Source organism: Streptomyces sp. NPDC101166, assembly GCF_044768125.1.
Lineage (GTDB): Bacteria > Actinomycetota > Actinomycetes > Streptomycetales > Streptomycetaceae > Streptomyces.
The window spans coordinates 112556-163361 of sequence record NZ_JBIWPF010000007.1 but is presented as its reverse complement, the minus strand read 5'-3'; the positions used below and the strand labels follow the sequence as shown (position 1 = coordinate 163361).

The 50806-nt window shown below is 69.7% G+C and carries 45 protein-coding genes and 1 riboswitch; of the genes, 17 read left to right on the top strand and 28 right to left on the bottom strand.

Annotated features, from left to right (window positions below):
• Positions 1–150: 150 nt before the first annotated feature.
• From trxA to ACIRS4_RS15085, 7 genes are all read right to left on the bottom strand, one after another.
• Positions 151–480, bottom strand: coding sequence for a thioredoxin (gene trxA, locus ACIRS4_RS15115; protein ID WP_358799819.1), 330 nt, complete (start codon positions 478–480; stop codon positions 151–153).
• Between the two features lie 44 nt (positions 481–524).
• Entirely contained in the window at positions 525–1496 is a 972-nt protein-coding gene (gene trxB, locus ACIRS4_RS15110) for a thioredoxin-disulfide reductase (RefSeq protein ID WP_404195082.1), read from the bottom strand.
• A 168-nt stretch (positions 1497–1664) separates the two neighbouring features.
• A complete protein-coding gene (locus tag ACIRS4_RS15105; protein WP_404195079.1) occupies positions 1665–2543 on the bottom strand; it encodes an anti-sigma factor family protein in 879 nt (292 codons plus the stop codon).
• Positions 2540–3265 (bottom strand): RNA polymerase sigma factor SigM, encoded by a 726-nt coding sequence (gene sigM / locus ACIRS4_RS15100; protein ID WP_404195076.1) that lies wholly within the window; start codon positions 3263–3265, stop codon positions 2540–2542. Before sigM ends, ACIRS4_RS15105 begins: the two co-directional genes overlap by 4 nt.
• A gap of 26 nt (positions 3266–3291) precedes the next feature.
• The gene (locus ACIRS4_RS15095) at positions 3292–5010 is read right to left on the bottom strand and encodes a protein kinase family protein (protein WP_404195074.1); all 1719 of its coding nucleotides are present in this window, start codon (positions 5008–5010) and stop codon (positions 3292–3294) included.
• A gap of 138 nt (positions 5011–5148) precedes the next feature.
• Positions 5149–7440 carry a murein biosynthesis integral membrane protein MurJ gene (gene murJ, locus ACIRS4_RS15090; RefSeq protein WP_404195071.1) on the bottom strand — a complete coding sequence of 764 codons (2292 nt, stop codon included), beginning with the start codon at positions 7438–7440 and terminating at the stop codon, positions 5149–5151.
• A 44-nt stretch (positions 7441–7484) separates the two neighbouring features.
• Positions 7485–9872, bottom strand: coding sequence for a DUF6049 family protein (locus ACIRS4_RS15085; RefSeq protein WP_404195068.1), 2388 nt, complete (start codon positions 9870–9872; stop codon positions 7485–7487).
• 261 nt (positions 9873–10133) lie between these two features.
• On the opposite strand from ACIRS4_RS15085, the gene ACIRS4_RS15080 reads away from it, so the two are divergent.
• Entirely contained in the window at positions 10134–11600 is a 1467-nt protein-coding gene (locus ACIRS4_RS15080; RefSeq protein WP_404195066.1) for a CCA tRNA nucleotidyltransferase, read from the top strand.
• Positions 11601–11718: 118 nt separating this feature from the next.
• Here the strand turns inward: ACIRS4_RS15080 and ACIRS4_RS15075 are convergent, their stop codons facing one another.
• The 4 genes from ACIRS4_RS15075 to ACIRS4_RS15060 all read right to left on the bottom strand — a co-directional run bounded on the left by ACIRS4_RS15075 (position 11719) and on the right by ACIRS4_RS15060 (position 15516).
• Entirely contained in the window at positions 11719–12219 is a 501-nt protein-coding gene (locus ACIRS4_RS15075) for a hypothetical protein (RefSeq protein WP_404195063.1), read from the bottom strand.
• 88 nt (positions 12220–12307) lie between these two features.
• Positions 12308–13600, bottom strand: coding sequence for an MFS transporter (locus ACIRS4_RS15070; RefSeq protein WP_404195060.1), 1293 nt, complete (start codon positions 13598–13600; stop codon positions 12308–12310).
• 105 nt (positions 13601–13705) lie between these two features.
• The gene (locus ACIRS4_RS15065) at positions 13706–14788 is read right to left on the bottom strand and encodes an inositol-3-phosphate synthase (protein ID WP_404195057.1); all 1083 of its coding nucleotides are present in this window, start codon (positions 14786–14788) and stop codon (positions 13706–13708) included.
• A 44-nt stretch (positions 14789–14832) separates the two neighbouring features.
• Positions 14833–15516 carry a helix-turn-helix transcriptional regulator gene (locus ACIRS4_RS15060; RefSeq protein ID WP_404195054.1) on the bottom strand — a complete coding sequence of 228 codons (684 nt, stop codon included), beginning with the start codon at positions 15514–15516 and terminating at the stop codon, positions 14833–14835.
• Positions 15517–15902: 386 nt separating this feature from the next.
• On the opposite strand from ACIRS4_RS15060, the gene ACIRS4_RS15055 reads away from it, so the two are divergent.
• Positions 15903–18572 carry a transglycosylase domain-containing protein gene (locus tag ACIRS4_RS15055; RefSeq protein WP_404195051.1) on the top strand — a complete coding sequence of 890 codons (2670 nt, stop codon included), beginning with the start codon at positions 15903–15905 and terminating at the stop codon, positions 18570–18572.
• 129 nt (positions 18573–18701) lie between these two features.
• Positions 18702–20201, top strand: a complete 1500-nt coding sequence (locus tag ACIRS4_RS15050) for a glycosyltransferase family 87 protein (RefSeq protein WP_404195049.1) — start codon at positions 18702–18704, stop codon at positions 20199–20201.
• Positions 20202–20295: 94 nt separating this feature from the next.
• Here ACIRS4_RS15050 and ACIRS4_RS15045 read toward each other — a convergent pair whose 3' ends face one another.
• From ACIRS4_RS15045 to ACIRS4_RS15035, 3 genes are all read right to left on the bottom strand, one after another.
• On the bottom strand, positions 20296–21327 hold the full coding sequence (locus ACIRS4_RS15045; RefSeq protein ID WP_404195047.1) for an alanine racemase: 1032 nt from the start codon (positions 21325–21327) through the stop codon (positions 20296–20298).
• Positions 21328–21400: 73 nt separating this feature from the next.
• Positions 21401–22522 (bottom strand): peptidoglycan bridge formation glycyltransferase FemX, encoded by a 1122-nt coding sequence (gene femX / locus ACIRS4_RS15040; RefSeq protein WP_130439182.1) that lies wholly within the window; start codon positions 22520–22522, stop codon positions 21401–21403.
• Positions 22523–22733: 211 nt separating this feature from the next.
• Positions 22734–23045 carry a hypothetical protein gene (locus ACIRS4_RS15035; protein ID WP_404195044.1) on the bottom strand — a complete coding sequence of 104 codons (312 nt, stop codon included), beginning with the start codon at positions 23043–23045 and terminating at the stop codon, positions 22734–22736.
• Positions 23046–23331: 286 nt separating this feature from the next.
• Between ACIRS4_RS15035 and rpsF the strand changes: the two genes are divergently transcribed.
• The 4 genes from rpsF (at position 23332) to rplI (ending at position 25049) form a co-directional block, all read left to right on the top strand.
• Positions 23332–23622, top strand: coding sequence for a 30S ribosomal protein S6 (gene rpsF / locus ACIRS4_RS15030; protein WP_004950685.1), 291 nt, complete (start codon positions 23332–23334; stop codon positions 23620–23622).
• An 80-nt stretch (positions 23623–23702) separates the two neighbouring features.
• The gene (locus ACIRS4_RS15025; protein WP_404195042.1) at positions 23703–24302 is read left to right on the top strand and encodes a single-stranded DNA-binding protein; all 600 of its coding nucleotides are present in this window, start codon (positions 23703–23705) and stop codon (positions 24300–24302) included.
• A 45-nt stretch (positions 24303–24347) separates the two neighbouring features.
• Entirely contained in the window at positions 24348–24584 is a 237-nt protein-coding gene (rpsR, locus tag ACIRS4_RS15020) for a 30S ribosomal protein S18 (protein ID WP_020130672.1), read from the top strand.
• Between the two features lie 18 nt (positions 24585–24602).
• Positions 24603–25049: a 50S ribosomal protein L9 gene (gene rplI, locus ACIRS4_RS15015; RefSeq protein WP_404195039.1), complete on the top strand. Its 447-nt coding sequence runs from the start codon at positions 24603–24605 to the stop codon at positions 25047–25049.
• A gap of 136 nt (positions 25050–25185) precedes the next feature.
• Here the strand turns inward: rplI and ACIRS4_RS15010 are convergent, their stop codons facing one another.
• The gene (locus tag ACIRS4_RS15010) at positions 25186–26523 is read right to left on the bottom strand and encodes an MATE family efflux transporter (protein WP_404195037.1); all 1338 of its coding nucleotides are present in this window, start codon (positions 26521–26523) and stop codon (positions 25186–25188) included.
• 459 nt (positions 26524–26982) lie between these two features.
• Between ACIRS4_RS15010 and dnaB the strand changes: the two genes are divergently transcribed.
• The gene (gene dnaB, locus ACIRS4_RS15005) at positions 26983–28461 is read left to right on the top strand and encodes a replicative DNA helicase (RefSeq protein ID WP_404195034.1); all 1479 of its coding nucleotides are present in this window, start codon (positions 26983–26985) and stop codon (positions 28459–28461) included.
• Positions 28462–28496: 35 nt separating this feature from the next.
• On the opposite strand, the gene ACIRS4_RS15000 is transcribed toward dnaB, so the two are convergent.
• The gene (locus tag ACIRS4_RS15000) at positions 28497–29606 is read right to left on the bottom strand and encodes an FAD-dependent oxidoreductase (protein ID WP_404195031.1); all 1110 of its coding nucleotides are present in this window, start codon (positions 29604–29606) and stop codon (positions 28497–28499) included.
• A 68-nt stretch (positions 29607–29674) separates the two neighbouring features.
• On the opposite strand from ACIRS4_RS15000, the gene ACIRS4_RS14995 reads away from it, so the two are divergent.
• Together ACIRS4_RS14995 and ACIRS4_RS14990 are read left to right on the top strand one after the other, a co-directional pair.
• On the top strand, positions 29675–30355 hold the full coding sequence (locus ACIRS4_RS14995) for a TetR/AcrR family transcriptional regulator (RefSeq protein ID WP_404195028.1): 681 nt from the start codon (positions 29675–29677) through the stop codon (positions 30353–30355).
• A gap of 100 nt (positions 30356–30455) precedes the next feature.
• A complete protein-coding gene (locus tag ACIRS4_RS14990; RefSeq protein WP_404195026.1) occupies positions 30456–31841 on the top strand; it encodes a serine hydrolase domain-containing protein in 1386 nt (461 codons plus the stop codon).
• A gap of 79 nt (positions 31842–31920) precedes the next feature.
• Here the strand turns inward: ACIRS4_RS14990 and ACIRS4_RS14985 are convergent, their stop codons facing one another.
• Both ACIRS4_RS14985 and ACIRS4_RS14980 read right to left on the bottom strand, forming a co-directional pair.
• On the bottom strand, positions 31921–32373 hold the full coding sequence (locus ACIRS4_RS14985; protein ID WP_404195023.1) for a GNAT family N-acetyltransferase: 453 nt from the start codon (positions 32371–32373) through the stop codon (positions 31921–31923).
• Positions 32374–32382: 9 nt separating this feature from the next.
• A complete protein-coding gene (locus ACIRS4_RS14980) occupies positions 32383–32850 on the bottom strand; it encodes a MarR family winged helix-turn-helix transcriptional regulator (RefSeq protein WP_404195021.1) in 468 nt (155 codons plus the stop codon).
• 144 nt (positions 32851–32994) lie between these two features.
• On the opposite strand from ACIRS4_RS14980, the gene ACIRS4_RS14975 reads away from it, so the two are divergent.
• Entirely contained in the window at positions 32995–34212 is a 1218-nt protein-coding gene (locus tag ACIRS4_RS14975; RefSeq protein WP_404195020.1) for an MFS transporter, read from the top strand.
• A 158-nt stretch (positions 34213–34370) separates the two neighbouring features.
• Here ACIRS4_RS14975 and ACIRS4_RS14970 read toward each other — a convergent pair whose 3' ends face one another.
• Complete coding sequence (locus ACIRS4_RS14970) at positions 34371–35237, bottom strand: GNAT family N-acetyltransferase (RefSeq protein WP_404195019.1); 867 nt, start codon at positions 35235–35237, stop codon at positions 34371–34373.
• A 432-nt stretch (positions 35238–35669) separates the two neighbouring features.
• On the opposite strand from ACIRS4_RS14970, the gene ACIRS4_RS14965 reads away from it, so the two are divergent.
• Positions 35670–37028 (top strand): globin domain-containing protein, encoded by a 1359-nt coding sequence (locus ACIRS4_RS14965; RefSeq protein ID WP_404195016.1) that lies wholly within the window; start codon positions 35670–35672, stop codon positions 37026–37028.
• 16 nt (positions 37029–37044) lie between these two features.
• Here ACIRS4_RS14965 and ACIRS4_RS14960 read toward each other — a convergent pair whose 3' ends face one another.
• From ACIRS4_RS14960 to ACIRS4_RS14940, 5 genes are all read right to left on the bottom strand, one after another.
• Positions 37045–37527 (bottom strand): NUDIX hydrolase, encoded by a 483-nt coding sequence (locus ACIRS4_RS14960; RefSeq protein WP_352251181.1) that lies wholly within the window; start codon positions 37525–37527, stop codon positions 37045–37047.
• An 88-nt stretch (positions 37528–37615) separates the two neighbouring features.
• Positions 37616–38521: a LysR family transcriptional regulator gene (locus ACIRS4_RS14955; RefSeq protein ID WP_404195013.1), complete on the bottom strand. Its 906-nt coding sequence runs from the start codon at positions 38519–38521 to the stop codon at positions 37616–37618.
• A gap of 226 nt (positions 38522–38747) precedes the next feature.
• Positions 38748–39905, bottom strand: coding sequence for a cystathionine gamma-lyase (locus ACIRS4_RS14950; RefSeq protein WP_404195010.1), 1158 nt, complete (start codon positions 39903–39905; stop codon positions 38748–38750).
• Positions 39902–40393 carry a low molecular weight protein-tyrosine-phosphatase gene (locus ACIRS4_RS14945; RefSeq protein ID WP_404195008.1) on the bottom strand — a complete coding sequence of 164 codons (492 nt, stop codon included), beginning with the start codon at positions 40391–40393 and terminating at the stop codon, positions 39902–39904. The genes ACIRS4_RS14950 and ACIRS4_RS14945 overlap by 4 nt, the downstream gene beginning before the upstream one ends.
• A 7-nt stretch (positions 40394–40400) precedes the next feature.
• Positions 40401–40778: a phage holin family protein gene (locus ACIRS4_RS14940; RefSeq protein ID WP_404195006.1), complete on the bottom strand. Its 378-nt coding sequence runs from the start codon at positions 40776–40778 to the stop codon at positions 40401–40403.
• 48 nt (positions 40779–40826) lie between these two features.
• On the opposite strand from ACIRS4_RS14940, the gene ACIRS4_RS14935 reads away from it, so the two are divergent.
• The 4 genes from ACIRS4_RS14935 to ACIRS4_RS14920 all read left to right on the top strand — a co-directional run bounded on the left by ACIRS4_RS14935 (position 40827) and on the right by ACIRS4_RS14920 (position 43132).
• Entirely contained in the window at positions 40827–41144 is a 318-nt protein-coding gene (locus tag ACIRS4_RS14935) for a cupin domain-containing protein (protein ID WP_404195003.1), read from the top strand.
• A 174-nt stretch (positions 41145–41318) separates the two neighbouring features.
• Positions 41319–41531 (top strand): DUF5326 family protein, encoded by a 213-nt coding sequence (locus tag ACIRS4_RS14930; RefSeq protein ID WP_404195001.1) that lies wholly within the window; start codon positions 41319–41321, stop codon positions 41529–41531.
• A 193-nt stretch (positions 41532–41724) separates the two neighbouring features.
• A complete protein-coding gene (locus ACIRS4_RS14925; protein ID WP_404194998.1) occupies positions 41725–42588 on the top strand; it encodes an IclR family transcriptional regulator in 864 nt (287 codons plus the stop codon).
• Between the two features lie 97 nt (positions 42589–42685).
• Entirely contained in the window at positions 42686–43132 is a 447-nt protein-coding gene (locus ACIRS4_RS14920) for an SsgA family sporulation/cell division regulator (protein ID WP_404194996.1), read from the top strand.
• Between the two features lie 130 nt (positions 43133–43262).
• On the opposite strand, the gene ACIRS4_RS14915 is transcribed toward ACIRS4_RS14920, so the two are convergent.
• A complete protein-coding gene (locus ACIRS4_RS14915) occupies positions 43263–44981 on the bottom strand; it encodes a YibE/F family protein (protein WP_404194994.1) in 1719 nt (572 codons plus the stop codon).
• A gap of 72 nt (positions 44982–45053) precedes the next feature.
• Positions 45054–45242: riboswitch (TPP riboswitch) on the top strand.
• Between ACIRS4_RS14915 and thiC the strand changes: the two genes are divergently transcribed.
• Positions 45235–47049: a phosphomethylpyrimidine synthase ThiC gene (thiC, locus tag ACIRS4_RS14910; protein ID WP_404194992.1), complete on the top strand. Its 1815-nt coding sequence runs from the start codon at positions 45235–45237 to the stop codon at positions 47047–47049. (Overlaps the previous riboswitch by 8 nt.)
• A gap of 76 nt (positions 47050–47125) precedes the next feature.
• On the opposite strand, the gene ACIRS4_RS14905 is transcribed toward thiC, so the two are convergent.
• The 3 genes from ACIRS4_RS14905 to ACIRS4_RS14895 all read right to left on the bottom strand — a co-directional run bounded on the left by ACIRS4_RS14905 (position 47126) and on the right by ACIRS4_RS14895 (position 50650).
• Positions 47126–48007 carry a hypothetical protein gene (locus ACIRS4_RS14905; RefSeq protein WP_404194990.1) on the bottom strand — a complete coding sequence of 294 codons (882 nt, stop codon included), beginning with the start codon at positions 48005–48007 and terminating at the stop codon, positions 47126–47128.
• Positions 48008–48200: 193 nt separating this feature from the next.
• Entirely contained in the window at positions 48201–49280 is a 1080-nt protein-coding gene (locus ACIRS4_RS14900; protein WP_404194988.1) for a metallophosphoesterase, read from the bottom strand.
• Positions 49281–49537: 257 nt separating this feature from the next.
• Entirely contained in the window at positions 49538–50650 is a 1113-nt protein-coding gene (locus ACIRS4_RS14895) for a LacI family DNA-binding transcriptional regulator (RefSeq protein ID WP_404194986.1), read from the bottom strand.
• Positions 50651–50806: the final 156 nt, after the last annotated feature.

Sequence of the window (50806 nt, the reverse complement as noted above, 5' to 3'; positions counted from 1 at the left end):
CGTAACATCGGGCGGCGGCTCTGCCACTTGTGGGGGGGGGGCCCCCCCGGGGGGGGGGGGCCCCCCCCCGGGGGGGGGCCCCCCCCCCCGGGGCCCCCCCCACTCGCTTGTTTCACGTGAAACACCAGCCGTCTGTGTGACGACCCGTCGTCACTCGGCGATGAAGTCCTCGAGGTCGCGGACGATCGCGGCCTTCGGCTTGGCGCCGACGATGGTCTTGGCGACCTCGCCGTTCTGGTAGACGTTCAGCGTCGGGATGGACATCACGCCGTACTTGGCAGCCGTACCGGGGTTCTCGTCGATGTTGAGCTTGACGACCTGGATCTTGTCGCCGTACTCGGTGGCGATCGCCTCGAGGGACGGAGCGATCTGGCGGCACGGACCGCACCAGGCGGCCCAGAAGTCCACCAGGACAGGCTTGTCGCTCTTGAGGACGTCCTGCTCGAAGGTGTCGTCGGTCACGTTCTTGAGGTCGGCCACGGCGGGCTCCTTTAACTGATGTGTGCGGTGGGGCGGTGGGGAGGTCAGACGGCGGCGGTCTTCTCGGGCTCGGCCTGCTCCTCGTCGGTGAGGGCGGCGAGGAAGCGCTCGGCGTCCAGAGCGGCGGAACAGCCGGTGCCGGCCGCGGTGATCGCCTGGCGGTAGGTGTGGTCCACCACGTCACCGGCGGCGAAGACACCGGTCACGTTCGTCCGGGTAGAGGGTGCGGCGACCTTCAGGTACCCCTCTTCGTCCAGGTCGAGCTGGCCCTTGAAGAGCTCGGTGCGCGGGTCGTGGCCGATCGCGATGAACAGGCCGGTGACCGGCAGGTCGGAGAGCTCGCCGGTCTTGAGGTTGCGCAGCTTCAGTCCGGCCAGCTTCGGGTCGCCCTGGATCTCCGCGACCTCGCTGTCCCAGACGAACTTGATCTTCGGGTCGGCGAAGGCGCGCTCCTGCATCGCCTTGGAGGCGCGCAGGGTGTCCCGGCGGTGGACGATCGTCACGGACTTGGCGAAGCGGGAGAGGAAGGTGGCCTCCTCCATCGCGGTGTCGCCGCCGCCGATCACGGCGATGTCCTGGTCCTTGAAGAAGAAGCCGTCACAGGTGGCACACCACGAGACACCACGGCCCGAGAGCGCGTCCTCGTTGGGCAGGCCCAGCTTGCGGTGCTGCGAGCCGGTGGCCACGATGACGGCCTTGGCCCGGTGGACCGTGCCCGCGGTGTCCGTGACGGTCTTGATCTCGCCGGAGAGGTCGACGGTGACGATGTCGTCGGGGATCAGCTCGGCGCCGAACCGCTCGGACTGTGCACGCATGTTGTCCATGAGCTCGGGGCCCATGATGCCGTCCTGGAAGCCGGGGAAGTTCTCCACCTCGGTGGTGTTCATCAGCGCGCCGCCCGCGGTGACGGCGCCTTCGAACACCAGCGGCTTCAGTGACGCGCGCGCGGTGTACAGGGCCGCCGTGTAGCCGGCGGGCCCGGAGCCGATGATGATCACGTTACGGACGTCGCTCACGGCTTGATTCCTCGTCTCTGGACTGCGTCGGTCGACCGGTGGGAGCCTCTCTGAACTCTCACCCCACCCAACGGATCCTAAGGGTCGTGCATTCCCGGTGTGGCCGGGCACACGGAGGGGCCGACACCGTAGGGGATACCACGCATGACGCAGACGAAGCCTGATCGGTCAGGGCCGTGTGTAGGAGTCCTTCAGAAGGATCTTGGCCGTGCCGACCGACGGATCCTTCCGGCAGGTCGCGTCCATGAGGTAGGCGGTGACCCGGGTGCTGTCCGAGGCGTCCGGCAGGACGACGAGTAGAGCCTCTTTCCCCTGGTAAGTGCCTTCCTCGAGGGCGAGGGCGGAGTCGCTCCGACCGATGCCCTGCTGTACGCACTCAGGGACCGTGGGCTGGTGGAGCACCCGAGGGCTGTTGATGCCGGGCTCGTCCTGGACGCCCATGCTGTGCGGAGTCCGAGAGCCCTGGGAGCCGGCGAGGAGATTCGTCACCTGCTGCTCCAGCTTGCTCGCGGAGAAGGTGTCCGCGACCGTCGTCCTCTGTTCTCGTGGTGCGCTGCCCGGCCCGTCGGTCCCTGTGAGAGCCGGGACCAGGATCGCACCGAGTCCCACGGCAGCGGCGAGGGCGGCACCGAGGACGACTGCCTTGCGGCGCCCGGTGCGCTTGCGTTCTTTGCGACCCGGGCCGGTGCCGGTGGAGCGGGCGTGCCCGGCGGGACGGGAGGGCGATGTTTCACGTGAAACGCGCGTGACGCCTTCGCTGGGAGTCTCCGTGTCCGGCTCCGGTCGGTGCCCGACGTTCGACCGCGCCTCCACGGCGAGCGCGGCATCGATGCGGTGGGCCACATCGTCAGGCATGGAGGGAGGTGCGGGCAGCGTTCCCAGCAGACCGCGGATCTCGTCGAGCGATGCCTGGACCTCCGCGCAGAGTTCGCACGCGTCCAGGTGGCGGCGGAGGTCGGCGCTGCGGGAGGGGGACAGCAGCCCCTCGGCGAGGTCGGAGATCTCCGCGACATCCGGGTGCCCGGCCGTGTCCGTCGTCGATGTCACGTTCGCCCACCTCCGCCCTTCACAGCAGCTGAATCGCCGTTCCCGGCGCTGTCCGGACCCTCACCGCGAGTGTCCGCTGCTGGTGGGACGGATGTCCCCTGCGCCCGGTTCCGTCCCGCCTCTGTTTCTCTGTCGCGGCCGGACCTCTCGGGCCGCAGATGAGTCAGGAGCGGCAACAGCCTGGCTCTGCCGCGGGCGCACCGGCTCTTCACCGTGCCGGTCGGCACGTCGAGCACGCGTGCGGCCTCGGCGACGGGATAGCCCTGCATGTCCACCAGGACGAGGGCGGCGCGCTGGTCGGGCGGAAGGGTACCGAGGGCTTCGAGGAGCTGGCGGTGTAGATCGTTGCGCTCGGCAGGGGCGGAGGCCGACTCGTGGGGGTCCAGCAACTGATCCAGGCGTTCGGTGTCGTCGACCGGGGAGGTCTTGCGGGAGGCCGCCTTGCGGGCCCGGTCCAGACAGGCGTTCACGGTGATGCGGTGGAGCCAGGTCGTGACGGCGGACTGGCCGCGGAACGTGTGAGCGGCCCGGTAGGCGGAGACCAGGGCGTCCTGGACGGCGTCAGAGGCCTCCTCCCGGTCGCCGAGGGTCCGCAAGGCCACTGCCCACAGCCGGTCCCGGTGCCGTCGTACGAGTTCACCGAAGGCGTCAGGGTCGCCCTCCACATGGCGGGCGAGGAGGTCCTGATCGCTGACGCCGTCGAAACCGGCGGCTTCCCCCATTGGACCACCTCCCCCTCCATGAGATCTCAGCCTGTGAACTTCACATCCGTGATGGCCTGCTTGTAGCCGGCCTGACTGAATTCGTCCGGCCCCGACTTGGGCACCGCGGTGATCCAGACGAGAACGTACCGCGTCTGCACCGGCGTTTTGGCGGAGATCTTCAGTTCCTCGCCCGAGGTCGTCCCGTCGGCGATCTTCTTCATGGAGCTGAGCGGCGCCGACGACGACAGTGAGTCGGCCGCGTACAGCGAGGCCGAGGTCCGCTCACCGCCGTAGAAGAGCCCTATGGCAGCGGCGGACACGCTCTGCTTCGACCCGAGGTCGTACACGATGCCCACGCCCTCCTTGAAGGGCGCCAGCACGGGTCCTCCGGTGTAGGAGTACGTACGCCAGTACGTGGAGCTGTCGCCGTCGTAGGTGAGCTTCGCGTCCTCGGCGTGCTGGGGCTTGCCGTCCGGGTAGTACTCGGCGGCGTCCTTGATGCTGAGCGTCCGGACGGGCTTGGGCGCGGGGTTCGCCTTGTCACCGCCGTCCGTCGTCTGCGTCTGGTCGGTGTCCTCGTGCTTGTTGCTCTGGCCCATCAGGGCGTCCGCGAGCTGCCAGCTGCCGAGGCCCAGGGCCGCGATGAGCAGAGCGGAGACCGCCCACTTCAGGGCCCTGCCGGTGCGGCTCTGCAGCGGTGGCGGCAGGGCGGTCACAGCCTGGGTGACGCCCGGGTGCGGCGCGGAGCGACCGTAGGTTCCCTGCTGGTACGTCGTGCGCTGGTAGTCCGGCGGCGCGGTGAACGAGGGCTCCGGCGGGCGGATGCGGGGCATCTCGCCGATCGCCTTCACCAGCTCCTCCGGAGTGGTGCACGCGGCCTCGTGCCGGGACGCGGTCGCGCCGTCGTTGGCGAAGGCACGCATCGCGAGTTCCGACAGACCCCGGTGGACGCCGGCCCGCACCTGGTCGGGGGCGATGAGCCCGACGTCCTTGGGGAGCCCGGACAGGCCGAAGGCGTCGTCCTCGTACGGCCAGCGCTGGGTGAGCGCCGCGTACAGCAGAGCGCCGATCGCTTCGGTGTCGGTGCGCTGAGGGCTGTCGGAGGAGACACCCCGTAGCGCCGCGTTCACGGCGAGACCCCGGATACGCCACTGGCCCGTGGAGGTGCGCAGCACGGCGTTGGGGTTCAGCCGGAGATGGGCCAGGCCCTCGCGGTGCGCGGCGGCCATGGCGGAGGAGATCTGGCTGACCATCTGGTAGGCGTCGTGCGGCTCCAGCGGCCCGGAGGCGAGGAGCGTGGTCAGCTCGGTGGCGTCGGGCAGCCACTCGTGGACGACGTAGACGAGGGAGTTCTCCTCCACCGCGTCCAGCACCTGGACGAAGCGAGGATCGCCGAGCAGCGCGGAGGAGCGAGCCGCCGCCAGCACGGAACGGGCCCGGGCGTGGTTCGCGGGCAGGACGTGCACGCCGACGGCACGCCGGAGCTTCTCGTCCACCGCGCGCCAGCTGCTGAACCCGTCCAGGCGGGTGACGCAGTCCTCGAGACGGTAGCGTCTGGCGAGTTTGTGGCCGCTGTGCAGCTCCAGCGGTGAGGCCTCCTCGGGACGCTCCGCCCCGTCGCTTCCCTGTGCCTCGTCCCTGTCCGTGTCCCGCTCCCGGTTCTTGGCCACCCCGTCGGCCGTGGACTGGTCCGCCTGCGCGGTCAGCGGCTCGTCACCGCTGTTGTCTGCCACGTCGACGGCAGCCGTAGTCCGTTCCGCCACCGTCGTTCCTGCCTCCCCATCCATTGCGCGCCGTGCGACCTCGTGCGCGCCGTCCGACGCCGAACCCAATTGTGCCCACAGTCCGGCGCTATGCACGACACGCGGCGGCGGACGATGGTTGTGCGCCTACCCCCGGCTTCAGCGTCCCAGGCGTCCGCGCACCATGCCGACGAGGGAGTTGAGCTCCTCGATGCGCATGCGGCGGGCCGCGACGAAGAAGACGACGAGCAGGACGGCCCCGCCGGCCAGCAGCGAGGCGAGGGAGCCGAGGACGCCCTTGCCGAGCGTCTGGATGATCCCATAGCAGGCCGCTCCGCTGAGCAGCGCCGCCGGAACGGAGGCGATGCACAGCCGGGCGTAGGTGCGCAGAACGTGGGAGCCGTCGAGGTCACCGCCGAGCCGCTTGCGCAGGCGGTTCCACGCGACCCCGACACCGATCGCGTACGCCAGGCCGTAGGCGGCGGCCATGCCGGCCACCGCCCATCGGGCAGGCAGGACGAAGTAGCAGACGGCCGAGGCGCACGCGTTCACCGCGGCCACGATGACCGTGTTGTAGAAGGGGGTGCGGGTGTCTTCATACGCGTAGAACGCACGCAGGACGACGTACTGCACGGAGTAGGGGATCAGGCCGAGGCCGAAGGCCATCAGCATGAAGCCCATGTTGGTGGCTTCGCCGGTGCCGGACGAGCCGAAGATCAGGGTGCACATCGGGATGCCGAGGGCGAGGAAGCCGAAGGCGATCGGCACGATGGCGACGGCTGTGGTGCGCAGGCCCTGCGAGATGTCGTCGCGGACCGCGCCGCCGTCGCCCTCGGCTGCCGAGCGCGAGATGCGCGGCAGCAGTGCGGCCATCAGCGAGACGGTGATGATGGCTTGCGGCAGCCCCCAGATCAGCTGGGCATTGGCGTAGGCGGCGAAGCCGGTGCCGTCCACGGGCGAGGCCTTTCCGGCCGCGGTGGACAGCTGGGAGACGACGATCGCTCCGGCCTGGTTGGCGAGGACGAACAGGAAGGTCCACTTCGCGAGCGTCACGGCCTTGCCGAGGCCGTGGCCCCGCCAGTCGAACCGCAGGCGCAGCCGGAAGCCGGTTTCGCGCAGGTAGGGGATCATGGCCAGCGCCTGGACGACCAGGCCCAGCAGGACGCCGACGCCGAGAAGTCGCTGCCCCTCGGGCGGGATCGACGTGACCTTCATGCCGGAGTCGGCCGCGGTGCCGTAGACCCAGATGAACATGCCCAACGTCACGATGATGACGATGTTGTTCAGCACCGGCGTCCACATCATCGCGCCGAACTTGCCGCGGGCGTTGAGGATCTGGCCCATCACGACATGGACGCCCATGAAGAAGATCGAGGGCAGGAAGTAACGGACGAAGGTGACGCCGACCGCGTTGGCCGCCGGGTCGCTGGCGACCGGGTCGGACAGAGCGCGGATGAGCAAGGGAGCGGCGGCGACAGCGGCGACCGTGAGCCCGCCCAGCGTCACCATGACCAGGGTCAGCAGACGGTTGGCGAACGCCTCACCGCCGTCATCGTCCTCCTTCATGGCGCGCACCAGCTGTGGCACGAAGACGGAGTTGAGGCCGCCGCCGACGGTCAGGATGTAGATCATGGTCGGCAGCTGGTAGGCCACCTGGAACGTGTCGCCGAGGAGGCCGACGCCGAGCGCCGAGACGATCAGGGCCGACCGGATGAACCCGGTGAGACGCGAGACCATCGTGCCCGCCGCCATCACCGCGCTGGACTTCAGCAGTCCCGCGGCGCGGCCGCCCTTCTTTCCGGCCGGGGCGGCCGGGGCAGGCGACGGCGCCGGGTCCGCGGCGGGGGTGGCGGTGAGGTTCATGGTCTCCTCGACCGCGAGCGAGGGCTCCGCCGCCGCCGGCGCGGGAGGAGCCGCCGGTCCGGAGCCGCCCGGCGCCGCGGCAGGGCCGGGGACGGCAGGAGAGTCCGTGAACGGGCGGGCGCCGCTCTGCTGCTGGTCCCGGAAGAGATGTGCGAACGCGTCGGGTTCGTGCCGTTCCTCGCCGGAGTGGGTGACCAGGTCGTCCACCCCCACGAACTGTGTGGTGCGGGGGTCCTCGCCGTAGGGCAGGTACTGGGTGGCACTCGCAGGTTCGGGCGCCGGCGTCTGGGCCCATACGCGGGGGTCGGGTGCGTACGGGGACTGCTGCGGCTGCCCGTACAGCGGCTGCTGAGGCTCGTGGGCGCCGGGCGGCGGCGGGGGGTGGGCGGCCCGGTCGTAGAGCGCCTCGGCCACCGGATCCTGCGCGCTGAGGTCCTGAGAGCGGTACGGGTCCTGGTCGAAGGCGTCCTGAAGGTACATGTCCGCGGGGTGCTGCGGCGGCACCTGGCCGTGCTCGGGCGGCGGGCCCTCGGGGTGACCCGAGCTGCCCGCGGCCTGGCCGCGGTCACCGTCGTACGGCGCGTTCATGGTTACCCCACCTCATCGTCCCGGGCCGACCGGCCACGACATCCTCAACGGTCCACTCTCTCACCCGTCCCGGACGGGTCGGTGCTTTCCGCTGCGGTGTCCAGCGTCCCGTCACTCGGCTGCACCGGGTCGTCCGCCCCGGACCGTACACCCGTCTCATCGGCCTCACGGTCTCCAGGAACGGCCGGGGTACCGGGCTCCTCGGGTGCTTCTTCCCCGTCGCGGGCGTCCTCCTCGGCCTCCCGGGCCGCGGCGCGCTTGCGCTGGGTGTACATACGGAAGCCGGCCAGCACGAGCAGCAGCACACCGCCGCCGATGACCAGCATGACGGTCGGCGTGATCTCGGTGACCCGCACGTCGAACCTCACGGGGGCGCCGTACTGCCGGCCGTCCTCCGTGTAGAGCTGGGCGACCACGGACGTCTTGCCGTTCACGTTGGCGGACGTGGTGAACTTCACCGTCGTGCTGTGCCCGCCGGAGACCTCGATGCGCTGCTCGGAGTAGTCCTCGCCGCCGATCTCCAGACGGGTCGCGTTGGTCGAAGTGAGCCGCAGCACCAGGTGGTCGACACCCTGCACCAGATTGTTCTGCACCGTCACGGGGATGGTGGCGCTGCGCCCGGAGAGCTTGGTCTCCGACTTCTGGATCAGCTTGACCTGGCTGGTGAGAGTGGTCAGGTACGTCTGCACGTCCTTGCGGAAGGAGCGGGCCGCGGTGGGCCGGCCCCGCCACGACGTGGCCATCTCGCGGTTGATCGCCCGCCCGAAGGGCGTCACCACCCGCGACTCGTCGGTGAGGATCAACTCGAAGTTGTCGAGCTTGGCCTGGGTGGCCGCCATCCGCTCGAAGGCGGCGCGGGGCAGCTCCTGCTTGCGCAGCGCGGAGGGGTACTGGGACTGTGCCGGAACCCTGGTGGTGGCGGCCGGGTCAGGCTTGGCCGAGGCCGCCGCCGCCAGCTGCTGGGGCTCGGACCAGGTGCCGCCCTGGAGCGCGGTCACCGCTGCCGCCATCGCCTGCGCCTGGCTCGCGCTGGGCATACGGGGCGGGGCGACGACGATGCTGCGCTGCTTTCCCGTCTGCAGGCTCAGCGCGAGGCTTTGCGCGAGGAATCTCTGCACGGCGAGCGTGGACGTGGAGGCCCGCGTCAGATCACCCTGGAACGCCGTCGACAGCTGTGCGTCCGCGACGACCGCCGTGGTGCCGCCTCCGATCGGCCGGGCGGCGGAAGGGGTGTACGAGAGGCCATTGGTCTCCCGCAGGCTGTCGCTGCGGGCGATCACCTTGTCGGCGCCGGCGGAGGTGGCGACCTTCACGATCGACGGGTCGACGGCTCCCTCCGCGGGCCAGGCGAAGTCCGTGCTCGGAGTCGTGTGGAGCACGGTCTCCACGGTGGTGGCCGCGACGTCGGTGGCCGCCTTGAGCTGGTTCAGCGAGCCGCTGACGCCTGTGCCGTCGTGCGCGAGGGAGGCCAGGTCGGGATCGCCGAAGGGAAGGGCGACGACCTCCTTGCCCCGCACCGCGTCCTGCAACTCGGCGAGCCATCGCTTGGCGATCGCCTGGTGGGTGCCGGCCGTGGGGGCGTCGAGACCGTTCTGCACGTTGTAGCGGTCGGCCATGGCGTCGACGGACGCCAGCAGGTCCGGGTCGATCACCCAGGTGACGTCGAGAGACTTGCCCAGGCTCACGAGCTGGTCGAGCCGGCCGCCGGGAGAGATCTCCTTGGCGAGGTCGTCGTCGAGGAAGACCGGGGTCTGCTGTTCGTCGGAACCGGTCTCCGCGGTCATGTGGACGGAGGACAGCAACGGCCAGAGCACGGTCGTCCGGGTCGCGGTGGCGGCGTCTTCGGGGTGCCAGGGCAGGAACGTCCGCTGGACGCCCAGGACCTGCCCCCACGGCCTCGCGGAGGTCTCACCCGAGAGGGAGACGCTCAGCGGGTAGACACCGTCGGCCTTGAGCTTGAGCGCGGCGACCGGCACCGAGATGCTGAACGGCTCTGCGACGCCGGGGGTCAGCCGGTCGAACTCGGCGACGTACTTACCGCCCACCGCGGCTCCGGCGTCCGCGCCGGCGAGGTCGTCGGCCCGGCCGGCGGTGGTGTCGACGGCCGAGCGGGTCGCCAGCGGGGATCCCACCCGCAGATCGACCTGAGCTTCGGTGACCGCCTGCTTGCCGTTGTTGGTGACGGTGCCGGACACGGTCACCGTGTCGTCGGCGGTGGGCGCGCTGGGTGTGAGCGAGTCCACGGCGACGGCGACCGATCCAGCGCCGGAGGCGTCCTTCGCGGAGTCCTGTGCGGCCGCGTGTGCGGCGGGAGCGGGCAGCTGGACAAGACCGGCCAGCAGAGGCGCCGCCGCGAGCAGTGCTCCGGTGCGGCGCAGCCACCGACGGGCAGGTGAGGGAGTCATCCCCGGGAAGTCTGCCGCCTCGGCCACGTGCTCGTCCGTCCCTCGTCGTCAGTGGTCGTCAGTGGTCGTCGGAAAGTGCGTCCACGCATGGTAACGATGCGCGCTGAGGGGAAGTGCCGCGGACCGCTCCACAAGATCGGGAACAACCGGCGGGTGTCCGCTGTGCGTATGAAGGGAGAGGGGTGGGAGTGTACGCCGGGGAAGCCGATCTTGCGTCGGTCCGGGCGAGTTGTCCCTCGCCGTAATGCGGGCGCTTCGGGATCGCCGGGCCACGTACCCTCTTCTGTTGTGCCGAACGCCAACGAAGACAACCTCAGTGCCCTGAGCCAGGTGCAGCACCGCGCGGTCGACGAGCTGCTGCGGGTCGCCCCTGTGGCCGACGATCTCGCCCGCCGCTTCCGGGAGGCCGGGTTCTCCCTCGCCCTGGTCGGCGGCTCGGTGCGGGACGCGTTGCTCGGCCGGCTCGGCAACGACCTCGACTTCACGACGGACGCCCGCCCCGAGGACGTTCTCAAGATCGTCCGGCCCTGGGCGGACGCCGTCTGGGAGGTCGGGATCGCCTTCGGCACCGTCGGGGCGCAGAAGAACGCCCGCGTCGGGGACGTCGAGCGAAGCTTCCAGATCGAGGTGACCACCTACCGGTCGGAGGCCTACGACCGCACCTCCCGCAAGCCGGAGGTCTCCTACGGCGACTCCATCGAGCAGGACCTGGTCCGGCGGGACTTCACCGTGAACGCGATGGCCGTCGCGCTTCCCGAGAAGGAGTTCATCGACCCCCACGGCGGCATCGGCGATCTCGCGGCGGGCGTGCTGCGCACCCCGGGTACTCCCGAGGCGTCGTTCTCGGACGACCCCCTGCGCATGATGCGCGCCGCCCGCTTCGCCGCCCAGCTCGACTTCGAGGTCGCCCCCGAAGTCGTCACGGCGATGAAGGAGATGTCGGGCCGTCTGGAGATCGTCTCCGCAGAGCGGGTCCGGGACGAGTTGAACAAGCTCGTCCTGTCCGCGCATCCGCGCAAGGGCCTGACCCTGCTGGCGGAGACCGGACTCGCCGAGCATGTCCTGCCCGAGCTGCCCGCGCTGCGGCTGGAGAGTGACGAGCACCACCGGCACAAGGACGTCTACGAGCACACTCTGATCGTCCTGGAACAGGCGATCGCGCTGGAGGAGAACGGTCCCGACCTCACCCTCCGGCTGGCAGCGCTCCTGCACGACATCGGCAAGCCGCGCACCCGTCGCTTCGAGAAGGACGGCCGGGTCTCGTTCCACCACCACGAGGTGGTCGGGGCGAAGATGACGAAGAAACGCATGACCGCGTTGAAGTACTCCAACGAGCTGGTGAAGGACGTCTCACGTCTGGTCGAACTCCACCTGCGCTTCCACGGGTACGGCACCGGAGAGTGGACGGACTCCGCGGTGCGGCGCTACGTGCGGGACGCGGGGCCACTGCTCGACCGTCTCCACAAGCTGACGCGCTCGGACTGCACCACGCGCAACAAGCGCAAGGCGACGGCGCTCTCGCGGGCGTACGACGGTCTGGAGGAGCGGATCGCCCAGCTGCAGGAGCAGGAGGAGCTGGACGCGATCCGTCCCGACCTGGACGGCAACCAGATCATGGAGATCCTCGGCGTCGGACCGGGCCCGGTCATCGGCCACGCGTACAAGCACCTGCTGGAGCTGCGCCTGGAGAACGGGCCCATGGAGCGGGACGCCGCGGTGGCTGCGCTCAAGGAGTGGTGGGCCGAGCAAAGCTGACCGCAGGGAGCGGGGTTGTGTTTCACGTGAAACACAACCCCGCTCCACAGACGGGAGGGGCGGTGTTTCACGTGAAACACCGCCCCTTTGCGCTGCCGCGCTCTCCGCTTGTACCTCTTTACTTCTTCGTTTCCGCCAGGCAGAGCACGACGTCGTGGCCGCCGCCGGACTGGATGTAGGAGATCGTCCAGTCCTTGGTGACGGACTCGCACTTCTTGTCGTCGCTCGTTCCGTCGAACTTCTCGACGACCTTGAACTGCGCGTCGCCCGAGGAGCAGTCGACCTCGTTGAGGTCGGGCGAGGATTCGTTGCCGTCGTTGTGCAGGCAGGCGCCGACCGAGGTCGTCTCCGCGTCCGTCGAGGTGGCCCACCAGCCGATGCCCCACTTGACGACACCGATGATGACGGCGACGGCGATGAAGCCGAGGACACGCGCCACCTTCTTGCCGGCCTGCTTCTGCGGGGCCGGCGGGGGCAGCGGGGCGCCCTGGTTGGGGAAGGGGGCGTAGGGAGCGGGAGTGCCCTGGGCGGGAACCGCCGGCAGGCCGGGCTGCTGCACCGCGGGGTCGGTGGGCGCCTGGGCGTACGGGTTCTGGCCCTGAGGCGGCGGCGTGGTCATGGTGGCTTGTCCCCCCTGGACATGGGCGCGCTTGGCGCAAAGTAAGACCCACGTAAGTTACCGGCCACCACAGGCCACTTTGCTCTTCCTAGATCAGTCTGTGGCGTTGATGTGACCCTGACCTATGAGCAAAGCGGGCCATAGACACCGCAACCGCTCCGTAGATCACGGACACCGTGATCACGAGGGCCGCCGAGCGCCCGTCCGGCGGCAGCATCAGTGCGGCCACCCCGGCGGCGCCCACGAAGGAGACGTTGAAGAGCACGTCGTACACGGCAAAGATCCGGCCACGGAAGCCGTCGTCGACCGAGGACTGCACGATCGTGTCCGTCGCGATCTTCGCGCCCTGGGTGGTCAGCCCCAGGACGAAGGTCGCGGCCAGCAGAGGGGCCGTGGTGAAGGGAAGGCCCAGCGCGGGTTCCAGGACCGCCGCTGCTCCCGCGCACACGACGATCCAGCGTCCCGGCCCGAGCCGCCCCACCGCCCCCGGCGTCACGACGGCCGCGGCGAAGAAGCCGGCGCCGGAGACGCCCAGGGCCAGCCCCAGAAGCGCCAGGCCGTCGCCGGTGTCGGAGGTCAGGGCGTACCGGCACAGCATCAGCAGCATGACCAGCAGCGCGCCGTAGCAGAACCGCATCAGCGTCATCGCGCCGAGCGCCATCGCGGCTCCCCGGCGGGGCGGTTCGGCTAGGTGCCGCACGCCGGCCGCCAGGTCGCGGGCGGTCCCGGCGAGCGCCGCCGTGAACCGGGGCTGCACCGACGCGGAGTCCGGCCCGAGCAGGTCCCGTGGCATGCGCAGTGCGGCGAGCGCCCCACACAGATACAGAGCGGCGCCCAGCAGGACGACTGCCGCGTCGGAGTCCGCGACCACGAGCCGTACGACGAAGGCGAGACCCCCGCCCGCGGTCGCCGCCAGGGTGCCGGCCGTCGGCGAGAGGGAGTTGGCCATCACCAGGCGCTCGGGGTCGACGACCCGGGGCAGCGCCGCGGAGAGACCGGCGAGGACGAAGCGGTTGACCGCGGTGACGCACAGCGCGGAGACGTAGAAGAGCCAGTCGGGAACCGGCGCGATCATCAGGACGGCGGTCGCCGACGCCAGCAGGGCGCGCAGCAGGTTGCCGTAGAGGAAGACCTGCCGGCGGCGCCAGCGGTCCAGCAGAACGCCGGCGAAGGGGCCGACCAGGGAGTACGGCAGCAGCAGCACTGCCATCGCCGAAGCGATCGCCGCGGCCGAGGTCTGCTTCTCCGGGGAGAAGACGACGTACGCCGCCAGCGCCACCTGGTAGACGCCGTCGGCGCACTGAGAGAGCAGCCTGACGGCGAGCAGGCGCCGGAAGTTGCCGAATCGCAGCAGGAGGCGCAGATCACGGACGACGGGCATGGGGCACAGCCTCACATACGGAGAGGGCCCCGGGTCGACGACCCGGGGCCCTCTCCGGCCCTGGCAGGAGCGACTCAGCGAGAGTCGGAGCGCGCAGCGGCTCGGCTAGCGCTCGACCTCGCCCTTGATGAACTTCTCGACGTTCTCACGGGCCACGTCGTCGAAGTACTGGACCGGCGGGGACTTCATGAAGTAGCTCGACGCGGAGAGGATCGGGCCGCCGATGCCGCGGTCCTTGGCGATCTTCGCGGCGCGGAGCGCGTCGATGATGACGCCGGCGGAGTTCGGGGAGTCCCAGACCTCGAGCTTGTACTCCAGGTTCAGCGGGACGTCGCCGAAGGCGCGGCCTTCGAGGCGGACGTAGGCCCACTTGCGGTCGTCGAGCCAGGCGACGTAGTCGGACGGGCCGATGTGGACGTTCTTCTCGCCGAGCTCACGGTCGGGGATCTGCGAGGTGACGGCCTGCGTCTTGGAGATCTTCTTGGACTCCAGGCGGTCGCGCTCCAGCATGTTCTTGAAGTCCATGTTGCCGCCGACGTTCAGCTGCATCGTGCGGTCCAGGATGACGCCGCGGTCCTCGAACAGCTTCGCCATGACGCGGTGCGTGATGGTGGCGCCCACCTGGGACTTGATGTCGTCGCCGACGATCGGCACGCCCGCCGCGGTGAACTTGTCCGCCCACTCCTTGGTGCCGGCGATGAAGACCGGGAGGGCGTTGACGAAGGCGACCTTGGCGTCGATGGCGCACTGCGCGTAGTACTTCGCCGCGTCCTCGGAGCCGACGGGCAGGTAGCAGACGAGGACGTCGACCTGCTGGTCCTTGAGGGTCTGGACGATGTCGACCGGCTCCTCGGCGGACTCCTCGATGGTCTCGCGGTAGTACTTGCCGAGACCGTCCAGGGTGTGGCCGCGCTGCACGGTGACACCGGTGGTGGGGACGTCGCAGATCTTGATGGTGTTGTTCTCGGAAGCGCCGATGGCGTCCGAGAGGTCCAGGCCGACCTTCTTCGCGTCGACGTCGAACGCGGCGACGAACTCGACGTCGCTGACGTGGTAGTCGCCGAACTGGACGTGCATCAGGCCCGGGACCTTGGACGCCGGGTCGGCGTCCTTGTAGTACTCGACGCCCTGCACCAGCGACGCGGCGCAGTTGCCCACGCCGACGATGGCTACGCGAACCGAACCCATTCCGGTTGCTCCCTGTGTGTACGAGTGAGGCCCTGACTGGGCGCTCACGTGGCGGTGTCGTCGGGCGTATCCGTCCGGGGGGTGTCCCCGGTACGGGGCAGGCCGCCCGACGCTCCATGAGTGGTGTCCTGCTGAGCGGATCCCCCGGCAGCGGGACTTCTCAGGTCCCGTCCGGCCCGCTCGCTCTCGATGAGCTCGTTCAGCCAGCGCACTTCGCGCTCCACGGACTCCATTCCGTGGCGCTGGAGTTCGAGCGTGTAGTCGTCGAGGCGCTCCCGGGTGCGCGCGAAGGAGGCGCGCATCTTCTCCAGCCGCTCCTCCAGCCGGCTGCGGCGGCCCTCCAGGACGCGCATGCGCACATCACGGGAGGTCTGCCCGAAGAAGGCGAAGCGAGCGGCGAAGTGCTCGTCCTCGTACGCGTCGGGCCCGGTCTGGGAGAGCAGGTCCTCGAAGTGGTCCTTACCTTCCGCCGTCAGCCGGTAGACGATCTTGGCACGGCGGCCGGTGAGGGATGCGGCGAGGGCGTCCTCCGGGGTGCTGCCCGCCTCTTCGATCAACCAGCCGTTGGCGACCAGCGTCTTGAGGCAGGGATAGAGGGTCCCGTAGCTGAACGCCCGGAACACGCCCAGCGACGTGTTGAGCCGTTTGCGCAGCTCGTAACCGTGCATCGGGGATTCGCGGAGGAGACCGAGTACGGCGAACTCCAGGATCCCGGAACGCCGGCTCATGGGTCGCCTCCTCTCTGCCTCGGCCCGCTGTGGCGGGCTCCCCGGGACGGTTTATGTCGCGCCGATGTATCGACTCGATACATCAGCACGATAGAACGGCCTCCGGGATGCGACAAGCGCGGGGATCGTGAGCGGAATCACATCCGCCATGAGTTGAGGGCGAGTTGCCGGGTTTGGGGTGAACTTCGGAGCTGGGCAGGTTTTGGCGGTGCGTAGTCTGTGCGCCATGCACACCACCGGGACCCAGGAGACGCCGGGGGGCGTCGAGGTCCTCGGTGCCGTACGGATGAATGCGCGACCGACCGCGTCCGTACTTCGGGGGGACAGGAAACCAGCCGCCGTTTCCAGGCGCGCACGGATGCGCCTGCCCGAGGAGTAACCGTTCGATGAGCGAGCACCGTCGCAAACCGCCGCAGCCGCAGGAGGGCGGACGTGCCGCGGCCCGACGCGGCCAGCCCGGCTCGCCCTCCGGCCGCCGCGCGGCACCGCGAGACGCCACCGGGTCTCCCTCCGACTCCCATGGGTCGGGCTACTACGGGTTGGGAGGCGACGGAGCGCCCGGCGGCCGGGCCGATGCCCGGCGCGCGGCCCAGAGAAGCGCGGGCGGTGGCCGGCGCAGAGCAGCCGAACCCGCGGCAGGCCGCCGCGGCGGTTCGTCCAGGCCGCCCGGCCGCAAGCGCCTGGTCGACTACCCGCGCGCCGACAAGGACGGCTGGCGTCGCTGGACGCCGTCCTGGAAGCTCGTCGCCGGCCTGTGCGTCGCCTTCTTCGGCAGCATGGTGGCCGCCGCGGGCATCGGGTACGCCATGGTCGGCATCCCCGACGTCGACAAGACGGCGGAGGCGCAGAACAACGTCTACTACTGGAAAGACGGCAGCCAGATGGTCGCCACCGGTGGGGAGACGAACCGGCAGATCGTCGATCTCTCGCAGATCCCGGAGGCGATGCGCTGGGCGGTGATCTCGCAGGAGAACAAGACCTTCTACGACGACGCCGGCATCGACCCCAAGGGCATCGCCCGAGCCGTGTTCAACATGGCCCGGGGCGGGCAGACGCAGGGTGGCTCCACCATCACCCAGCAGTACGTCAAGAACGCCATGCTCAACGACCAGTCCCAGACGATCTCCCGCAAGGTCAAGGAGATCTTCGTCGCCGTCAAGGTCGGGGCCGAGGTCGACAAGGACCAGATCCTGGCCGGCTACCTGAACTCGGCGTACTACGGCCGCGGCGCCTACGGGATCCAGGCCGCCGCCCGCGCGTACTTCAACAAGGACGCCATCGACCTCAAGCCCGGTGAGTGCGCCTTCCTGTCCGCCATGCTGAAGGGCGCCACGTACTACGACCCGGCGGGCGCGACGTCGATCGACCCGGCCGCCACGCCGCAGAACAACTCCAGGCGGGCGCTCCGCCAGATGCAGGACACCCTCGACAAGATGGTCGAGTACAAGCATCTGCCGCTCGCCGAGCGGGTCAAGTACACGACCCTGCCGAAGTGGCAGAACCCGCGCTCGAACACCGCGCTGGGCGGACAGGTCGGCTACCTCGTCGACCTCGCCAACAGCTACCTGGTCACGCACAGCGAAGAAACCGGGATCACCGCTGACAAGCTCCAGAAGGGCGGCTACTCGATCCGCACGACCTTCGACAAAAAGAAGGTCAAGGAGCTCGAGACGTCGGTCGCGAAGGTCAAGAAGGCGAACATCAAGCCGGACCAGCGTCCGGAGACGGACACCCATGTCCAGTTCGGCGGGGCCTCCGTGAACCCGGCGAGCGGCGCCATCGAGGCGATCTACGGCGGTGAGGACGCCACCAAGCACTTCACCAACAACTCCGACCAGACCGGCGCCCAGGTGGGTTCGACCTTCAAGCCGTTCGTGCTCGCGGCAGCGATGACCTGGGGCGTCCGTGACCCGGAGCTGGGCTCGTCACAGGCTCAGGACGAACGCACGGTCGTCTCCCCCAAGAGCATGTTCAGCGGCAAGAACAAGCTCAAGATCAAGGAGTACGACGGATCGGTCTGGAAGAACGAGAAGGGCCAGGAGTGGCTCCAGACCAATGACGGCCAGGCCTCCTACGGCGAACCGCCCAACTTCAAGATCGACCTGCGTGAGGCGATGCGCGAGTCGGTGAACTCCGCCTTCGTGCAGCTGGGCATGGACGTCGGTCTGGACAAGGTGAAGGAGGCCGCGCTCAACGCCGGCCTGAAGAAGGGCAGCCTCACGGGCTCCGGCTTCCCCTCGTTCTCGATCGGTATCTCCGACCCGAGCGCGATCCGGATGGCCGGCGCCTACGCCACCTTCGCGGCCAGCGGCAAGCAGCGTGAGCCCTACTCCGTCGAGAAGGTCACGAGCAAGGACGGCGCGGTCTTCACGCACAAGACCGTCACGAACCAGGCGTTCACCAAGAAGGTCGCCGACAACGTCACGGACATCCTGAAGACCGTGGTCGATGACGGCACCGGCACCGCCGCCCAGCTGCCCGGCCGCGATGTGGCCGGCAAGACCGGCACCACCGACGGCAACAAGTCGGCCTGGTTCGTCGGCTACACGCCGCAGCTGTCGACCGCCGTCACCATGTTCCGTTACGACGACAACGAGTCGAACAAGAACCGCACGTTCCTGGAGATGTTCGGGACGGGCGGTCAGAAGAAGATCCACGGCGCCTCGTTCCCGGCCGAGATCTGGCACGACTACATGGCCGAGGCCATGGACGGCTTGCCGGTGAAGGACTTCCCCGCTCCGGAGGAGATCGGTGAGGTCCTCAACAAGGACCCGATCCCGTCTCCCACCCCGTCGGTCACCGAGAGCGAGGAAGAGGAGTCGCCGTCCCCGTCGCCGAGTCCCAGCAAGACGGAGGTCGAGCCCTCGCCCTCGCCGAGCGACACCTGCACCAAGTTCTTCGGCTGTGACGACGACGTGACGGGCGGAGCGAACAACAACGGAGGCGCCAACGGTGGGCCGGGCGGGGAAATCAGTCCGTCGCCCAGTCCCTCGGAGTCACCGGGCACCAGCAGAGGCAGTGACGGCGGAGGCTTCTTCGGCGGCCCGAACGGTTAGCCCGTAACGTCCCGCAAGGCTGTTTCACGTGAAACATGTCCGTGTTTCACGTGAAACGAGGACCGTCCCATCCGACCAGGTGGGGCGGTCCTCGGCGTTTTCCTAGGTGGGTACGGCAGGATGTCGCCCATGCCCAGTGCAGAATCGACGCCAGCGCGCGTGCACGACCCGGAGCCGGTACGGCCCACCCAGGACGACGAGATCGCCAAGGCCGGCAGCGAACTGATCGGCGGCCCTCTGGGACGGCACGCCCTGACCGGAACGTCCTGGCTGACTCCCGTACGGGTCATCGCGCTCGTGGCGATCGGAATGTTCGCCCTCGGTCTGGTCCAAAAGGCGCCCTGCTACGACGGCGGTTGGTTCTACGGAGCCAGCTCCCAGTACACGCACGCCTGTTATTCGGACATCCCGCACCTCTATGCAGGGCGCGGCTTCGCCGACGGGCTGGTGCCGTACTTCGACAAGCTCCCCGGCGACATGGCCTACCTCGAATACCCGGTGCTGACCGGTGTGTTCATGGAGGTGGCCAGCTGGCTGACGCCGGGGAGCGGCACCGTCCAGCACCAGGAGCAGTGGTACTGGATGGTCAACGCCGGGATGCTGATGGTGTGCGCGGCGGTCATCGCCGTCTGCGTGACCCGGACGCATGCCCGTCGCCCCTGGGACGGTCTGCTGGTCGCCCTGGCGCCGGCCTTCGCGCTGACCGCGACGATCAACTGGGACCTGCTGGCGGTCGCTCTGACGGCCGCGGCGATGCTGATGTGGTCCCGGAGCCGTCCCCTCGCCTTCGGCGTCCTCCTGGGGCTCGCCACGGCCGCCAAGCTCTATCCCGTCTTCCTGCTGGGACCGCTGCTGGTGCTGTGCTGGCGCGCGGGGAAGTGGCGGGCCTACGTGACCGCCGTCGCGGGCGCGCTCGCAGCTTGGCTCGTGGTCAACCTGCCGGTGATGCTCTTCGCCTTCGACGGCTGGTCGAAGTTCTACACCTTCAGCCAGGAGCGTGGCGTCGACTTCGGGTCCTTCTGGCTGGTCCTGGCCCAGAACTCCAGCGATCCCCTCACCACCGGCAGCGTCAACACCCTGGCCACCGCCCTGGTAGGGGTGAGCTTCCTCGGTGTCGCGTGGCTGACGCTGACCGCCACGCGCCGCCCTCGCTTCGCCCAGCTCGCCTTCCTGATGGTCGCCGCCTTCATCCTCACCAACAAGGTCTACTCCCCGCAGTACGTCCTGTGGCTGGTGCCGCTGGCGGTCCTGGCCCGGCCCAAGTGGCGGGACTTCCTGATCTGGCAGGTCTCCGAGGTCGTGTACTTCCTCGGGATCTGGATGTACCTCGCCTACACGACCAGCGGAGACGCCCACAAGGGTCTGCCGACCGACGGCTACCACTGGGCGGTCGCCGTGCACCTCCTGGGCACGTTCTATCTCTGCGTCATGGTGGTGCGGGACATCCTCACGCCGGAGCGGGACGTGGTCCGTCAGGCTGGTGAGGACGATCCCTCGGGGGGAGTGCTCGACGGGGCGGAGGACGTCTTCGTCTTCGGCGCGCCGACTCCTCCGCCGAAGCAGGAGGCCCACTTCGACGACCCCGGATCGGACTGGGGCAGGAAGCCGGCGGCCGACAGTTCGCCCTGAGCGAACAGGCTGTCGTCCGAGCGGACGAAAGGCCGTCCACGGAGCCTCCGTGGACGGCCTTCGCTGTCTCTGGGTGAATGCCCGAGACCGGTGCTCAGCGGTCCAGAATCCGGTCGAACTGCGTGGTGGTGTGCCGCAGATGGGCCACGAGCTCCTCGCCGACCTGGGGCTCGGGGGCGTCCGAGGGCACGAACAGGATCGACACCTGCATGTGCGGCGGCTCGGCGAACCAGCGCTGTTTGCCGCCCCAGACGAACGGCGAGAGGTTCCGGTTCACCGTGGCGAGGCCGGCCCTGGCGACGCCCTTGGCGCGCGGCATCACGCCGTGCAGGGCCTTGGGCGCCTCCAGACCCACGCCGTGCGACGTACCGCCCGCCACGACCACCAGAAAGCCGTCGGAGGCGGCCTTCTGCTGGCGGTAGCCGAACCGGTCGCCCTTGGCGACACGGGTGACGTCCAGAACGGCGCCCCGGTACTCCGTGGCCTCGTGATCCCCCAGCCACAGCCGCGTGCCGATACGGGCGCGGAACCGGGTCTGCGGGAACTGCTGCTGCAGCCGGGCGAGGTCCTCGGCCTTCAGGTGGCTGACGAACATCGTGTGCAGCGGCAGCCGGGCCGCGCGCAGCCGGTCCATCCAGCCGATGACCTCCTCGACGGCGTCGGAGCCGTCGGTGCGGTCCAGCGGCAGGTGGATCGCGAACCCTTCGAGGCGGACGTTCTCTATGGCGGCGTGCAGTTGGGACAGGTCCTGCTCGCTGATGCCGTGCCGCTTCATCGAGGACATCACCTCGATGACCACGCGGGCGCCCACGAGGCCGTACACGCCGTCGATCGACGACACCGAGCGCACGACGCGGTCGGGCAGCGGGACGGGCTCCTCGCCGCGCCGGTAGGGGGTCAGCACCAGCAGGTCGCCGCTGAAGAAGTCCTTGACGCGCGCGGCCTCGTACGTGGTGCCGACGGCCAGGACGTCGGAGCCCAGCCGTGTGGCCTCCTCCGCGAGCCGCTCGTGCCCGAACCCGTAGCCGTTGCCCTTGCAGACCGGGACGAGTCCCGGGAACTGCTCCTGCACGTGCTTGTGGTGCGCCCGCCAGCGCGCGGTGTCGACGTAAAGCGTGAGCGCCATGGCCGGACCCGGAACCTTTCTTGTGGCTGCGGTGGTGTGGAGGTGAGCGAAGCTCGGAGGGGAGGAGAGCCTGTCAGCGGCGCGACATGTAGATGTCGAGCGCCTTGTGGAGCAGCTTGTTCAGCGGGAAGTCCCACTCGCCGAGGTACTCGGCGGCCTGTCCGCCCGTGCCCACCTTGAACTGGATCAGGCCGAACAGGTGGTCCGACTCGTCCAGCGAGTCGGAGATGCCGCGCAGGTCGTAGACGGTCGCGCCGAGCGCGTAGGCGTCGCGCAGCATCCGCCACTGCATGGCGTTCGAGGGCCGGAACTCGCGGCCGATGTTGTCGGAGGCCCCGTAGGAGTACCAGACGTGCCCGCCGACGATCAGCATGGTCGCCGCCGACAGGTTCACCCCGTTGTGGCGGGCGAAGTACAGCCGCATGCGGTTCGGGTCCTCGGTGTTGAGAGCCGTCCACATGCGCTGGAAGTACGACAGCGGGCGCGGCCGGAAGTGGTCGCGCACGGCCGTGATCTCGTACAGCCGCTGCCATTCCTCCAGGTCGTGGTAACCGCCCTGGACGACCTCGACGCCGGCCTTCTCGGCCTTCTTGATGTTGCGGCGCCACAGCTGGTTGAAGTTCTTGTGCACCTCTTCGAGGGAACGGTTCGCCAGCGGCACCTGGTAGACGTAACGGGGCTGGACGTCGCCGAAGCCGGCGCCGCCGTCCTCGCCCTGCTGCCAGCCCATGCGGCGCAGCTTGTCGGCCACCTCGAAGGCACGCGGCTCGATGAAGTCCGCCTCGATGTCGCGCAGCCGCTTGACGTCCGGGTTCTGGATGCCCGCCTTGATGGAGGTGGCCTCCCAGCGGCGGATGATCACCGGCGGGCCCATCTTCACGGAGAACGCGCCCTGTTGCCGCAGGTGCGCGAGCATCGGCTCCAGCCACTCGGTCAGGTTCGGCGCGTACCAGTTGATGACCGGACCCTCGGGCAGATAGGCCAAGTAGCGCTTGATCTTGGGGAGTTGACGGTAGAGGACGAGGCCGGCGCCGACGAGTTCGCCGGTCCTGTCGTCGAACCAGCCGAGGTTCTCCGACCGCCACTCGGCCTTGACGTCGGCCCAGGCCGGAACCTGCATGTGGCTCGCCGACGGCAGGCTCTGGATGTACGCCAGATGCTGCTCGCGGCTGATCGTCCTCAGGGTCAGGCTCATTCGGGGCGCTCCTCGGGCTGGTGTGTCCCCATGGGTACAGGGGCTCCGGCTCTCGCGCGAAGCCTACTGCGCCTGGAGAGCGGCCCGACTGGGCGCACGGGACCTTCGCCCCGGCCGGCGGGGCGGCAGGGGCGGTTCGCGGGTCGAGCGGTCGTCAGTTGTTCATGAGGGTGCGGACGGTGCCGCGGTGCCGGGGTCGGCGTCGCTCAGCTCACCAGAGGCCGCCGAAGAGGCCGCCGTGCGCCATGCCGAGGAAGAAGCCGACGCCGGAGGCGCCGAGGCCCAGGATCAGGAAGAAGCGCTCACGGGTGGTCTCGGAGATCCACTGTCCGTAGGCGCCGGTGAAGATCCCCACCAGGCCGGCCCACGAGCTGAGCAGGTGGAGGTTGTCGAACATCGCCGTGACGAAGGACACCGCTCCGAGCAGCAGGGCTGCCGCCATCAAGGCGTGCTGCACGGGATGGGGTCGGCCGTCGGTGGCGAAGAGAGAGCCGGCGGTGTTGGGTCGCAATGCCTGTGCCATAGGGCACCTCCTGCGGAAGGCGGCGCATAGTAGCGCCGTACACACCCGATGCGTACAGACTGAGGGTCCTCCCGGGCGGATTTCAACCGCAAGCACGCATGCAGGTAGTCTGTACCGTCTGCACCGGTGTCTGTCCAGGCACAGCCAGGGCGTCCGCCCAGCTCGGCGCGGGGACGTCGCAAGCCGCCCCCGACTGTCAGTGGCGGCCGATACCGTTGCGAACGCATCACAACCCTCCTGCCACGGAACGACCGTGGCCGCTGAGTCCGAAGGAGGTGGGTTCCACATGCGTCACTACGAGGTGATGGTCATCCTCGACCCCGATCTCGAGGAGCGCGCTGTCTCCCCGCTGATCGAGAACTTCCTCTCCGTCGTCCGTGAGGGCAACGGAAAGGTGGAGAAGGTCGACACCTGGGGCCGTCGTCGTCTCGCGTACGAGATCAAGAAGAAGCCCGAGGGCATCTACTCGGTCATCGACCTGCAGGCCGAGCCTGCGGTCGTCAAGGAGCTCGACCGCCAGATGAACCTGAACGAGTCGGTCCTCCGGACCAAGGTCCTCCGTCCCGAGACCCACTGAGCTCTCCCGCTCAGCTGATCTCGGGAATCTGAGTAGCAGCACCAGCAGCCAGCAGCAGCAAACCCGCCGAGAGGTTCCCCATGGCAGGCGAGACCGTCATCACGGTCATCGGCAATCTCGTCGATGACCCCGAGCTGCGCTTCACCCCCTCCGGTGCGGCGGTCGCGAAGTTCCGTGTCGCGTCCACCCCCCGCACCTTCGACCGCCAGACGAACGAGTGGAAGGACGGCGAAAGCCTCTTCCTGACCTGCTCGGTCTGGCGTCAGGCGGCGGAGAACGTCGCCGAGTCGCTCCAGCGAGGCATGCGCGTCGTCGTGCAGGGCCGGCTGAAGCAGCGGTCCTACGAGGACCGCGAGGGCGTCAAGCGCACGGTCTTCGAGCTGGACGTCGAGGAGGTCGGCCCCAGCCTGCGCAACGCCACGGCCAAGGTCACCAAGACCACCGGTCGCGGTGGCCAGGGTGGCGGCGGCGGTTACGGCGGCGGCCAGGGCGGTGGCGGCGGCTGGGGCGGTGGCTCCGGCGGCGGCCAGCAGGGCGGCGGAGCTCCCTCCGACGACCCGTGGGCGACCAGCGCTCCCGCCGGTGGAAACTCCGGCGGCGGCGGTGGCGGCGGCTGGGGTGGGAACTCCGGCGGCGGCAGCGGCAGCGGCGGCGGCTACTCGGACGAGCCCCCCTTCTAAGGGCGGGTTCGCATCCCAACTTCTTGATCACACAGGAGAAACACCATGGCGAAGCCGCCTGTGCGCAAGCCTAAGAAGAAGGTCTGCGCTTTCTGCAAGGACAAGGTCACGTACGTGGACTACAAGGACACGAACATGCTGCGGAAGTTCATTTCCGACCGCGGCAAGATCCGTGCCCGCCGCGTGACCGGCAACTGCACGCAGCACCAGCGTGACGTCGCCACGGCCGTCAAGAACAGCCGTGAGATGGCGCTGCTGCCCTACACCGCCCAGGCGCGATAAGGGAAGGGTGACCGACTAATGAAGATCATCCTCACCCACGAGGTCTCCGGCCTCGGTGCCGCGGGCGACGTCGTCGACGTCAAGGACGGTTACGCTCGCAACTACCTGATCCCGCGGAATTTCGCTATCCGCTGGACCAAGGGTGGCGAGAAGGACGTCGAGCAGATCCGTCGCGCTCGCAAGATCCACGAGATCCAGACCATCGAGCAGGCCAACTCCGTGAAGGCCCAGCTCGAGGGTGTGAAGGTCCGCCTGGCCGTCCGCTCCGGCGACGCCGGTCGTCTCTTCGGTTCCGTCACCCCGGCCGACGTCGCCTCGGCGATCAAGGCTGCCGGTGGCCCCGAGGTCGACAAGCGCCGCATCGAGCTCGGTTCGCCGATCAAGACCCTGGGCGCTCACGAGACGTCCGTGCGTCTGCACCCCGAGGTTGCCGCCAAGGTCAACATCGAGGTCGTCTCGGCCTGATCGCCGTGCTCGGCTCGAAGAGCTGAGAAGGGGCCGCACCTTCCGAGGTGCGGCCCCTTCCGCGTGTTCGAAAGCGAGTCAGGGTTTCACGTGAAACGAGTCGGCTCGCAGTCGGTGGGAGAGGCCCTGGCCCGTGTCAGCGCGTTGCGCCGATCACTACCCAGCGACCCGACCGGGCGCGAAGCCAGAGGGTCAGCCATCGCGTCGCCATCATCAACGTCATCGCGCCCCACAGGGCGGTCAGCCCCCCGCCGAGCACCGGTACGAGCACGGCCACCGGGGCGAAGACGGCCAGCGTGAGCACCATCGCCCAGGCGAGATAGGGGCCGTCACCGGCGCCCATCAGCACGCCGTCGAGGACGAAGACGACGCCGCAGATCGGCTGGGAGAGCGCCACCACGAGCAGAGCCGGCAGCGCGGTGTCCTTCACGATCGGATCGCTGCTGAACAGGGGGAGGAAGAGCGGCCGTGAGACCACGACGAGCACTCCGAGCGCCACGCCCACGGCGATGCCCCACTCGACCATGCGGCGACAGGCGGCCCGGGCCCCCTGGGCGTCGCCGGCGCCGAGACAGCGCCCGATGATCGCCTGACCTGCGATGGCGATGGCGTCGAGGGCGAAGGCGAGCAGGCTCCACAGCGACAGGATGATCTGATGCGCCGCGATGTCGGCGTCGCCGAGACGCGCTGCCACCGCCGTGGCGATCATGAGGACGGCGCGCAGGGAGAGGGTGCGCACCAGCAGCGGCACTCCGGCCTGGGCCGACGCCCGGATCCCGGCGGAGTCGGGACGCAGCGAGGCGCCATGACGGCGGGCGCCCCGGACCACCACGACGAGGTAGACCACGGCCATGCCGCACTGAGCGACGACGGTGCCCCAGGCGGATCCGGCGATGCCGAGCCCCGCCCCGTAGACGAGACCGACGTTGAAGAGGGCGTTGGCGACGAAGCCCGAGATGGCGACGTAGAGCGGTGTCCTCGTGTCCTGAAGTCCGCGCAGAACGCCGGTCGCGGCCAGCACGACGAGCATGGCCGGAATGCCGAGCGCCGAGATGCGCAGATAGGTGATCGCGTAGGGAGCGGCCGTGTCGGAGGCGCCGAACGCCTCGACGAGTGCGGGTGCCGCGGGCAGGACGACGGCGATCACGGCAGCGCCGAGCAGCAGCGCCAGCCAGATGCCGTCCATGCCCTGGCGGATGGCTGCCGGGAGGTCGCCGGCGCCCACGCGGCGGGCGACGGCCGCCGTGGTGGCGTAGGCGAGGAAGACGAAGACGCTCACGGCGGTCATGAGGAGTGCGGAGGCGATTCCCAGGCCCGCCAGCTGAGCTGTGCCGAGGTGGCCCACGATCGCGCTGTCCACCATGACGAAGAGCGGCTCGGCGACGAGAGCGCCGAAGGCCGGAACTGCCAGGGAGACGATCTCCCGATCGTGTTGTCGGCGGGTGGCCTTGGCGGTCGCGGGAGCCTGTGTCATGTGCACCAATGTAATCTTCCACAGGTAAGTGATGCAATAGTGCAGTGACCCTTACTCGGCTTCTGGCCGGGCCGCTTCTCGCGCACCGTTCGAGGCGATCTTGGCCCGACCGGGAAACTTTTTCTTCTGCACAGCCGGTGGATGGTGAAAGTGCAGGTCACGGCGGTCGTCGAGAGAAATACGAGGGCTTGTTCACAGGGCTGTCCACCGGGTCGTGCACAGGTTTCGCCGGGTTCTCCACAGCATCGGGCCCGTCGTCCACATGGCCTGTGGATAACCAGATTGGCTGACGCCGCTCGCGGGCCTACCGTGGTCCGGCGCCCGCTCCGTCCACCGGCTGGGGAACCCCTGCGGAACCCACCCGCCCGGACCGGAGTTGGGCCTCTCAGTTGTCAGTGCCGTGGCGTAGAAATGACGTGCCCGGCGAGGTCCGCTCCGCGGACGGGAGGAGGTGGCTCGGTGAGCATTTCCGAGCCCTTGGACGATCCCTGGGCCGACAGTGGCCCCAGCGATCGTCTGCCCTCCTCCCGGCGGCGCGGCGACGTGGGCCGCGGCCGGGACGAACAGCACGACCGCGGCCGGGACAGCGGCGAGTGGGACAGCGGCGGCACGGCCTTCGAGCGAGTGCCGCCACAGGATCTGGACGCCGAACAGTCGGTGCTCGGCGGCATGCTCCTGTCCAAGGACGCCATCGCCGACGTGGTCGAGATCCTCAAGGGCCACGACTTCTACAAGCCCGCCCACGAGACGATCTACCAGGCGATCCTCGACGTCTACGCCAAGGGCGAGCCGGCCGACCCCATCACCATCGCCGCCGAGCTCACCAAGCGCGGCGAGATCAACAAGGTCGGCGGCGCGTCGTACCTGCACACGCTCGTCCAGACGGTGCCCACGGCGGCCAACGCCGAGTACTACGCGGAGATCGTCCACGAGCGGGCGGTGCTGCGCCGCCTGGTCGAGGCCGGCACCCGCATCACCCAGATGGGATACGCGGCCGACGACGACGTCGACGAGATCGTCAACCGTGCCCAGGCGGAGATCTACGCCGTCACCGAGCAGCGCACCAGCGAGGACTACCTCCCCCTCGGCGACATCATGGAAGGCGCCCTCGACGAGATCGAGGCGATCGGCTCGCGCAGCGGCGAGATGACCGGTGTGCCGACCGGATTCACCGACTTCGACTCGCTCACCAACGGACTGCATCCCGGTCAGATGATCGTCATCGCGGCCCGTCCCGCCATGGGAAAGTCCACGCTGGCACTGGACTTCGCGCGAGCCGCGTCGATCAAGAACAACCTGCCCAGCGTCATCTTCTCCCTGGAGATGGGGCGAAACGAGATCGCGATGCGCCTGCTGTCCGCCGAGGCGCGGGTCGCCCTGCACCACATGCGTTCCGGGACGATGACCGACGAGGACTGGACCCGGCTCGCCCGCCGGATGCCGGACGTCTCGGCCGCCCCGCTTTTCATCGACGACTCCCCGAACCTGTCGATGATGGAGATCCGGGCCAAGTGCCGCCGCCTCAAGCAGCGCAACGACATCAGGCTGGTCGTCATCGACTACCTCCAGCTGATGCAGTCCGGCGGCTCCAAGCGTGCAGAGAACCGCCAGCAGGAGGTCTCGGACATGTCCCGTAACCTCAAGCTCCTCGCCAAGGAGCTGGAGATCCCGGTGATCGCGCTGTCCCAGCTCAACCGTGGCCCCGAGCAGCGCACCGACAAGAAGCCCATGGTCTCCGACCTGCGTGAGTCGGGCTCCATCGAGCAGGACGCCGACATGGTGATCCTGCTGCACCGTGAGGACGCGTACGAGAAGGAGTCGCCGCGGGCGGGCGAGGCCGACCTGATCGTGGCCAAGCACCGTAACGGCCCCACGGCGACGATCACCGTCGCCTTCCAGGGCCACTACTCACGCTTCGTGGACATGGCCCAGACCTGAGCCGGCGGGCTGTCGGCCGGTCGTCCTGGGGGCCTTCAGCCGGGCTGGAAGAACGCGAGCATCTTCCGGGCGGCGTCCGGCGACGTCAGCAGAGCCTGGATGTCCGCGGACATCCGGGCGGCGGCGCCGGTGCGTTCGAACATCTCGCGTTCGTATTCTTCGACGGCCGCGGGAAGGTCATCCTGGTGCGAGGCCAGCGCGAGACCCAGCAGGGCGCCGTCCAGCAGCGCCATGTTGGCGCCCTCCCCGACCGGCGGCATCAGATGCGCGGCGTCGCCGATCAGTGTGACGTCCGGTCGCGACGGCCAGGTCAGTCCGACCGGGAGAGCGGTGATCGGCCGCGGCACCACCGTGTCGTCACAGGCCGCGATCAGCGCGGTGAACCGTGAGTCCCAGCCGGGGAGCAGGTCGATCAGCCGTGCCTTGGCGGCCGCCGGATCGTCGAACGGGATGCCGCTGGCGGCGATCCAGTCCTCGCCGGTGCCGTAGAAGCTGAGGCCGATGCGTACGCGGCCGTCGCCGTTGCGCTGTGCCGCCAGGGACACTCCGTCGCCGAGAACCCAGTAGTTGCCGCGCCCGACCATCGCCGCGAGGTCGGGATGCGTGCGGTCGATGTTGGGAATGCCGATCTCGACGATGTTCTGGCCGATGTGCGCCGGGCGGGCGCCGGTGAGCAGCGGACGGACCCGGGAGCGCGCGCCGTCCGCGCCGACCAGAAGGTCGTACCTCGCACCGCTGCCGTCGGCGAAGTGCAGGAGGCCGTCGCCGGCGGATGTGAACGCGTGCCCCCAGCGCACCATGTCTTCGGGGAGGGAGTCCAACAGCAGGTCGCGCAGGTCGGCGCGGTCGACCTCGGGTCGCTCCAGTGGGGCGTCGTCGGGCGTGTCCTCCTGGAGCAGCAGGGTGCCGTCCGGTTCCAGCAGGCGCATGTCCTGGCCTTCGCCACGGGCTATCGCGTGGAACCGGTCGATCAGTCCGGCCTCGCGCAGCGCCCGCTGGCCGGAGTGGATGTCGAGCATGCCGCCCTGACCGCGAGCAGCGCGGGACGTTTCACGTTCGTACACGACGGCGTCGATGCCGTTCATGTGCAGCAGCCGGGCGAGGGCCAGGCCGCCCAGGCCTGCTCCGACGATGGCGATGGTCATGGACGTCTCCTCGATACGCTGTATGAGTCGATACACTGTATCGCCTGATGCGATGTATCGTGGGCGGCATGTTGGTGTGGGAGAGGCCGGAGCCGCCGAATCGCCCCGTACCGGCCGCTTTGAGCCGGGAGCGGATCGTGCGAGCGGCGATCCGGCTGGCCGACGCGGACGGCCTGGACGCTGTGTCGCTGCGCAAGGTGGCCGGCGCGCTCGACGTCCGGCCGATGCGGCTCTACGGCTACATCGCCGGCAAGGAGGAGCTGCTCGATCTGATGGTCGACGCCGCGTACGCCGAGATCCGGCCGGTCGGTGACGGCTGGCGGGAGGTGCTCCGCTCCCTCGCCGAAACCACCCGGCACGCCGTTCACGAGCATGAGTGGCTCGCCGATCTCCTGGGCGGCCGCCCGCAGCTCGGGCCGCACGCGCTGGCCAGCGGGGAGAGCGTGATGGCCGCACTGGGCGACGTCGACGTGGACGCCGTCATGCCGGTGGTCGCCGCGGTCAACGCGTACGTGATCGGCGCGGTGCGCCGGGAGATCGCCGAGCGGCGTGCCGAGAGGGCCACCGGGATGGACGAGAAGCGTTGGCAGGCCTCGCTCGGGCCCTATCTGGAGCGAACCTTCGCCACCGGGCGGTTCCCCGCGCTGGCCACGGTGGTGCGCGATGCCGCCCACCTGGACGCCGACCACACCTTCCGGATGGGTCTCGACCTCCTGCTCGACGGCATCGCAGGACGTTTGGCGAGGTGAGGCAGGCAGGGCGCAAGGATCCGACCGGCCACAACATGAGGTCGGCGGGCCCCGAGGCAATGGGCTCGACTCACGCGGTCGGGCCAGGTGGACTGGCCCCATGACGACATTTCACGAAGAACTGCTCCCCGGCACCCGGCGTGCGCTGCTGCACAGTATCGCCGTGGCCCAGGCCGAGGGCCGGTCCCCGTCGCTCGTCGCCGCGGTCGTGCGCGACGGACGGGCCGTGTGGCACGGGGCGCGTACCTCGGTCGACGGACACGGACCCGATGAGAACGTGCAGTACCGCATCGGTTCGATCACCAAGACGTTCACCGCGGTGCTTGTGATGCGGCTGCGTGACGAGGGGGCGCTCGACCTCGGGGACCCGTTGGAGAAGCACCTGCCGGGCACGGATGCCGGCGGGGCGACGATCGCTCAACTGCTCGCCCACACCGGCGGACTGGCAGCGGAATCGCCCGGTCCTTGGTGGGAGCGGACACCGGGCGCGTTGCGCCCCGACCTCGCAGACGTCCTCGGCGACCGCCCTGTCCTGCATCCGGCAGGCCGCCGGTTCCACTACTCCAACCCCGGCTACAGCCTCCTCGGAGCCCTGGTGGAGGAGCTCCGAGGAGCGTCGTGGGACGAGGTCCTACGGCGTGAAGTGCTCGAACCCCTGGGCCTTGATCGCACGAGTACACGACCCCGGCACCCCCATGCGGGCGGCTGGGCGGTGCATCCGTGGGCCGATGTCCTGCTGCCCGAGCCCGCCGAGGACTTCGGTCGAATGGCCGCGGCGGGTCAACTCTGGTCCACGTCAGGGGATCTGGCCCGGTTCGCGGCCTTCCTCGCGCACGGGGACGACCGGGTGCTGTGTGCTCGGACGCTGCGGGAGATGCGAACGCCCGCAGCGCCGACCGACCCGGCGGATTTCACGGACGGCGGTTCCTATGGGCTCGGTCTGCGGATCGAGAACCAGGGCGGCCGCGTGCTCGTGGGCCATTCCGGGTCGGTTCCGGGGTTCCTGGCGAGCCTTGCCCTGAGCGTGTCGGACGACGTCGCGGCGGTGGTGCTCGCCAACTGCACCTCCGGTCCGACCGTGACCCAGGTGGCCGCCGACCTCGTGCGCATCGTCGCCGAGACGGAGCCCCGCATTCCCGAGCCGTGGCGGCCGTCGCCGCACGTCGACCGTTCTCTGCTGGAACTGACCGGTCCTTGGTACTGGGGGACCAGCCCGTACACGCTGCGGATCACCGAGGGCGACCTCCTCTGCCTTGCGCCGCTCTCCGGCAACGGCAGGCGTTCAAGGTTCCGGACCAACGGCGACGGCACCTGGACAGGCTTGGAGGGCTACTTCGCGGGCGAGATCCTTCAGGCCGTTCGACGACCGGGCGGCTCGGTGGACCATCTGGACCTCGGCTCGTTCGTGTTCACCCGTCAGCCCTATGACGAGGGTGCCGCCGTACCTGGTGGTGTCGACGCGGAGGGGTGGCGGGGAATCGGCTAGTCGCCCTCGGACAGCGGTAGTTGAGGAAGCGCCCTGTTTCACGTGAAACAGGGCGCTGCCACCTTTTCGTTCCGCGGTCTCAGAGGTGGAGCTTGAAGCCGACGTGCGAGGCCACGAAGCCGAGCCGCTCGTAGAAGCGATGGGCGTCGGTGCGCGTGACGTCGGACGTCAGCTGCACCAACTGGCAGTCCGCCCGCCGGGACTCCTCGACCGCCCATTCGATGAACCGCGTTCCCAAGCCGCTGCCGCGTTCGTCGGCGTGGACGCGGACACCCTCGACGATCGACCGGGTGGCTCCGCGCCGGGACAGTCCCGGGATGATCGTCAATTGGAGCGTGCCGACGACCCGGCCTTCCCTCACGGCGACGACGACGCGTTGGTTCGGGTCGGAGCTGAGCCGTTCCAGCGCGGAGGCGTAAGGGGTCAGGTCGTCCGGTGACTCTCGCTGAGCCCCCAAGGGGTCGTCGGCGAGCATGGCGACGATCGCGGGGATGTCGTCGGCGACGGCGGGGCGTATTTCAAGATCTCCCATGACTGCAGCCTACGCAGCCGCGGCTGTCGCCTTCAGTGTCTCCACGGCCCGGACCAGCGGGGCCAGTTCGGGGTTCCTCGCCGCCTCGTCGAGGGCTTCGCGCAGTGCGGTGTCGTTGGTCGGGCGGGCCGCGCCGAGCAGGCTGAGGCCCGCTGCGGTGACGTTGGTGTAGATGCCGCGACGATCGGTGGGGCAGAGGTAGCGCTCTAGGAGGCCCCGGTCCTCCAGCCGGGTCACCAGCCGGGTGGTGGCGCTCTGGCTGAGGACGACCGCGTCGGCGACCTGTTTCATCTGCAGATGGCCGCCCTCGCCGTCGTGCTGACGGCTGAGCACGTCGAGCAGGGAGTACTCGCGCACGCTCAGGTCGTGACGGGTCTGCAGCGCACGCTCGATGTGCGCCTCGATCCTTCCGTGCAGCAGAGAGAGGGCGCACCAGCCCTGGGCGAGCGCGGTGAGTGCGGGGTCCGTCGCGGTCATGAGCGTCCTTCCTCCGTCACGGAGCGGCTGAACACCAGGGTAATGCAGCACCGCGATATACGGCGTTTGCATGTATCAAGCGTCTGCAAGTATTGTCGAGGCACGTAAAGCGCACCTGCAATTATTTTGGAAGGCGTACCACCCATGCCTCTCGCGCTCCTTGCCCTCGCGATCGGAGCCTTCGGGATCGGGACCACCGAGTTCGTGATCATGGGCCTGCTGCCCGAGGTCGCAGGCGACTTCGGGGTGTCCATCCCCACCGCGGGCTTCCTTGTGACCGGCTACGCGCTGGGCGTCATGTTCGGCGCCCCTCTGATGACCGTCCTCGGCACCAGGCTCCCCCGCAAGCGGATGCTGATGCTGCTGATGGGCCTGTTCATCGTCGGCAACCTGCTGTCCGCCGTCGCCCCCGCGTTCGCCCTCATGCTGGCCGGCCGAGTCGTCGCCTCGCTGGCGCACGGTGCCTTCTTCGGCATCGGCTCGGTCGTCGCGGCCGATCTGGTCGCTCCCGACAAGAAGGCCGGCGCCATCGCGATGATGTTCACCGGTCTGACCGTCGCCAACGTCGTCGGCGTCCCGCTGGGCACCCTGGTCGGCCAGAGCGCCGGCTGGCGCGTCACCTTCGCCGTCGTCGCGGCGCTCGGCGTGGTGGGGCTGGCCGGCATCGCCAAACTGGTGCCCGACATGCCCCGGCCGCAGGGAGTGCGTCTGCGCCACGAGTTCGCCGCCTTCAAGAACGCACAGGTCCTTCTCGCCATGGCGATGACCGTCCTCGGCTTCGGCGGTGTCTTCGCCGCCATCACCTACATCGCACCGATGATGACTCGCGTGGCCGGCTTCGCCGACGGCTCCGTCACCTGGCTGCTGGTCCTCTTCGGGCTCGGGATGGTCGCCGGCAACCTCGTCGGCGGCAGGTACGCCGACCGCGCCCTGATGCCGATGCTCTACGTCTCCCTGGGCGCCCTGGCCGTCGTCCTGGCGCTCTTCACGCTCACCGCGCACGACAAGGTCCTGGCGGCCGTCACGATCGCTCTGATCGGCGCCCTGGGCTTCGCCACCGTCCCGCCGCTGCAGAAGCGCGTTCTGGACCAGGCGCACGGCGCGCCGACGCTGGCCTCGGCGGTCAACATCGGCGCCTTCAACCTCGGCAACGCCCTGTCCGCATGGCTCGGCGGCATGGTCATCGCGGCCGGACTGGGCTACACCGCTCCCAACTGGGTGGGCGCCGCCCTCGCCGCCGCCGCTCTGCTCCTCGCCTTCGTCTCCTCCGCCCTGGAACGCCGGGAGAGGGCCGCCGACGCCCCGAGCGCCGTCGTCGCCGGCGGCGTGCCTACCGAGCAGCGGGCCACCGTTCACCACTGAGAGCGGCCGGACACGCGGGCGGTGCCGGGTTGCTCTCCGGCGGTACACGGCGCTTCAGCTGAACGCCCCGACCGCGCTCGGCCGCCCGCTGCCGTTCCTCGAGGGCGGCATGCCGGGTACCGCACGTCGCGGGGCCCGGCATCCGTGTGGCCGCACCGTCAGCCGGCCGCCACGGTGAGCGGCGCGAACCGCCGGCTCCAGTCACCGGGCAGTTCGGCGATCCCGTAGGTCATGACGGCGTTGAAGCCGGCGGACGCCAGGCCCCGAGCCTTCAGCCACAGCAGCAGATCCTCGTGCCGTACGTCGATGTCGGTGCGCAGGGGACGGTCCGTCCGGGCGGCCAGGGAGGTCACCAGCGCCTTCGCGGTCTCCGTGTCCCGGGCGATCAGCGGGCCTACGACCTGGGTGTCCATGTTGGGCCATGCGGCGGCGTAACCGATGATCCGGCCGCCCTCCTCGGCCACCCGTACCTGGTCGGCGAAGGCGGGAAGCCGGGCGAGGATGTGGGTGCGGTCGGCGCCGAACACCTGCTCGTCGAGCCTGACGATCGTGGCGAGGTCCTCGGCCGTGGCCGCGCGGGTCACGTCGTCGGGACGCACGTCGCCCCCGGTGAAGCGGCCGCGCACCATCTCCGCGCGCCCCGTGGTCTTGAAGCCCAGCTCCTCGTAGAGGGGTCGCCCGTACTCGGTGGCGTGAAGGGTCAGCGGAGTGGTGCCCATGGCGCAGACGACGTGCTGCATCAGCCGTCGGCCGACGCCCTGCCTGGCGTGCCGTTCGGCTACCAGCACCATGCCGACGGCACCGAGGACCGGCCGGCCGTGCGGACCGTACTCGGTGACCACGCAGGCGCTGACGAGGCCACCGTCGGGGTCGTCGACGCCGTAGCCCGTCCCGGCGGTCAGGAGGAGGCCCCATTTGTGTTCCTCGCGTGGCCACCCCCGGTCCTCTGACAGGTCGGCGCATGCCGTGAGGTCACGGTGCGTCAGGCGGCGGATGGGGAGGGTGGCGGGGGAAGGAATCGGCACGCGGGTCAGGCTGTCCGATCGGCGGCTCGGTCGTCCACCTCATTCCCAGGACACGTACGTGCTTTAGGCCATGCGCCCCTGAGTACCCGGGACCGGCACTGTGCGGGGCTGTTTCACGTGAAACACCGTCGCGCTCGCCGCCGCCGCGCCGCTTTGCCCCGGCTCGGGCCCCCTCGGCCGGGGAAGGGGGGCGTGTGAGCGAGGAGCGATGCCCGGTATGGTCGAGTCCGGTTCGTGTCCGGAACGTGATCTGCGAGGCGCGGTGCATGCGTCCCGCGCGAGCCGACGGGTCTCAGGCGGCCGGAACGAGGGGACCGCGGCCATGGCGGCCGTGCGACGGGACGCAGAAGCCGGCTGTCCGCGAGGGGAAGCAGGCGCCTTCCGACGGGAGGCGCGCAGACCGACCGAAAGACGTGCGAGGCGAGGCACACCATGGACGCTCCGACCACCAGGTCGGCCGACAAGGACACGTCCGACGGCGAGGAGGGATGGTTCACGCCGCACAAGCAGCCTGATCCGCCCACCGAACCCGACCATGCGGCCCCAGCTCCTCCCGCTCCGCAGAGGGCCGCCGGTCCGCCCTCCGAGCCTTCGCAGCTCTCGGCTCCCGCCCGGCCCGGCGTCGCCTCATGGCCCCGGGGCCCCGCCGAACCGCCTGCGCCCAGCCCGAACGCTTCCTCGGACGCCGTCCGCATCCGCCGGACCATGGCCGAGGTGACTCCCGTGGCCGACGACGTCACGTCGTACTTCTACGCGCTGCTCTTCGTCCGCCACCCCGAGCTGCGCTCGCTCTTCCCGCCCGCGATGGACGTTCAGCGGGACCGGTTGCTGAAGGCCCTGCTGATCACCGCCGAGCGCCTCGACGACACCTCGATGCTGGACGAGTACCTGCAGAACCTGGGCCGTGGTCACCGCAGGTTCGGCACCCGCCCCGAGCACTACCCGGCTGTCGGCGAGTGCCTGATCGAGGCCCTCGGCGCCTACGCCGGCTCCGTCTGGGACGCCGAGACCGAGGCGGCCTGGGTCCGGACCTACACCAGGATCTCCCAGGTCATGATCGACGCGGCGGCCGCCGACGAACTGCGGGCCCCGGCCTGGTGGAACGCGGAGGTCGTCTCCCACGAGCTGAGAACCCCGGACGTCGCCGTCCTCACTGTCCGGCCCGACCAGCCCTATCCGTTCCTCGCCGGGCAGTACGCGAGCCTGGAGACACCGTGGTGGCCGCGGATCTGGCGGCATTACTCCTTCGCCTCGGCCCCCCGCTCCGACGGACTGCTGACGTTCCATGTGAAAGCCGTCCCGGCGGGTTGGGTGTCCAACGCGCTGGTGCACCGTGCCCGCCCCGGCGACATCGTCAGGCTCGGTCCGCCCGCCGGCTCGATGACCGTCGACCACACCCACGACAGCGGGCTGCTCTGCCTGGGCGGCGGCACCGGAATAGCGCCCGTCAAGGCGCTGGTCGAGGACGTCGCCGATCGCGGCGCACGCCGCCCGGTCGAGGTCTTCTACGGCGCCCGCAGCGATCAGGACCTGTACGCCATCGAGGCGTTGCTCGGGCTCCAGGAGTCCCATTCCTGGCTGCAGGTACGGCCCGTGGTCGACGACCGGGACGGCCTCATGCGGCTCCCCGAGGCCGTGCGCGGCTTCGGCCCATGGGCCGGATACGACGCCTACGTGTCAGGGCCGCCCGGACTGATCCGCAGGGGAGTGGACTCCCTGAGCGCCTCAGGCATCCCCACGGAGCGCATACGTCACGACGCGGTCGAGGAACTCGCCGGCACCAGGTCCTGACCTCGCTTCCCGGGCATCACCCCAGGTCCGGGGCATGCATGGCACGGACGCCCTCGATGTTGCCGTCGAGGTAGTGCCGCAGGGACAGCGGGACGAGGTGGACGGAGGCGATCCCGACCCGGGTGAACGGCACGCGGACGATCTCGTACTCGCCGACGGGTTCGTCGACCTCGGGACCGTGCCGCAGGGCCGGGTCCATGGAGCCGAGCCGGCAGACGAAGAAGTGCTGCACCTTCACGCCGGTCGCGCCGCCGTCCTCGCCGATGTGCTCGACGGTGTCGACGAAGCAGGGCACCACGTCGGTGATCTTGGCGCCGAGCTCCTCGTACACCTCCCGGTGCAGGGCCTCGACGACGGTCGCGTCCTCCGGCTCGACGCCGCCTCCGGGGGTGAGCCAGTAGGGATCCATGCCGGGCTTGGTGCGCTTGATCAGGATCAGGTCGTCACCGTCCAGCAGAACGGCGCGTGCGGTGCGCTTGACCACAGGTCGGACGGTCATGGGAGAAATGTGGCCCGGCTGGTTCCACGTGAAACATCCCGCATCGTCACCGGTCGGGCCTTCACCGTGACCGCGGGCACGAACACGCTCAGCACCACTCGGAGGCCGCGCTCAGCAGCCAGTCGTGCGCCCGCGCTATGTGCGGCATCGCCAGGGTGCCACTGCGCACCACCAGGACGTATGTCCGCAGCGGCGGCACCGTGGGCTCATGCAGTGCCACCAGATCACCGCCGGCCAGGGCGGCCGCGCAGAGGTAGCGCGGCAGCACCGCCAGCCCCGCGCCCGCGACAGCGCACGCCAGCACCGCCCGCAGATCGGGGACGATCACGGTGCCCGAGGCGGTGGGACGCGCGTCGAAGACGGAGGCCCAGTAGCGGGAGACGAGGGGGAGTGACTCGTGCACTTCGATCACCGGCAGGTGCTCCAGCGCGGCAGCGCCCTTGCGCCATGGCTGCCGGGCACTGATCAGTTCGGCCCGGTCCGGAGCGGCGACCAGAACGTGCTCCTCGTCGCACAGCGGGGTCGCCGTGAGCAGTGCGCCGCGCGGCCGGACCGTACTGATCGCCACATCGTGGTGCCCGGCGGCCAGCCCCTCCAGCACCTCCTCGGCGGTCCCGAAAGAGGCGCGTAAGGAAAGGGAATGCCCGTCCTCGCCGGCCAGTTCGGTGAGAGCCGGCAGAGCGCGTGCGGCGGTGAACTCCGGAGGGCCGGCGAGGTGCAGCGTCCGTACCGCGGATTCGTCGTCGAGGTCGGTCTCGGTGATCTCCACCAGGGCGTCGAGGTGCGGAGCGGCCTTGTGCGCGAGCTCGTCGCCGATGGAGGTCGGGGTGACCCCGCGGGCCTGGCGCAGGAACAGCGGGCGCCCGAGCTGCCGTTCCAGCGTGCGGATCTGGGAGGTGACGGCCGGCTGGGACAATCCCAGCAGGGCGGCGGCACGGGTGAAGGAACCGGCCCGGTGCACGGTCACGAAGGTGCGCAGCAAGGCCAGATCCATGGAGCGTGCTCTCCCTTCCCGGCCTTTCCGGGCCCCGAGGCAGGGGTCAACTATAAAAAAGTCGATAGGCCCCTGCCGCTACAGTGATTGGACACTGACACAGAGTCAACTAGCCTGGATCAGGCGGTTCTTCGCGCGTGGAACCGTGGACGGTCCGAGCCACGAGGGGGGAGGTTCGGACCGTCCGGTGCGCCCGGCGCTCCACCGGACGGCGTCCGCCGACCCGTCACCGGCCCGACTCGTCCAGCGCACGCAGCACATCCGCCACCAGGTCCTCGGGATCCTCGGCGCCGACCGACAGCCGGATGAAGCCCTCCGGCACCGCGTCCCCGCCCCAGCGACCCCGCCGCTCAGCCGTGGAACGCACTCCGCCGAAGCTGGTCGCGTCGTCCACGAGCCGCAGCGCGTCGAGGAAGCGCTCCGCTCGCGCGCGCGTGGGCAACGTGAAGGACACCACGCATCCGAAGCGCCGCATCTGTCGCGAGGCGATCTGATGGGACGGGTCGTCCGGCAGTCCCGGGTACCGCAGCCCGCTCACCTCGCTTCTGCTCCGCAGCGCCTCGGCCACGGCCAGCGCGCCGGCGGTCTGCCGGTCGACGCGCATCTGCAGGGTGGCGATCGACCGGTGGGCGAGCCAGGCCTCCATCGGGCCGGGAATCGCGCCGACGATCTTGCGCCAGCGGCGTACCGCCGTCATGGGCTCACCGGCGCGCCCGGTGACGTAACCGAGGAGGACGTCGCCGTGCCCGGTGAGCTGCTTGGTGCCGCTGGCCACCGAGAAGTCGGCGCCCAGTTCCAGGGGACGCTGCCCCAGCGGCGTCGCCAGGGTGTTGTCCACCGCCACCAGAGCGCCACGCGTGTGTGCCGCCTCGACGAGCCGGCGGATGTCGCACACGTCGAGCCCGGGGTTCGACGGCGACTCGATCCACAGCAGCTTCGCGCCGTCGAGGACGTCGAGCTGGGCGTCCCCACCGGTGGGAGCGGTCCGCGCCACGATCCCGTACGCCTCCAGCTGGGCACGGACCAGAGGCAGCGCCTGGTAACCGTCGCTCGGCAGCACGACGGTGTCACCGGTGCGCAGCTGGGAGAAGAGGACCGCCGAGACGGCGGCCATGCCCGAGGCGAACGCGAGGGTCTCGACGTCGTCGTGCCCCGGCGCCTCGAGCTCGCCGATGGCGTGCTCCAGGTGCGTCCAGGTCGGGTTCTCGTCGCGGCCGTAGGTGTAAGGGCCGGTCGGCTCGCCCGGCAGGTGGAAGTGCGCGGCGAACACGGGACCGGGCAGGGTCGGCTCGTACTTCACCGGGTCGGGCAGGCCCGCCCGCACCGCGCGTGTGCCCTCGCCGGCGCCCGCGGAGAAGCCTCCGGTCGCAGCGGAATCGCTCATGTCACCCGTCCTTCCACGGCCTGGCGTACCGAGGCGAGCAGACCGACGCTCGCCTCCTCCACCCTCTCAAGGCACTCGTCGAAGCCGTCCGGGCCCCCGTAGTAGGGGTCGGGGACGTCGAGGTCGTCACCTGCCGAGGGGGCGTACGAACGCAACAGACGGACCTTCTGGGCGTCGTCAGGGGTGGGAGCGAGGAGACGCAGGGCCCTGAGGTGGCTGGAGTCCAGGGCGATCACCAGGTCGCGCCGGGCGAACCAGGACTGGTCGAAGACGCGGGCCGTGTGCGCGGTGGCGTAACCGCTCCGCTCGAGGACCGCGACGGTGCGCGGGTCGGCGTCCTCGCCCACGTGCCAGTCGCCTGTGCCGGCGCTGTCGATCTCGACCAGTGCGTCGAGTCCGGCCTCCGCGACGCGTGCGCGGAAGACCGACTCGGCCATCGGGGAGCGGCAGATGTTGCCGGTGCAGACGAAGCAGACGCGGTAGGTCATCGCGTGGTCAGTCCTTGTCGGGCAGGACGACGTTGAGCGCCCAGGAGACGACGGAGACGACCAGGCCGCCGAGCACGGCGGTCCAGAAACCGTCGACGTGGAAGCTGAGGTCGAGCTTGTCGGCCAGCCATGAGGTGAGCAGCAGCATCAACGCGTTGACCACGAGGGTTATCAGGCCGAGCGTGAGGACGAACAGCGGGAAGGTCAGCACCTTCACGACCGGCTTCACCAGGAAGTTGACGAGGCCGAAGAGCAGCGCCACCGCGATCAGGGTGCCGATTTCCTTGCCGGTGCTGTCGCCGGTCAGAGTGATCTTGTCGAGCAGCCAGACGGCGACCGCCAGGGCGCCCGCGTTGGCGATCGTCTTGACTACGAAATTCTTCATGTGTCTGATCGTGGCAGACGAGATCGGCGACGAGCGTGGGCGAGGACGATGAAGGCATTCCGGCTGGACGAACTGGAGGCGGAGAGAGCCGCCAACGACGGTGCCTACCTGCAGTTTCTGCGGGAGCGGAACATGTCGGTCGGGCTGTACGCGCTCGATGCCGGGGAGAATGATCCACAGAACCCGCACAATCAGGACGAGGTGTACTTCGTCGTGAGCGGGCGCGCCTCCATCACGGTCGGGATGGAGACCACCCAGGTGGCACGGGGCAGCGTGGTGTACGTGCCCGCCGGGGTCGCCCACAAGTTCCACCACATCAGCGAGGACCTGCGCGTTCTGGTCGTGTTCTCGCCACCGGAGGGGTGACCGTCTCCGACCGGCAGGGGATACGCAGTCTCAGGGTTCCCTAGGGGGACGATCAGGGGAGGACAAGGGGCGCGAGGCCTCCGTCGGCGTTCCTCGCGCCCTAGCATCGACGGCAGGACATCGAAGATCCGGCCCGTCGGGGCTCGGACATCCGACGAGAGGAGGACGAGAGCGATGCGAGAGATCTTCGCGGGACTGCCGTGGTGGGTGAAGTGGGTGGCCGTGCCGGTCATCGCGCTGGTCGTGTTCGGCGGCCTGATAGCGAGCGTGGTGGGCTTCGTCATCGGACTGCTCTTCAAGTTGCTGGTGTTCGTGGCGCTGGTCGCCGGACTGGTCTACGTGGTGCGGAAGTTCACGTCGACTTCCTCCTCGCGCGGGGACTGGTGAGCGGCGCGGACGGCCGGAGACGGTAACAGGAATCGCCTGTTACCTCGGCCGGGGGAAGTTTCCCCGACAGCCTGACTGTGAGCGGTGGCGGACGGTTAAAGTCCGGAACCCGACGCGGGGACGACCCCGCGAGCGGCGTATCCCCTTCCCGTGTTCCCGCACGGACCGCCCCCTCGCGCTTCGGGAGTAATCCTTGGCCACGGTTGACACCGCATCAGCGGAACCGTACGGACCCCCCGCCCGGCCGCCTTCCACCACACCCCCGCTCCAGCGCCCGCCGGCCAGGGGCGTTCCCGAGCAGCCGCATTCCGCGACGACCCTCATCAGCTCCGTCCAGCGCGCGATGCGTCTGCTGGAATCCGTCGCCGAGCACGAGTGCGGCGCACCGGCCAAACAACTGGCCCGCGAGACCGGCCTCGCGCTTCCCACCGCCTACCACCTGCTGCGGACCCTCGTCCACGAGGGGTATCTGCGCCGCGACAAGGGGCTGTTCTTCCTGGGGGAGGCGGCCGTGCGGCTGGGCGCCAGCGGGGCGGCGCAGAAACGTCGCAGCACGGTGGTCGACACTCTCGCCCACTGGCGCGATTCGATCGGTGTGCCGGTCTACTACGCCGTCTACCGGGAGGGTGAGATCGAGGTCATGTGCGTCTCCGACACCCCGGGCAACCCGGCGGTCGAGGAGTGGGCGGACTTCCGCGAGACAGGGCACGCGCATGCCATCGGCCAATGTCTGCTGGCCCAGTTGGACGAGGACTCGCGCCGTGACCACCTGACCCGCTACCCCGTTCAGTCGATCACCCCTTACACCGTCCGTGACGATCACACGCTGATGCGGCGGCTGGCCCGAGTGCGGCGGATGGAGGCGGTCGTCGAACGCCAGGAGTACGCGCTGGGCACGGTCTGCGCGGCGATCCCGATCACCGTGGGCACCTCGGCGGCGACGATGGCGATCTCACTGCCCGCCCATCAGTCGGACCGGCTGCTCTCGGCAGCACAGCAACTGCAACGCGAGGTCGGACGCATGCTGGGATCACTCGCGCTCTCTATCAGTATCTGAAAACTCACTCCTTGTGATCTGTCGTGCACGTTCAGCAAGATGCCTCCAGTGTCAGGGGTTGATTCCCAGCCATCCAAGGCAATGACGGGATAAGGCGATGCGCGAGTCCGTGCAGGCAGTACAGGCAGAGGTCATGATGAGCTTCCTCGTCTCCGAGGAGCTCTCGTTCCGTATCCCGGTCGAGCTGGGTTACGAGACCTGCGATCCCTACGCCGTGCGGCTCACCTTTCACCTGCCCGGTGATGCCCCGGTGACCTGGGCGTTCGGGCGGGAGCTGCTGGTCGACGGGGTGGGCAGACCATGCGGTGAGGGCGATGTGCGGGTCTCGCCCCTCGACCCCGGATCGCTCGGCGAGGTCCTGATCCGGCTTCAGGTGGGCAGTGACCAGGCGGTGTTCCGTTCGTCCACCGCCCCGCTCGTGGCCTTCCTCGACCGCACCGACAAGCTCGTCCCGCTGGGCCAGGAAGGCGCGCTCGCCGACTTCGACGCCCATCTCGACGAGGCTCTGGACCGGATCCTGGCGGAGGAACAGAGCGCCGGCTGAAGCGTCGCGCCGGGGAGGGCGACGGACGCTTCAGCGCGGGGAGGGGTTGTGCAGGAACGTTCCCTCGGGGCGATGGGGGGGCGCGGGCGCCCGAGGCACGTGGACGACGGCGTCGGGCGGCCGGCCCCGGTCAGCGCTTGCGGCGCCGGCCCCTGCCGCTCCGAGCAGGCGCGGGCGCCGTTCCCGCGGCCGCGGTGGCCGCCTCTGAAGGCCTCGCCTCCGGGACCGCCGCGCCCGCCGAACCCGGCCCGGGCCGGTCGGCCGAGACCACGAGGGCCGCGAGCGCCGTCGTCACCGGGACCGAGGCGACCAGGCCGATCGAGCCCACCAGCGTGCGCACGATCTCCTCGGCGACCAGCTCACTGTTGGCGACCGTGCCGACGCTGCTCTGCGCGATCGAGAAGAGCAGCAGCAGCGGCAGCGCGGCACCGGCGTAGGCGAGGACGAGGGTGTTGACCACGGACGCGATGTGGTCACGGCCGATGCGGATGCCGGCCCGGTACAGCCCGCGCCATCCCATCGAGGGGTTGGCCTCGTGCAGTTCCCAGACCGCGGAGGTCTGGGTGACCGTCACGTCGTCCAGAACGCCGAGCGAACCGATGATGATGCCGGCGAGCAGCAGACCGCTCATGTCGATCGACGGGTACAGGCCGTGGATCAACCCGGTGTTGTCGTCCGTGTTGCCCGTCAGCGCCGCCCAGTCGACGAACCAGGACCCGAGCACGCCGATCAGCAGCAGGGAGATGAGCGTGCCGAGCACGGCCACGGAGGTGCGGGCCGACAGACCGTGGCACAGGTAGAGGGCGATCAGCATGATGGCGCTCGACCCGACCACCGCGACGGCCAGGGGGTTCGACCCCTGAAGGATGGCGGGCAGGACGAAGAAGTTGAGCACCAGGAAGCTGATGGCCAACGCGACCAGCGCCATGACGCCCCGCAGTCGCCCGACCACCACGACGGCGACCGCGAAGATCCCGGCCAGCAGTCCCATCGGCAGCATGCGGTTGACGTCGGTTACCGAGTACTGCAGGTCCTTCGGCGCGGAGGGTTCGTAGGCGACCACGACCTTCTGACCCTGTTCCAGCTGCCGTGTCTGGTCCGGTTGGACGATCTCCGTGAAGGTACGGCCCTTGTCCTTGCCGGTGTCCACCCGGATCGTGGCCCGTTTGCAGGTTCCCTTCGCCTGTTGTTGCGCGGAGGAGCCCTCGGCCGTGGAGGTGTCTCCGGTCGGGGCCTCGCCCGAGGCGTTCACCGAGGAACAGCTCACGCTCTCGATCCTGGTGACCGTCGCCTGGTGGGTCTGCCGGTCGAAGCCCACCCCGGTGCGCTCGTGCGGCGGGGCGCCGCCGGGCCACAGCACGACCAGCCCGGCGAGCACGGCCACCGCGAACGGGATCAGGACGGCGGCGATGACCTTGCGCAGATGCCGGGAGACGGGGGCAGCCGGCCCGTGGCTGTGACTGTGCGAATGCCCATGCCCACCGCCCGGCCCGTGGCCGCCCGCGCCGTGATCACCCGGACCGCGACCGCCCGCGCCATGATCACCCGGCCCGTGGCCGCCGGGACCGTGATCCCCCGGCCCGTGGCCGCCAGGGCCGTGACGGTGGTCGTCCTGACGGTGACGGTCCGGTCCGCGGTCGTCGTCCGTCCCCGGCCCGCGGCCGCCCGGCGGGTGCGACTCGCCGAAGTCGGGGCCCCCTCTGCCGTGTCCGTACCCCTGATCCCGCCCGTTGCCGAAGTCGCGGTCGTCGCCAGGACCAGGGCCGTTGCCGGGCCCGGTGCCGTTACGGCCGCCCGGCCGGCGAGACGGCTCCGGTGGCGGATACGGAGGCTGGTGCGTCGTGGTCACCGACCGATCATCGCAAGAACCACTGGGGCCCACTGTTCACCGCGCCACACATGCCGCTAGCGTGGAGGCACCTTTTGTACACGCGGGAGCTCGGAGCACCGGGCTGAGAGGGCGCTGACCTCCGTCTTCGCGATGTTTCACGTGGAACGTCACCACCACGAGTGATGTGTCACACGAAACGTCGGCAGACGGCAATCGCTGCGTCGACCGCTGAACCTGTTACCGGGTAATGCCGGCGTAGGGAGTAGGTCTCATGACCAACAAGGACGCACGCACGCCTGCCTCCACGCAGATCTCCTCCGAGGTCTCCGTCGACGGGGAGGCCGGGAAGTCCATCGGCTGGCACAAGGCGTATGTCGAGGGCAGCCGCCCCGACCTGCGGGTACCGGTCCGTCAAGTGCACCTCACCAACGGCGATTCGGTCACGCTGTACGACACCTCCGGTCCGTACACCGATCCGCTCGTCGACACCGACGTCCGCCGCGGGCTGCCCCCGCTGCGGGAGAACTGGATCATCGCCCGAGGCGACACCGAGGAGTACGCGGGCCGCCCCGTCCGTCTCGAGGACGACGGCGTGAAGCACACCTCGCCGCGCGGTGGCCTGCGCAACCTCGACGCGGTCTTCCCCGGGCGACCGCGGCTTCCGCGTCGCGCCCGGGCCGGCGAGGCGGCCACCCAACTCGCCTACGCCCGGCGGGGGGAGATCACGCCCGAGATGGAGTATGTGGCCATCCGGGAGAACGTGGCGCCGGAGATCGTCCGCGAGGAGATCGCAGCGGGCCGCGCGGTGCTGCCCGCCAATGTCAACCACCCGGAGATCGAGCCGATGATCATCGGCAAGAGGTTCCTGGTGAAGGTCAACGCCAACATCGGCAACTCGGCGGTGACGTCCTCCATCGAGGAAGAGGTCGAGAAGATGACCTGGGCGACCCGGTGGGGCGCCGACACGGTCATGGACCTGTCCACCGGCCGGAACATCCACACCACGCGCGAGTGGGTGCTGCGCAACTCCCCCGTTCCGATCGGCACGGTGCCGCTCTACCAGGCGCTGGAGAAGGTCGACGGCAAGGCCGAGGAACTGACCTGGGAGATCTACAAGGACACGGTCATCGAGCAGGCCGAGCAGGGCGTGGACTACATGACCGTCCACGCGGGCGTCCGTCTCCCGTACGTCCCCCTGACGGCGAACCGCAAGACCGGGATCGTCTCCCGCGGTGGATCGATCATGGCCGCGTGGTGTCTGGCGCACCACAAGGAATCGTTTCTCTACGAGAACTTCGAGGAACTCTGCGAGATCCTCGCGGCCTACGACGTCACGTACTCGCTGGGCGACGGTCTGCGTCCCGGCTCGATCGCGGACGCCAACGATGCAGCGCAGTTCGCGGAGTTGAGGACGCTCGGGGAACTCAACCGGATCGCGAAGCGTTTCCATGTACAGACGATGATCGAGGGCCCGGGCCATGTCCCGATGCACAAGATCAAGGAGAACATCGACCTTCAGCAGGAGATCTGTGATGAAGCTCCGTTCTATACGCTCGGCCCGCTGACGACGGACGTCGCCCCGGCGTACGACCACATCACCTCAGGCATCGGCGCCGCCATGATCGCCTGGTGGGGCACGGCCATGCTCTGCTACGTCACGCCCAAGGAGCACCTGGGCCTGCCCAACCGGGACGACGTCAAGACCGGCGTCATCACGTACAAGATCGCCGCCCATGCGGCCGACCTCGCCAAGGGGCACCCCGGAGCCCAGGAATGGGACGACGCCTTGTCCGACGCCCGTTTCGAGTTCCGCTGGGAGGACCAGTTCAACCTGGCCCTCGACCCGGACACCGCCCGTGAGTTCCACGACGAGACGCTGCCGGCGGAGCCGGCCAAGACGGCTCACTTCTGCTCGATGTGCGGGCCGAAGTTCTGCTCGATGAAGATCAGCCAGAGCATCACCGAGCGGTTCGGCGGCGCGTCGGCGGAGGGAGCGACACCGGAGGAGATAACGGAGGGGATGCTCCAGAAATCGAAGGAGTTCGCGGCGAGCGGCAACCGGGTGTACCTCCCCATGGCGGACTGAGGCAGCACAGGCCGACGCGGGGCGGCTCGCGCCCCGCCAGGCGGCTTGCGCTCCCGTCGGGGCGCAAGCCGGAGGCCTATTCCGGCTGGTGCTCCGGTCCTCCGAAGTCCGGGCTGGTGTAGTCCGGGCTGGAGTAGCTCGGGCGCGGGCCGGCCGCGGGGCCGTCGTCGGGACTGGTGAAGCCCGGGCGGTCGTAACCGATCTTCGGCAGGCGACCGCCGGGGGCCGGCGGGGCCGCTGTGGGACGCACGGCGTCGGTCGCGCCGGGATCGGCGAGAGCCTCGCGCAGGAACGGCACGATGCCCCGTGCCAGCAGGGCTTCCCGCCAGGCCTCCTTGGCGCGGTCCACCTCCTCGCTGCGCTCGCCGTACGGGCCCGCCTCCAGGGAGGGCCGGTTGCGCAGGGCGGTGAGCAGGAGCCCGACGGTGGCGACCAGAATCGCGGCCGCGGCGACGGCGCCGAACGCCCACCCCACGTTGACCATGGCCTCGGCGGCCGTCGCGCCGGGGTCGAGCATCCTGAGCACGTATCCGACGAGCAGGAAGATCGCCGCGGCGGTTCCGGCGAGCACCGGGGTGAGGACGGCCGCGATGGCGACGGCACCCGCCCCGGCGGCCTCCGCCACCTGGGCCGCCTCGCCCACGGTGGCGAGACCCAGCCCGCCCATGCCCGGCTCGCCCGCGCCGGCGTCCTGGCCGGAGGCGGAGGGGGCGGACGAGGAGGGATGGCGCAGTTCCTCGCGGACCTTCACATAGTGCTGGTACTCGGTCGCCGCGGCCGCCGTGATGAGGACGGTGGCGTTGAGCGCCATGGTGCGCAGTTGCTCGGCGTTGAGCCGTTGTCCGACGGCGGTCAGTTCCGGGTGGTGTGGTGCGGAGCGCAGCGCCTCATCGAGGATCCGCTCGTACTCCTGGCGGTCCTCGCTGTGCAGGTGCTGCGGAACGCTGTTCATGTGCATCCCCCGATGCTCCGTAGGGCTTGGGGCTCGCATGCCAACGAGCCGTCGGGCAGAAACGGAGGGGAGCCTGCTACGGATGAACCGATGGTAGAGCGGCGACGGCCCGGGGTAACAGGGGGTTCGCGGAAATTGGCCCCTGGCCTGCGGTGTCGTCGGCGGGTCCGGCGCGGGGTGCGCCGGGTCCCGTGAACGGTCAGACGTCGAGCGGCAGTTGCTGGACCAGCAGCTTCCCGGCCATCGTCACTCCGCCGTCCATGGCGATGGCCAGTCCGTCGGCGTAGACGTGCGGTCCCTCGACCGCGGGTGCCGGATCGTCGCCTTCCTCGGAGCCGACCTCGCCCAGCAGGTACGGGATGGGGCTGTGGCCGTGGACGACGCGGTGTCCGCCGTAGGTGTCGAGCAGGGAGCGGGCGGCGTCGGCTCCGCCCTCGTCGCGGAAGGCGAAGCGCTTGGTGAACTTGCGGAACAGGTCCCACACCTCGTCCGCGTCGTTGCGGGTGATCGTCTCGCGGATGGTGTCGTTGACCGCTTCGATCGAGTCGCCGTAGTCGAGGTAGGCCGTGGTGTCCGAGTGCACGAGCAGGTGGCCGTCGACTTCCTCGACGGCGTCGAGGCGGGCCATCCACTGGAGGTGATGGTCCTGGAGGCGGTCCATGTCCGCCTTCTGGCCGCCGTTCAGCAGCCAGGCGGCCTGGAAGGTGGCGGTGCCCGCGCCGGAGTTGACGGGGGTGTCGCCGAACCGCTTGGCGCCGAGCAGCAGCAGCTCGTGGTTGCCCATGAGGGCCTTGCAGTAGCCGCCTGCCGCGGCCGCCTCCGCGGACAGCCTCATCACGAGGTCGATGACGCCGATGCCGTCGGGTCCGCGGTCGGTGAAGTCGCCGAGGAACCACAGCCGGGCGGTGCCCGCGCACCACTGGCCGGCCGCGTCGATCAGCCCCTTGTCCTGGAGCGCGGCCAGCAGTTCGTCGAGGTAGCCGTGCACGTCGCCGACGACGAACAGCGGGCCCTGCCGGGCGGCCTGCGGCGGCGCCGGGGCGGCGGCGGGGTCGACGGTCACCTGGAGGGTGTCGCCCCGGTTGATGACCGGCAGGTCGCGCTGGGTGGGCGTGTAGCCGTCGGGGTACTCCGTCGCGTCCTCGAGCGGCGGCGCGGCGTTTCCGGGATGCGTGCTCTCGGCGTACGGGCCGGTCTCGTGCACGTAAGCGGGCACCCGGAAGTCGCGCAACGTCGCCGTACGCTCCACCTCGGGTCCCTGACCGGCCCCCTGAGTCATCAGACCCCTCCACCATCGCGCCGCATCTGCACCGCTTCGGACTGTCTGGTCGTAACGGCCCGCGGTGCCGTGCGCCCATCATAGGAATGCGGATCCTGTCGTGTGATGACCCAGGGGTGGTGAATCGGAGAGAGGTTCCGTTTCCGCGCGGCTTTCGCCCCGGTTGAGGTGGGATCGGCGGCCCCGCGCTCACCCCGCGAACACCGTGATCTCACCCTCGCCGCGCACGCCTCGACGAAAACGGGGGCCGCGTGGCACTAGGTCTTCTCGGGCGCCCGGGGCGGACTCACCGTCGTCCGCGGCGGACGACGCTGGGACGAGGTGCGCACGATCAGCTCGGTCGGTATCACCTGCTCGACCGGGTGGTCGGATTCCACGCCCTCGATCGCGTCGATGAGGAGCTGGACGACCGCCGTCCCGATGCGGCGCGGTTTCAGGGAGAGCGTGGTGATCGGCGGATCGGTGCCGGCGTAGACGGTGGACTCGCTGCAGCACACCAGCAGCAGGTCCTCGGGGACGCGCAGCCCGTAGCGGCGGGCGGCGGCCAGCAGATCGGTGCCGTTGGGGTCGAACAGGCCGTAGACGGCGTCGGGGCGGTCGGGGCGGGCCAGCAGCCGGTCGGCGGCGACGGCGCCCGCGCACGGGTCGTGGGCGGGGTAGGCCTCGTAGACCGGGTCCTGGCCGACACGTTCGCACCAGCGCAGGTACGCGCTGGTCGACAGGTGGGTGTACGTGTCGGTGGAGGTGCCTGTGAGCAGGCCGATGCGGCGGGCGCCGGCGTCGGCGAGATGGTCGAGGAGGTCGAGGACGGCGGCCTCGTGGTCGTTGTCCACCCAGGCGGTGACCGGGAGCGTGCCGGCCGGGCGGCCGTCGGAGACGACGGGTAACCCCTGCCTGACGAGTTCGCTGACCACCGGGTCCTGGTCGGAGGGGTCGATGACCACCGTGCCGTCCAGGGCCACGTTCGACCACACGTCGTGGCGCGAGGTCGCGGGCAGGATGACGAGCGCGTAGCCGCGGGCGAGAGCGGCCGAGGTGGCGGCGCGCGCCATCTCGGCGAAGTACGCGAACTCGGTGAAGGTGAAAGGTTCATCCCCGTACGTGGTCACGGTCAGGCCGATGAGGCCGGACCTGCCCGTGCGGAGGGTTCGGGCCGCGGCCGATGGGCGGTAGCCCAGCCGGTCGGCGACTTCACGGACATGGCGTCGGGTGGCGTCGGGGAGCCTGCCCTTGCCGTTGAGGGCGTCGGAGACGGTCGTGATGGAGACGCCGGCGGCGGCGGCCACGTCCCTGATGCCCGCCCGGCCCGGCCGGCTGCCTCGGCGTGAGGTTTCCGCGCGGCTCACCTGGTGCTTCCCTGCTGCTGTCATGGCGAGCCGATAGTAGGGCTCATCGGGTGGGGTAGGGCGGACGCATATGCGCTCGTTGACAGGCACGTTTCTGCACGGTCGCCAGGGGGCAATTGCCTTGGAAAAGAAGGTAGTTGAGAGGCCATGCGCCGGTACGTGTGGTGCGCGTGCGGATGA

Excerpts from the sequence above, each read along its gene's own strand:
- ACIRS4_RS14895 (WP_404194986.1), bottom strand. The coding sequence starts at position 50,650 with ATGACAGCAGCAGGGAAGCACCAGGTGAGCCGCGCGGAAACCTCACGC.
- ACIRS4_RS15045 (WP_404195047.1), bottom strand. The coding sequence starts at position 21,327 with ATGGCGCTCACGCTTTACGTCGACACCGCGCGCTGGCGGGCGCACCAC.
- femX (WP_130439182.1), bottom strand. The coding sequence starts at position 22,522 with ATGAGCCTGACCCTGAGGACGATCAGCCGCGAGCAGCATCTGGCGTAC.
- ACIRS4_RS15025 (WP_404195042.1), top strand. The coding sequence starts at position 23,703 with ATGGCAGGCGAGACCGTCATCACGGTCATCGGCAATCTCGTCGATGAC.
- ACIRS4_RS14995 (WP_404195028.1), top strand. The coding sequence starts at position 29,675 with ATGTTGGTGTGGGAGAGGCCGGAGCCGCCGAATCGCCCCGTACCGGCC.
- ACIRS4_RS15065 (WP_404195057.1), bottom strand. The coding sequence starts at position 14,788 with ATGGGTTCGGTTCGCGTAGCCATCGTCGGCGTGGGCAACTGCGCCGCG.
- ACIRS4_RS14935 (WP_404195003.1), top strand. The coding sequence starts at position 40,827 with ATGAAGGCATTCCGGCTGGACGAACTGGAGGCGGAGAGAGCCGCCAAC.
- ACIRS4_RS14980 (WP_404195021.1), bottom strand. The coding sequence starts at position 32,850 with ATGACCGCGACGGACCCCGCACTCACCGCGCTCGCCCAGGGCTGGTGC.
- ACIRS4_RS14930 (WP_404195001.1), top strand. The coding sequence starts at position 41,319 with ATGCGAGAGATCTTCGCGGGACTGCCGTGGTGGGTGAAGTGGGTGGCC.
- ACIRS4_RS14945 (WP_404195008.1), bottom strand. The coding sequence starts at position 40,393 with ATGACCTACCGCGTCTGCTTCGTCTGCACCGGCAACATCTGCCGCTCC.
- ACIRS4_RS14940 (WP_404195006.1), bottom strand. The coding sequence starts at position 40,778 with ATGAAGAATTTCGTAGTCAAGACGATCGCCAACGCGGGCGCCCTGGCG.
- rpsR (WP_020130672.1), top strand. The coding sequence starts at position 24,348 with ATGGCGAAGCCGCCTGTGCGCAAGCCTAAGAAGAAGGTCTGCGCTTTC.
- ACIRS4_RS14920 (WP_404194996.1), top strand. The coding sequence starts at position 42,686 with ATGCGCGAGTCCGTGCAGGCAGTACAGGCAGAGGTCATGATGAGCTTC.
- murJ (WP_404195071.1), bottom strand. The coding sequence starts at position 7,440 with ATGAACGCGCCGTACGACGGTGACCGCGGCCAGGCCGCGGGCAGCTCG.
- ACIRS4_RS15035 (WP_404195044.1), bottom strand. The coding sequence starts at position 23,045 with ATGGCACAGGCATTGCGACCCAACACCGCCGGCTCTCTCTTCGCCACC.
- ACIRS4_RS15000 (WP_404195031.1), bottom strand. The coding sequence starts at position 29,606 with ATGACCATCGCCATCGTCGGAGCAGGCCTGGGCGGCCTGGCCCTCGCC.
- sigM (WP_404195076.1), bottom strand. The coding sequence starts at position 3,265 with ATGGGGGAAGCCGCCGGTTTCGACGGCGTCAGCGATCAGGACCTCCTC.
- ACIRS4_RS14905 (WP_404194990.1), bottom strand. The coding sequence starts at position 48,007 with ATGCACATGAACAGCGTTCCGCAGCACCTGCACAGCGAGGACCGCCAG.
- ACIRS4_RS14960 (WP_352251181.1), bottom strand. The coding sequence starts at position 37,527 with ATGACCGTCCGACCTGTGGTCAAGCGCACCGCACGCGCCGTTCTGCTG.
- thiC (WP_404194992.1), top strand. The coding sequence starts at position 45,235 with ATGACCAACAAGGACGCACGCACGCCTGCCTCCACGCAGATCTCCTCC.
- ACIRS4_RS14965 (WP_404195016.1), top strand. The coding sequence starts at position 35,670 with ATGGACGCTCCGACCACCAGGTCGGCCGACAAGGACACGTCCGACGGC.
- ACIRS4_RS15055 (WP_404195051.1), top strand. The coding sequence starts at position 15,903 with ATGAGCGAGCACCGTCGCAAACCGCCGCAGCCGCAGGAGGGCGGACGT.
- rplI (WP_404195039.1), top strand. The coding sequence starts at position 24,603 with ATGAAGATCATCCTCACCCACGAGGTCTCCGGCCTCGGTGCCGCGGGC.
- ACIRS4_RS15010 (WP_404195037.1), bottom strand. The coding sequence starts at position 26,523 with ATGACACAGGCTCCCGCGACCGCCAAGGCCACCCGCCGACAACACGAT.
- ACIRS4_RS14955 (WP_404195013.1), bottom strand. The coding sequence starts at position 38,521 with ATGGATCTGGCCTTGCTGCGCACCTTCGTGACCGTGCACCGGGCCGGT.
- ACIRS4_RS15050 (WP_404195049.1), top strand. The coding sequence starts at position 18,702 with ATGCCCAGTGCAGAATCGACGCCAGCGCGCGTGCACGACCCGGAGCCG.
- ACIRS4_RS15075 (WP_404195063.1), bottom strand. The coding sequence starts at position 12,219 with ATGACCACGCCGCCGCCTCAGGGCCAGAACCCGTACGCCCAGGCGCCC.
- ACIRS4_RS15070 (WP_404195060.1), bottom strand. The coding sequence starts at position 13,600 with ATGCCCGTCGTCCGTGATCTGCGCCTCCTGCTGCGATTCGGCAACTTC.
- ACIRS4_RS14990 (WP_404195026.1), top strand. The coding sequence starts at position 30,456 with ATGACGACATTTCACGAAGAACTGCTCCCCGGCACCCGGCGTGCGCTG.
- ACIRS4_RS14950 (WP_404195010.1), bottom strand. The coding sequence starts at position 39,905 with ATGAGCGATTCCGCTGCGACCGGAGGCTTCTCCGCGGGCGCCGGCGAG.
- ACIRS4_RS15060 (WP_404195054.1), bottom strand. The coding sequence starts at position 15,516 with ATGAGCCGGCGTTCCGGGATCCTGGAGTTCGCCGTACTCGGTCTCCTC.
- ACIRS4_RS14975 (WP_404195020.1), top strand. The coding sequence starts at position 32,995 with ATGCCTCTCGCGCTCCTTGCCCTCGCGATCGGAGCCTTCGGGATCGGG.
- ACIRS4_RS14985 (WP_404195023.1), bottom strand. The coding sequence starts at position 32,373 with ATGGGAGATCTTGAAATACGCCCCGCCGTCGCCGACGACATCCCCGCG.
- rpsF (WP_004950685.1), top strand. The coding sequence starts at position 23,332 with ATGCGTCACTACGAGGTGATGGTCATCCTCGACCCCGATCTCGAGGAG.
- ACIRS4_RS14900 (WP_404194988.1), bottom strand. The coding sequence starts at position 49,280 with ATGACTCAGGGGGCCGGTCAGGGACCCGAGGTGGAGCGTACGGCGACG.